Annotated in this window: 58 protein-coding genes and 1 other annotated feature (1 of these 59 running past the window's edge); of the genes, 11 read left to right on the forward strand and 47 right to left on the reverse strand. The window is 33.6% G+C overall.

What is annotated here, in order from left to right; genetic code table 11:
- Positions 1-295: 295 nt before the first annotated feature.
- Positions 296-442, reverse strand: a complete 147-nt coding sequence (locus C1Y58_RS26360) for a hypothetical protein (protein ID WP_157949959.1) — start codon at positions 440-442, stop codon at positions 296-298.
- Between the two features lie 413 nt (positions 443-855).
- Between C1Y58_RS26360 and C1Y58_RS05155 the strand changes: the two genes are divergently transcribed.
- From C1Y58_RS05155 to C1Y58_RS05165, 3 genes are all read left to right on the forward strand, one after another.
- On the forward strand, positions 856-1,128 hold the full coding sequence (locus tag C1Y58_RS05155) for a hypothetical protein (protein ID WP_105614947.1): 273 nt from the start codon (positions 856-858) through the stop codon (positions 1,126-1,128).
- A 77-nt stretch (positions 1,129-1,205) separates the two neighbouring features.
- On the forward strand, positions 1,206-1,544 hold the full coding sequence (locus C1Y58_RS05160; RefSeq protein ID WP_157949960.1) for a DUF805 domain-containing protein: 339 nt from the start codon (positions 1,206-1,208) through the stop codon (positions 1,542-1,544).
- A 68-nt stretch (positions 1,545-1,612) separates the two neighbouring features.
- Positions 1,613-2,110, forward strand: a complete 498-nt coding sequence (locus C1Y58_RS05165; RefSeq protein ID WP_105614949.1) for a hypothetical protein — start codon at positions 1,613-1,615, stop codon at positions 2,108-2,110.
- Between the two features lie 3 nt (positions 2,111-2,113).
- On the opposite strand, the gene C1Y58_RS05170 is transcribed toward C1Y58_RS05165, so the two are convergent.
- The 26 genes from C1Y58_RS05170 to C1Y58_RS05300 all read right to left on the reverse strand — a co-directional run bounded on the left by C1Y58_RS05170 (position 2,114) and on the right by C1Y58_RS05300 (position 27,376).
- Entirely contained in the window at positions 2,114-2,374 is a 261-nt protein-coding gene (locus C1Y58_RS05170; protein ID WP_105614950.1) for a hypothetical protein, read from the reverse strand.
- Between the two features lie 623 nt (positions 2,375-2,997).
- Positions 2,998-3,357, reverse strand: a complete 360-nt coding sequence (locus tag C1Y58_RS27330) for a DNA cytosine methyltransferase (protein ID WP_105614952.1) — start codon at positions 3,355-3,357, stop codon at positions 2,998-3,000.
- A gap of 240 nt (positions 3,358-3,597) precedes the next feature.
- The gene (locus C1Y58_RS27335; RefSeq protein ID WP_105614953.1) at positions 3,598-3,927 is read right to left on the reverse strand and encodes a DNA cytosine methyltransferase; all 330 of its coding nucleotides are present in this window, start codon (positions 3,925-3,927) and stop codon (positions 3,598-3,600) included.
- 80 nt (positions 3,928-4,007) lie between these two features.
- Positions 4,008-4,187, reverse strand: coding sequence for a hypothetical protein (locus tag C1Y58_RS05190; RefSeq protein WP_105614954.1), 180 nt, complete (start codon positions 4,185-4,187; stop codon positions 4,008-4,010).
- Positions 4,188-4,244: 57 nt separating this feature from the next.
- Positions 4,245-5,090: a polysaccharide deacetylase family protein gene (locus tag C1Y58_RS05195; RefSeq protein WP_242985341.1), complete on the reverse strand. Its 846-nt coding sequence runs from the start codon at positions 5,088-5,090 to the stop codon at positions 4,245-4,247.
- Positions 5,091-5,181: 91 nt separating this feature from the next.
- Complete coding sequence (gene pdaA / locus C1Y58_RS05200) at positions 5,182-6,000, reverse strand: delta-lactam-biosynthetic de-N-acetylase (protein WP_105614955.1); 819 nt, start codon at positions 5,998-6,000, stop codon at positions 5,182-5,184.
- A 30-nt stretch (positions 6,001-6,030) separates the two neighbouring features.
- A complete protein-coding gene (locus tag C1Y58_RS05205; protein WP_105614956.1) occupies positions 6,031-6,294 on the reverse strand; it encodes a YlmC/YmxH family sporulation protein in 264 nt (87 codons plus the stop codon).
- A 44-nt stretch (positions 6,295-6,338) separates the two neighbouring features.
- Positions 6,339-7,112 (reverse strand): RNA polymerase sporulation sigma factor SigG, encoded by a 774-nt coding sequence (gene sigG / locus C1Y58_RS05210; protein WP_105614957.1) that lies wholly within the window; start codon positions 7,110-7,112, stop codon positions 6,339-6,341.
- Between the two features lie 150 nt (positions 7,113-7,262).
- A complete protein-coding gene (sigE, locus tag C1Y58_RS05215; protein WP_105614958.1) occupies positions 7,263-8,006 on the reverse strand; it encodes an RNA polymerase sporulation sigma factor SigE in 744 nt (247 codons plus the stop codon).
- A 61-nt stretch (positions 8,007-8,067) separates the two neighbouring features.
- A complete protein-coding gene (gene spoIIGA, locus C1Y58_RS05220) occupies positions 8,068-8,961 on the reverse strand; it encodes a sigma-E processing peptidase SpoIIGA (RefSeq protein ID WP_105614959.1) in 894 nt (297 codons plus the stop codon).
- Between the two features lie 239 nt (positions 8,962-9,200).
- Complete coding sequence (gene ftsZ, locus C1Y58_RS05225; RefSeq protein WP_105614960.1) at positions 9,201-10,295, reverse strand: cell division protein FtsZ; 1,095 nt, start codon at positions 10,293-10,295, stop codon at positions 9,201-9,203.
- Between the two features lie 155 nt (positions 10,296-10,450).
- Entirely contained in the window at positions 10,451-11,212 is a 762-nt protein-coding gene (locus tag C1Y58_RS05230; RefSeq protein ID WP_157949961.1) for a cell division protein FtsQ/DivIB, read from the reverse strand.
- Between the two features lie 35 nt (positions 11,213-11,247).
- Complete coding sequence (gene murA / locus C1Y58_RS05235) at positions 11,248-12,501, reverse strand: UDP-N-acetylglucosamine 1-carboxyvinyltransferase (protein ID WP_105614962.1); 1,254 nt, start codon at positions 12,499-12,501, stop codon at positions 11,248-11,250.
- 126 nt (positions 12,502-12,627) lie between these two features.
- Positions 12,628-13,866 (reverse strand): putative lipid II flippase FtsW, encoded by a 1,239-nt coding sequence (ftsW, locus tag C1Y58_RS05240; protein WP_105614963.1) that lies wholly within the window; start codon positions 13,864-13,866, stop codon positions 12,628-12,630.
- A gap of 4 nt (positions 13,867-13,870) precedes the next feature.
- The gene (gene murD / locus C1Y58_RS05245; RefSeq protein ID WP_105614964.1) at positions 13,871-15,229 is read right to left on the reverse strand and encodes a UDP-N-acetylmuramoyl-L-alanine--D-glutamate ligase; all 1,359 of its coding nucleotides are present in this window, start codon (positions 15,227-15,229) and stop codon (positions 13,871-13,873) included.
- A gap of 10 nt (positions 15,230-15,239) precedes the next feature.
- Positions 15,240-16,190 (reverse strand): phospho-N-acetylmuramoyl-pentapeptide-transferase, encoded by a 951-nt coding sequence (gene mraY, locus C1Y58_RS05250; protein WP_105614965.1) that lies wholly within the window; start codon positions 16,188-16,190, stop codon positions 15,240-15,242.
- Positions 16,187-17,608 (reverse strand): UDP-N-acetylmuramoyl-tripeptide--D-alanyl-D-alanine ligase, encoded by a 1,422-nt coding sequence (locus C1Y58_RS05255; RefSeq protein ID WP_105614966.1) that lies wholly within the window; start codon positions 17,606-17,608, stop codon positions 16,187-16,189. The genes mraY and C1Y58_RS05255 overlap by 4 nt, the downstream gene beginning before the upstream one ends.
- Positions 17,609-19,063: a UDP-N-acetylmuramoyl-L-alanyl-D-glutamate--2,6-diaminopimelate ligase gene (locus tag C1Y58_RS05260; RefSeq protein WP_105614967.1), complete on the reverse strand. Its 1,455-nt coding sequence runs from the start codon at positions 19,061-19,063 to the stop codon at positions 17,609-17,611. It lies immediately after the preceding gene.
- Between the two features lie 74 nt (positions 19,064-19,137).
- Positions 19,138-21,081 carry a penicillin-binding transpeptidase domain-containing protein gene (locus C1Y58_RS05265; protein WP_105614968.1) on the reverse strand — a complete coding sequence of 648 codons (1,944 nt, stop codon included), beginning with the start codon at positions 21,079-21,081 and terminating at the stop codon, positions 19,138-19,140.
- 224 nt (positions 21,082-21,305) lie between these two features.
- Positions 21,306-23,081 carry a peptidoglycan D,D-transpeptidase FtsI family protein gene (locus tag C1Y58_RS05270; protein ID WP_170311528.1) on the reverse strand — a complete coding sequence of 592 codons (1,776 nt, stop codon included), beginning with the start codon at positions 23,079-23,081 and terminating at the stop codon, positions 21,306-21,308.
- Positions 23,082-23,108: 27 nt separating this feature from the next.
- Positions 23,109-23,579, reverse strand: a complete 471-nt coding sequence (locus C1Y58_RS05275; protein ID WP_105614970.1) for a hypothetical protein — start codon at positions 23,577-23,579, stop codon at positions 23,109-23,111.
- A gap of 54 nt (positions 23,580-23,633) precedes the next feature.
- On the reverse strand, positions 23,634-24,566 hold the full coding sequence (gene rsmH / locus C1Y58_RS05280; RefSeq protein WP_105614971.1) for a 16S rRNA (cytosine(1402)-N(4))-methyltransferase RsmH: 933 nt from the start codon (positions 24,564-24,566) through the stop codon (positions 23,634-23,636).
- 10 nt (positions 24,567-24,576) lie between these two features.
- Positions 24,577-25,008, reverse strand: coding sequence for a division/cell wall cluster transcriptional repressor MraZ (gene mraZ / locus C1Y58_RS05285; protein ID WP_105614972.1), 432 nt, complete (start codon positions 25,006-25,008; stop codon positions 24,577-24,579).
- Positions 25,009-25,226: 218 nt separating this feature from the next.
- Positions 25,227-25,388: a Spo0E family sporulation regulatory protein-aspartic acid phosphatase gene (locus C1Y58_RS27240; RefSeq protein ID WP_157949962.1), complete on the reverse strand. Its 162-nt coding sequence runs from the start codon at positions 25,386-25,388 to the stop codon at positions 25,227-25,229.
- Between the two features lie 242 nt (positions 25,389-25,630).
- On the reverse strand, positions 25,631-26,479 hold the full coding sequence (lgt, locus tag C1Y58_RS05295) for a prolipoprotein diacylglyceryl transferase (RefSeq protein WP_408646590.1): 849 nt from the start codon (positions 26,477-26,479) through the stop codon (positions 25,631-25,633).
- An 84-nt stretch (positions 26,480-26,563) separates the two neighbouring features.
- Positions 26,564-27,376, reverse strand: coding sequence for a hypothetical protein (locus tag C1Y58_RS05300; protein ID WP_105614975.1), 813 nt, complete (start codon positions 27,374-27,376; stop codon positions 26,564-26,566).
- A 172-nt stretch (positions 27,377-27,548) separates the two neighbouring features.
- On the opposite strand from C1Y58_RS05300, the gene C1Y58_RS05305 reads away from it, so the two are divergent.
- Both C1Y58_RS05305 and ychF read left to right on the forward strand, forming a co-directional pair.
- Positions 27,549-27,737, forward strand: coding sequence for a hypothetical protein (locus C1Y58_RS05305; RefSeq protein ID WP_105614976.1), 189 nt, complete (start codon positions 27,549-27,551; stop codon positions 27,735-27,737).
- A 187-nt stretch (positions 27,738-27,924) separates the two neighbouring features.
- On the forward strand, positions 27,925-29,019 hold the full coding sequence (gene ychF / locus C1Y58_RS05310; protein ID WP_105614977.1) for a redox-regulated ATPase YchF: 1,095 nt from the start codon (positions 27,925-27,927) through the stop codon (positions 29,017-29,019).
- Between the two features lie 130 nt (positions 29,020-29,149).
- On the opposite strand, the gene C1Y58_RS05315 is transcribed toward ychF, so the two are convergent.
- Positions 29,150-32,200, reverse strand: coding sequence for a DUF4489 domain-containing protein (locus C1Y58_RS05315; protein WP_105614978.1), 3,051 nt, complete (start codon positions 32,198-32,200; stop codon positions 29,150-29,152).
- Positions 32,201-32,556: 356 nt separating this feature from the next.
- Positions 32,557-34,449: a heavy metal translocating P-type ATPase gene (locus C1Y58_RS05320; RefSeq protein WP_105614979.1), complete on the reverse strand. Its 1,893-nt coding sequence runs from the start codon at positions 34,447-34,449 to the stop codon at positions 32,557-32,559.
- A gap of 240 nt (positions 34,450-34,689) precedes the next feature.
- Here C1Y58_RS05320 and C1Y58_RS05325 point away from each other — a divergent pair, with 240 nt between their 5' ends.
- Entirely contained in the window at positions 34,690-35,655 is a 966-nt protein-coding gene (locus C1Y58_RS05325) for a threonine ammonia-lyase (protein WP_105614980.1), read from the forward strand.
- Between the two features lie 97 nt (positions 35,656-35,752).
- On the opposite strand, the gene C1Y58_RS05330 is transcribed toward C1Y58_RS05325, so the two are convergent.
- From C1Y58_RS05330 to C1Y58_RS05340, 3 genes are all read right to left on the reverse strand, one after another.
- Entirely contained in the window at positions 35,753-37,738 is a 1,986-nt protein-coding gene (locus C1Y58_RS05330) for a class I tRNA ligase family protein (RefSeq protein WP_105614981.1), read from the reverse strand.
- Between the two features lie 140 nt (positions 37,739-37,878).
- Positions 37,879-38,119: a binding site (T-box leader), on the reverse strand.
- A gap of 79 nt (positions 38,120-38,198) precedes the next feature.
- Positions 38,199-39,365, reverse strand: coding sequence for a cation:proton antiporter (locus C1Y58_RS05335; RefSeq protein WP_105614982.1), 1,167 nt, complete (start codon positions 39,363-39,365; stop codon positions 38,199-38,201).
- Between the two features lie 64 nt (positions 39,366-39,429).
- Entirely contained in the window at positions 39,430-39,861 is a 432-nt protein-coding gene (locus C1Y58_RS05340) for a MarR family winged helix-turn-helix transcriptional regulator (RefSeq protein ID WP_105614983.1), read from the reverse strand.
- Between the two features lie 361 nt (positions 39,862-40,222).
- On the opposite strand from C1Y58_RS05340, the gene C1Y58_RS05345 reads away from it, so the two are divergent.
- On the forward strand, positions 40,223-41,578 hold the full coding sequence (locus C1Y58_RS05345) for an 8-oxoguanine deaminase (RefSeq protein ID WP_105614984.1): 1,356 nt from the start codon (positions 40,223-40,225) through the stop codon (positions 41,576-41,578).
- A 172-nt stretch (positions 41,579-41,750) separates the two neighbouring features.
- Here the strand turns inward: C1Y58_RS05345 and C1Y58_RS05350 are convergent, their stop codons facing one another.
- Positions 41,751-43,121 carry a uracil-xanthine permease family protein gene (locus C1Y58_RS05350; protein ID WP_105614985.1) on the reverse strand — a complete coding sequence of 457 codons (1,371 nt, stop codon included), beginning with the start codon at positions 43,119-43,121 and terminating at the stop codon, positions 41,751-41,753.
- A gap of 369 nt (positions 43,122-43,490) precedes the next feature.
- Here C1Y58_RS05350 and C1Y58_RS05355 point away from each other — a divergent pair, with 369 nt between their 5' ends.
- Complete coding sequence (locus C1Y58_RS05355; RefSeq protein WP_105614986.1) at positions 43,491-43,691, forward strand: hypothetical protein; 201 nt, start codon at positions 43,491-43,493, stop codon at positions 43,689-43,691.
- An 87-nt stretch (positions 43,692-43,778) separates the two neighbouring features.
- Here C1Y58_RS05355 and C1Y58_RS05360 read toward each other — a convergent pair whose 3' ends face one another.
- The 11 genes from C1Y58_RS05360 to C1Y58_RS05405 form a co-directional block, all read right to left on the reverse strand.
- Positions 43,779-44,393: a TetR/AcrR family transcriptional regulator gene (locus C1Y58_RS05360; RefSeq protein WP_105614987.1), complete on the reverse strand. Its 615-nt coding sequence runs from the start codon at positions 44,391-44,393 to the stop codon at positions 43,779-43,781.
- 140 nt (positions 44,394-44,533) lie between these two features.
- Complete coding sequence (locus tag C1Y58_RS05365) at positions 44,534-45,898, reverse strand: MATE family efflux transporter (RefSeq protein ID WP_105614988.1); 1,365 nt, start codon at positions 45,896-45,898, stop codon at positions 44,534-44,536.
- 206 nt (positions 45,899-46,104) lie between these two features.
- Positions 46,105-46,650, reverse strand: a complete 546-nt coding sequence (locus tag C1Y58_RS05370; RefSeq protein WP_105614989.1) for a GNAT family N-acetyltransferase — start codon at positions 46,648-46,650, stop codon at positions 46,105-46,107.
- 27 nt (positions 46,651-46,677) lie between these two features.
- Positions 46,678-47,928 carry a DUF2087 domain-containing protein gene (locus C1Y58_RS26850; RefSeq protein WP_242985342.1) on the reverse strand — a complete coding sequence of 417 codons (1,251 nt, stop codon included), beginning with the start codon at positions 47,926-47,928 and terminating at the stop codon, positions 46,678-46,680.
- Between the two features lie 261 nt (positions 47,929-48,189).
- Entirely contained in the window at positions 48,190-49,440 is a 1,251-nt protein-coding gene (locus tag C1Y58_RS05380) for a GNAT family N-acetyltransferase (RefSeq protein ID WP_105614990.1), read from the reverse strand.
- A gap of 138 nt (positions 49,441-49,578) precedes the next feature.
- Positions 49,579-49,710 carry a hypothetical protein gene (locus C1Y58_RS26995; RefSeq protein ID WP_278286074.1) on the reverse strand — a complete coding sequence of 44 codons (132 nt, stop codon included), beginning with the start codon at positions 49,708-49,710 and terminating at the stop codon, positions 49,579-49,581.
- Positions 49,711-49,843: 133 nt separating this feature from the next.
- The gene (locus tag C1Y58_RS05385; RefSeq protein ID WP_105614991.1) at positions 49,844-50,242 is read right to left on the reverse strand and encodes a GerW family sporulation protein; all 399 of its coding nucleotides are present in this window, start codon (positions 50,240-50,242) and stop codon (positions 49,844-49,846) included.
- Between the two features lie 24 nt (positions 50,243-50,266).
- Complete coding sequence (locus C1Y58_RS05390) at positions 50,267-51,217, reverse strand: DUF2953 domain-containing protein (RefSeq protein ID WP_105614992.1); 951 nt, start codon at positions 51,215-51,217, stop codon at positions 50,267-50,269.
- A 20-nt stretch (positions 51,218-51,237) separates the two neighbouring features.
- Positions 51,238-51,546: a hypothetical protein gene (locus C1Y58_RS05395; RefSeq protein ID WP_105614993.1), complete on the reverse strand. Its 309-nt coding sequence runs from the start codon at positions 51,544-51,546 to the stop codon at positions 51,238-51,240.
- Between the two features lie 11 nt (positions 51,547-51,557).
- Positions 51,558-52,979, reverse strand: coding sequence for a hypothetical protein (locus C1Y58_RS05400; RefSeq protein WP_105614994.1), 1,422 nt, complete (start codon positions 52,977-52,979; stop codon positions 51,558-51,560).
- Between the two features lie 14 nt (positions 52,980-52,993).
- Complete coding sequence (locus C1Y58_RS05405; RefSeq protein ID WP_105614995.1) at positions 52,994-53,455, reverse strand: hypothetical protein; 462 nt, start codon at positions 53,453-53,455, stop codon at positions 52,994-52,996.
- A gap of 173 nt (positions 53,456-53,628) precedes the next feature.
- Here C1Y58_RS05405 and C1Y58_RS05410 point away from each other — a divergent pair, with 173 nt between their 5' ends.
- Complete coding sequence (locus C1Y58_RS05410; protein ID WP_105614996.1) at positions 53,629-54,615, forward strand: ABC transporter substrate-binding protein; 987 nt, start codon at positions 53,629-53,631, stop codon at positions 54,613-54,615.
- A gap of 17 nt (positions 54,616-54,632) precedes the next feature.
- Here the strand turns inward: C1Y58_RS05410 and C1Y58_RS05415 are convergent, their stop codons facing one another.
- The 3 genes from C1Y58_RS05415 to C1Y58_RS05420 form a co-directional block, all read right to left on the reverse strand.
- Entirely contained in the window at positions 54,633-55,247 is a 615-nt protein-coding gene (locus C1Y58_RS05415) for a hypothetical protein (protein WP_105614997.1), read from the reverse strand.
- Between the two features lie 332 nt (positions 55,248-55,579).
- Positions 55,580-55,759: a hypothetical protein gene (locus C1Y58_RS26365; protein ID WP_157949966.1), complete on the reverse strand. Its 180-nt coding sequence runs from the start codon at positions 55,757-55,759 to the stop codon at positions 55,580-55,582.
- A 29-nt stretch (positions 55,760-55,788) separates the two neighbouring features.
- The gene (locus C1Y58_RS05420; RefSeq protein ID WP_105614998.1) at positions 55,789-55,968 is read right to left on the reverse strand and encodes a hypothetical protein; all 180 of its coding nucleotides are present in this window, start codon (positions 55,966-55,968) and stop codon (positions 55,789-55,791) included.
- 204 nt (positions 55,969-56,172) lie between these two features.
- Here C1Y58_RS05420 and C1Y58_RS05425 point away from each other — a divergent pair, with 204 nt between their 5' ends.
- Positions 56,173-57,255, forward strand: coding sequence for a lactonase family protein (locus C1Y58_RS05425; RefSeq protein WP_170311529.1), 1,083 nt, complete (start codon positions 56,173-56,175; stop codon positions 57,253-57,255).
- 37 nt (positions 57,256-57,292) lie between these two features.
- Positions 57,293-57,671, forward strand: partial view of an ABC transporter substrate-binding protein gene (locus C1Y58_RS05430; RefSeq protein WP_105615000.1) — the 5' portion only. 302 nt of this gene lie beyond the right edge of the window; 379 of the gene's 681 nt are visible here — the first part of the coding sequence; it begins with the start codon at positions 57,293-57,295; the stop codon falls past the right edge of the window.

Consider the following 57,671-nt stretch of genomic DNA (forward strand, 5'->3'; position numbering starts at 1 on the left):
TTGCTTCAATTATGTATTCTTTTATTTCTTTATTACTAGGTATTTTAAGTTGACTTATGCTCATAGTAGTTCCTTTCATAGTAAGTACTTAATTATTACAGGTTATTATGTTAAATTATAACATAATAAGTAACTAATTTTAATACTTTGTATAAAAAAGAATACTAACAATATTTTATCAAATTATCGTCACTAACTTTTTATTTAATGAACTTGACATCGAATGTATGTTTGTGTATTGTGAATATATGGAAGGTGGTATAAATGAAGGTATTAAATAAACCTATTGACGTTATTACTTGGACAAAAGAAAATCAAGAATTTGCTGATAACTATAACCACCAATCGCTTTGGCTACTATTTTACAAGCTTGTTTTAAACTTTTTGCAGCAACAACACCATCTAACCCGTCAATAAAATAATAAATATTTATTTTCTTCAATGCTGTTCTCTCCCTTCATTAAACCGAACTTTTCCGCACTTTTCCACTTGTACGTATCATTCCTCTATGCTATAATCCTCCTGAATCAAAGCAAAGGAGTTAATACATATGTTAAAAAGAACTATTATTATTTTACTCCCTTTTATTTTTCCACTTGGTTGCCTAATATTTATGTATTCTAGTCCAAATATCTCAGGTTATTATTACTCTGCAGTATATGGGCTTACAATTGTATTAACTATAGTGTCATGGATATATTCCAGTAAGAAAATTAAAAATAAGTATATCGCAATCAGTCAATTTATACCGCTTTATGTTTTATTTTATTTTTAATTCTGCTTTCATTATTTCTCATCCTTCATCCAAGCGGAAATACGGTTATCCACTAAAGATTATAAACTGGAGGTACTTTGATGAACTCTAAAAAGATTAGCTTAATTATATTACCTTTTCTATTTCCACTAGGAAGCTTATTGTATATGTACAATTACAATGGTACTGCTCCATTCTATAATCTAATTATTATGTTTATAGTTTCAGCTCTGGTCACTTTAGTTATATCTATAAAGATGATTAGAAATGTAGTAATTAGATTAATTCAAGTTATCATACTAGGTATTTTTCTTTACCTGCCAGCAGTAGGCTTACTTTTTAACTATATTGACTGGACTGGCTTTCCAGATTAGTTCTCTAATCTGGACTTTACTTACCATATTTTAGATGTTATAATTATTTCAAAACTTTACAAATGAGGATGTTGTTCATGATAACCCTACTAACTAAAGGACGTATTACTCGCTTTGAGTATATTAAATTTATGATAATGTTTGGAATTGTATCATTAGCAAATAAATCAGCTTATTTATATTTAGTTGATCATGAGGCTTTTATCTATATAGTAATGTTACATATATTCGGTTCAATCTGGGCAATAGGTTTGTTCTCAGTAGTAATTCGTCGCTTACATGATTTAGATCAATCAGGTTTTTTGATGCTCTGTCTAGCATTACCACACTTTAATTATTTATTTTTGTTTCTCTTGTGTGTAATTAAAGGTAATTCCGCCTCCAATAAATATGACTATTATCCAATACTCTACTAAAATACATTTTTTGCTAATATATTAAACTCTCACTTATGATAAACTTAAAAACAGGATGGATGGTATGTATGAAATTGAAATTCACTTCTAAAAATAAGTTTTACCTTTGGTTAATGGGTATTGAATATAGCGGATTAAAAAGTTTATTTCTAATTTTTTTTACTGGTGCTCAGATCCCTTATCTTGAATCTGATAGTATACATAAACCAGGATCACAATACCTAACTTATATTTGTGTAGCTGTAACTGTTCTATGTACTATATACCATCTATACAAAGTTTTTAGCATCATTCTCATATCAAAGAATTGTAAATTAATAAAATGTAACCTACATACACATAAAAGATATAAACGTAATCATACTAATTTAGAAAAGTATTCTTTCAGGTGCAAGTATCAATTTACTATCGATAATATTGATTACACTTCAGAGAAAATTTCTAGTAAATTACATAGTGCTGAGTGGGTAGTATATGAGATTGATGACCCTAAATGGAATTTCATCTTATCCACTATTCCTTCAGTTTCTGTATCTGAGATTCATAAACTAAATAACCTAAATTAATCTTTAGTTAATGAAGTCTGTCCAGACCTTAACTTTTTCTTGGTTGCAATCAATATCCCATCTATCCTTTCCACAATTCTTAGAATTAGGACAATATCTTTTTGCATCATAGTTCTTATATGGACAAGTGTTCTCATTTCTTTCTAATAAGGCTTGTATAATATAATCAATAAAGTATTCTTCACTATCATCTGTTTCAAGATCTCCTGTGTCTGTTAAGTCAAAAAGTAATACATGTACAGCCTTTTTGAACTTATTCGCCATAACAGTTCTCTCCAATCTTTAAATTATGATTTAGTACTCTCCACACCCTTCAAATGGTCATATAATTAATTATTAAAGAGTGGTTTACAAATGAAGACTTTTATAAAAATTATTTTGTATTTAATCAATATGGTACTTTACTACTATTGCATATTTGTTTTGCCAAAATTTAACACGATTATAACTGTTATCGTTATTTTCTATATATATTAAAAAAGATGAAGAAACAGAAAAACTTGATAAACATATCGCTTATGTCCTACTAGGCATTTGGTATATTACTGCCATTGTTTCCACAGTAATTACATACCTGAAGTAAGATTAAATCGCTATTGTTGCAAAACAGATTATTATGTTGTAAAATGTCATTATGCAATTACGTTAACGAGGTGCTTTATGAAAAAACTCAGACATTTAATACTAAAAAATAAATTGAACTTAATTACGTATTTAATAATTTTTTTAACTTTCTATTTAGATCAAGTGCAATCTGTAAATAGCGATATAGTGATAACATTAATAATTATCGCATTTTTATTATTAAGTTATAGTGCCTTTACTTTTATTCCATTTCTCACTTCAAATGAACATAATAATCAGAAACAAGGTAAGTAAACTAATATTTACTGAAGCTTCTTTGCTATCTCATAAATCACATTCACAGTTACGCTGTTACCGGCCTGTTTGTATAATAGAGAATCACTATTTACTATTACAGCTCTTTCAAATAATTCATCAGGAAAACCTTGAAGTCTAAAACATTCTCTAGGGGTTAATCTTCTAATCCTAGCGTTATGTAATACCCCTTGATTACAACTGGTATCCAATGTATTAGCAACACCTTTGCCGACTCGTCCTCTTCTCGTTTTACTATTAGGTGCTGATAAATTTATACTGTCTCCTCTTCTTGCAATATCAAAACCTCTACTTGTCGCTTGTTTAATCATTACTCCATGCTTATCTTGTGCTGTTAAAGTAAACATAGGTTCTCCAGCGTCTTTAATCCGTCTTCCATTTTGTCTTTTTTCTTCTCAATCAGGTGTTAATACAGGTTGAACGATTAAATCCATATCTGAGTGATTACCAGCACTGTGACCACCTGCAGTTAAACAACTAGCTCTTGGTTACCTCCACCACAAGAATTCAATGTTGGAGAAATGCCATTAATTGAATAGACTCTTTTACATAGATCATGACCATTTATACCTTCTAACTTGCCGACTCTAATATAAGTGTTTGTTGCTTTTCCATTGATAGGAAATACTTTCAAGGAAAAGACATTTAGGTTTTCGTACTCTCGCCAATCGCATGATTTCAAAGAATAAAGTTCCTCTTGTATCTTCAAAACCTCCTCTATTTCCAACAATGCTGAAAGCTTGGCAAGGAAATCCTCCGCAGTAAACTTCGGTATTGGGCAAATCCCAGGGTTTAACTCTAATAATGTCATCTGCATACCATTCATCCTCTCTTGATAGATGCATTGCGTTATAACTCTTATTAGCAAACTTATCTATTTCACAATGTCCTAAGCATTCATGACCGGCCATTTCCATCCCTAATCTGAAACCTCCGATTCCTTATAGACACTTTGTTGTGCTTCTTTTTTTATATTTTTTTGATACCATACTCCATCTCAGAGTATTTTTTTGATTTGTTCAAAGCAATTCATAATCTCGTTAACATCTTCTTCTTCATCACCTGATATAATTCCATCAGCAGTTATATCCATAAGTTTTTCCTTTGCATCTTCAATATTTCGTGTATCTCTTTGTATCTGAACTGCTAACACTGAAATTTCTTTTTGATCTAACAAGTAGTATATTTACTTGTAAAAATCGAAAAAGACACCAACTAAATGTCGATGCCTTTCCTATTCATTCAACTCTACTTCATCACAATTTCTTTCCATGGGATTAATGAATCCGTTTTCTCTTTCCTTGGCTTCTTCTGTTTTACATTGTCGTCCTGTATGATCTATATAGTAGTCTTCTCTCATTATTAACTCCGATATAGGAACAAGTTCAAATCCCTTTTCTCTTAGTCCTTTAATAATTTCATCTAAAGCATCAGCTGTGTATTTAGCATTATTGTGAAACAATATAATAGATCCATTTCTTAACCTATCACTTTCTACGACTCGTTTGTACATATCCTCCTTACCGTATGCACGCCAATCTAAGCTGTCCACATTCCATTGTATGGTATAGTAACCACATCCCCTTGCAACATCAACTACGGCATCGTTATAAGCTCCATAGGGTGCACGAAATAGCTCCATATCGATATCTAGTAATTCTTTAACTAAATCATGTGGTCCCATTATCTCCTCTTTTATTTGTTTACGATTCAACCGATCCATCTGCGGATGAGTATCACTGTGGTTACCAATATCATGACCCGACTCATAGATTTTCTTAACTTCATCAGGATATCTTTCTATCCAGTTAGAAACTAAGAAAAAAGTAGCTTTTACTTCATTACGATCTAGTGCTGCCAAGATATCATCAGTATCATCTGCTCCCCAAGCTGCATCAAAACTAATTGAAACCTCAGGTCTTTCTGTTTCCACACAATAAATTGGTAGATCTTTTTTAGCTTTAGCAGCTTCAACCATTTCACCACTGTTCCAAGGCATAATAGCTACCCCAAGAACCATAATTAAAATCGCTACAAAAAATAGTATGACTGTCTTTCTCCCTATTATATAAACTTTCACTGAAAGTTCCTCCCACCAATCTATCTTTCTATAAATTGTATTCAATTAAAAGGTTATCCAATACCATATTATTCAATGAATGTTTATATTTCTAGAAATCTAACTCCTTAAGATATTCTAAACTCATAAAGGTATACCCTTCATCTTTCCAAATCGTAATCAACTCATCTAAGATCTCACTATTTGTTTGAGAATTACTATGAAGTAATACTATTGCACCTGGATGAATTCGTGGTAGTAGTTTAGAAAAGGCGTATTGGTGAGATGGTTGATTATCGTCATACCAATCTACATAGGCTAAACTCCAAAATACTGTTGTGTAACCTAATTCTTTAGCTTGTTCTAAATTAGTTTCATTGTACTTTCCTTGTGGTGGTCTGTAGTACCTTGGCATCTCTTCGCCTATTAATTCACTATACATCTCCTCAACATCTTCTAATTCCTTTTTAAATTTGTTAAAGTCATTTATTGCCGACATTTTAGGATGAGTAGCTGTATGATTAGCTACTATATGCCCCTCTTCAACCATTCTCTTTACTAAATCCTCATTATCCCGGATGTAATGTCCTACGAGAAAAAAAGCAGCTGGAACATCATGCTTTTTTAATGTATCTAGCAAATCCTCTGTATAACCATTTTCATATCCAGCATCAAAAGTTAGGTATATAACCTTCTCTTCTTCATCCCCTACATAATAAGCGTTATATTGCTCTAAGTACTTTTTATCAGCATTTCCATCAGGTTGTTCACCTTTATCCCCATAATTCAATCCCCACTCTGATGCTTTCAAGAGATTCTCAGAAATTGCATTAATAGTTCTTTTAGATATAGGGATCAGTTGTATCACTAATATTACTATTAACGTAATGATAATAACATTATAAACTTGGCTTGTTATTTTATCATTCATAATAAGACTCCTCTATGCTAAAATATTATTTTAATACTCCGATTCAATAAGGCACTTTTCGATATCCAAATCTACCAAAATAATATCCTCTCCAATTTTTTTTATGGCATCCCATTCAATCTGATATTCCATATCTTTCCCAAAGAAGCCTAACATTTTCCCTGGTCCTGGTACAATTATTTTGATTAATTTGCCTTCATCTAAATCTATTTCAATATCGCATATGTAGCCTAAACGACTTCCGTCTCTTGTGTTAATAACTTCCTTTTGCTTCATATCATAAATTCTTACCATGAAAAAACACCTCCTGCTATATTTCTATGCAGAAGGTGCGATGCTTATAAATACTTTCTCATTTGTTTTAAAGCTGACTTTTCAATACGAGAAACCTGGGCTTGAGATATACCAATTTCGTCTGCTACCTCCATTTGAGTTCTACCTTTAAAAAATCTTAGATTAAGAATCTTCTTTTCTCTCTCGTTAAGTCTTTTTAACGCTTCTTTCAATGCTATATTCTCCAACCAACTAGAATCTAAGTTTTTATCATCACTCAGTTGATCCATAACGTATAATGCATCTCCTTCTTCGTGATAAACAGGCTCAAATAATGAAATTGGATCTTGTATGGCATCTAGTGCAAAAACAACATCTTCTTTTGGCATTTCTAATTCCCTAGCTATCTCTGTTATGGTTGGTTCCTTAGAGTTCTCTTTTAAGAGCTTTTCTCTAGCTTGTAAAGCTTTGTATGCTGTATCTCTTAAAGACCTACTGACTCTAATTGCATTATTATCACGTAAGTATCTTCTAATTTCACCAACTATCATTGGCACAGCATATGTTGAAAATTTAACATTTTGTGTAACATCAAAGTTATCAATTGCTTTAATTAATCCTACACACCCTACTTGAAAAAGATCATCAACGTGCTCTCCCCTATTGTTAAACCTTTGAATAACACTCAGGACTAGACGTAAATTACCTTTTATATATGCAGCTCGTGCGATATGATCCCCTTGTTGTATTCTTGAAAACAATACTTCTTTTTCATCATTAGTTAATACTGGAAGTTTTGAAGTATTAACTCCACATATTTCTACTTTATTCGATAACATAAAACTCCCTCCAGTAATCATTTAGTATTTCATCCGGTATATATAAATGATTTCCAGAGGAGATTTTATTTATACATATTTAAGATTAATAAAGGTAGAATAATTGCTAACATTTTTTACCACAACTAATCTTTTACTATATATCCTTATTTAGAGCATTCTATTAATTTCTTTTTGGAGCCTTCTAATTATTTTTTTCTCCAATCTTGAAATATATGATTGTGAAATCCCTAACATATCTGCTACCTCTTTTTGAGTTTTTTCTTCACCTGTTTGATTCAAACCAAAACGTAACATAACTATGGTTTTTTCTCTATTACTTAGTTTTTCCATTGCTTCATTTAAGAGTTCGCGATCAATTTCATCCTCAATTTTTTTATATATGATGTCGTTATCTGTCCCTAAAATATCTGATAGTAGTAATTCATTTCCATCCCAATCAATGTTAAGAGGTTCATCAATTGAAATTTCGGTTTTCATCTTATTCGTTCGTCGTAAATACATAAGTATTTCATTTTCGATACATCTAGAAGCATAGGTTGCTAACTTTATTTTTTTATCTGGTTTAAAAGTATTAATAGCTTTAATAAGTCCGATAGTACCAATACTAATTAAATCTTCTACATTAATGCCTGTATTTTCAAATTTTCGAGCAATATAAACAACTAGACGTAAATTCCTTTCGATTAAAATCGATTTAACTCCAATATCTTCTTCAGAGCCTAATTTGCCAATTAACTCGGCCTCTTCCGAAGCCTCTAATGGTGGTGGTAAAACTTCACTTCCACCTATGTAATAAATATCTTGGTCCTCAGAATGAATATGTATAATTTTTCTGATTCGGTTTAAGAAATATTTCAGTTCATCAAGAGAAAACTTTGCAAATACCCCCATAGAATACCTCCTTTAGTCTTATAAATCTTTTAGGAATTTTACTATCATTAGGCTTAATGCCTTATTCAACTAATGCTGGATGGATTAATGCGTTATAAGTACCATCTTGAGCTAAATTTTTATCTGATATGGCGACAATTACATCCTCTATTTTCTTGGTCTGTTGAGTGTCGTAAAGAATAATTTGATCTGGTTTAAAACCAACTAACAGACCATTATTCTTTCCAATTGATGTGAAGGGTATTAAACGCAGTCTAGACTTTAAATCCGATTGGGCAGCTACGCTTGCTAAAAGTTCCAAATTATAATCACTATTTTTAGAAATAATGTATAAAAGATCCTTTGGAATAATATCTTTGAATTGAGAGGATTCTACGATGACAACTGGCATATTAGTTAATGGGTCTACTAATGAGTTGCCTGTATCAACGAGTCCTTTAATCCCAATATTCTTCTCATTAATCATAATATCCATCGCATATAGTTTTCGTCTCGTTAATAAAAATTTGCCATACCAACTAACAAAAAACTTAATAAAGATATAGCTGACAATAATGGAACCCAGCAGTAGATTGATGGATAAATTATTCAGTTGAAAGATAAACATATTGCCTACAATACTTCCTAGATTGGTATAATAAAAAAGTGCAATACCCGTTCCTCCAATACATACAGCTACAAGATAGGTCAATAACCACAACTTAATGAAATTCTTAATATTACGAAATTTAAAACTAATAGCAATCATTCCAACAGTAATGAGAACATAACCTATAAAATTATAAAGTTCTTTAGGTACAAAAACTAAAAGACACATTGTAACTGCTCCAAATAAAGCTCCTAACAATAATCTTCCTTTTTTACTGTTTTCTTTTGATATGGCGTTAACTACCCAAAGAATGATAAAGTCCATAATCAAATTAATTAAAAATAAGACATCAAAATAGATTTCCATATCAACGCCTCCTAGTGCATTACTACAAAGTAGCTACAGTACGTCTTCCTTCATAGTTAGTTCGTAAGAAAGACAAGAAATTATGAAAGTCAATGTTAACGCATGTGAGTAATAAATATAAAGCTTATTCTCAATTTATATATTACCATATATTGTAAGTTATTTTTGTCATATTTACTGATGAAATAAAAAAAAGATGTGACATAAATTCACATCTTTCTATGTATTCACTTCAAGTATTATCTTTTTTTTCTTTGTAAGAACAAAGGTATATCAATTGAAGCATCTTCTTTTGTCTCATTTTTAACAGCTGGTTGCTGACCTACTCTATCTGGTTTGCTTGTAGCTGTTACAACTTGATCAATAGCTCCATTGCTGTCAGGTTCATCAAAACCTGTTGCAATTACAGTTACGATAACTTCATCATCTAAAGATTCATTAATAGCTGTACCGAAGATAATTTCAGCATCTTCATCAACAGCATCACTAATTAAGTTAGCTGCTTCATTTGCTTCGAATAAACCTAAATCTGATCCACCACAAATATTAATCAGCACACCTTTTGCACCATTAATAGTTGTGTCTAATAACGGACTAGAAATCGCCATCTTTGCTGCTTCTTCAGTTTTGTTCTCACCTCTAGCATGTCCTATCCCCATATGAGCGATACCTTTATTTGACATAATCGTACGAACATCCGCGAAATCAAGGTTAATAATACCAGGATTATAAATCAAATCCGAAATACCTTGAACACCTTGTCTAAGCACGTTATCTGCCATTTTAAACGCATCAATCATAGAAGTTTTCTTATCTGCTACAGTTAATAACTTATCATTGGAAATCGTTATTAAAGTATCTACATTCTTCTTTAGTTCGTCAATACCTCTTTCAGCATTTAACATTCTCTTTCGACCTTCAAAACGGAAAGGTTTGGTTACTACACCAACTGTTAATATACCTAATTGTTTTGCTAATCTAGAGATAACTGGCGCAGCACCTGTACCGGTTCCACCACCCATACCTGCAGTGATGAAAATCATGTCTGCTCCTTCTAGGAACTTTGTAATATCTTCTGAAGATTCTTCAGCTGCTTTTAATCCTACATCAGGATTCGCACCTGCTCCTAATCCTCTCGTCAACTTGTCTCCAATTTGAATTTTTGCTGGGGCTTTTGATCTAGCTAGGGCTTGGTGATCAGTATTAACAGTAATAAATTCAGCACCCACTAATTTATCTTCTATCATACGATCAACTGCATTATTACCACCGCCACCAACACCTATGACTTTAATCTTTGCTGCAACATCATTACTAACATCGAATTCTAACATGAGGGACCCCCTTATCTTATGGTTTTTTTCATCCCAGAAATCGCCAAAGGCTTTTTCTTCATTTATTTTAAAGGGTTAGTAAATGGACTGAGAAAGTTCTAACATATTAATAATATCTTCTTTTGACAAATAAATCAACACTTAGTTGCGTATTTTTATGACTTTTTGAACGTAATGGGCTGATTTAGCTCACTAACATCCAAAATACCTCTCAGTTTTTCAACTTCCTTTAAAGCTTGAACGATAATATTTACTTTTTTATTCATCTCTTCTGTAGAACCAAATAATATTTCTACATCCTTTGTATAAAGTTTGATCTTGGTTACATTACTACAATCAATTTTTATAATGTCATCTAATAATTCATATTTAACTAGATGGGATATAAGTTGTACCAACTGTATAAATAGTTCTTCGTCATTAGCATCTAAAATTGTATTCATACCAAATCCATCAAGATCAAGGCCTGTTATAATGGGAACATCTTCATCAATAAACAAACTTGTATTGATAACTCGTCCCTCTTTGTCGATGCAAAGATATGTTCCAAGATACGGAACATATCCAACGACTTCTCTTTCGTCTACCTGAATAGATATTTCATTGGGAAAATCTAAGTTGATAGATAGATTACTTATATAAGGACTTAATGTTTTATCGTTATAAAATACATTTTCTGCAATAAAAAAGAATACGTTTGTCTTGCCATCTATTCCTAACATCTTTTTGATGTCGTCATCTGAAAAGTAAGTGTTTCCTTCAATATTTACAGTCTTAATAGCAAAGACCGGTGCAGTCAAAATAATTATCAATGATAGCGTTATAATTAGCATAAATAATAACTGATAAATTGATCTTTTTCTTTTTTTAATTTTATTACTTTTTTTCTGTAGTTTTATTATTTTTTTATCCGGCATTTTTTCACCTAACCTCATGTACACTACGCTTATTCTTAAGAATAAAAATGAATATCAGCTCCAAGTTGGCTGAGATCTCTTGCAATGTCCTCATAACCTCTTTCAACATGAATTGAATCAAGAACCGTTGTCACACCATCAGCTTTTAATCCAGCTAACACTAATGATGCTCCTCCTCTGAGATCTTTTGCAATCACCTCTGTTCCAAAAAGGTTATTAACACCTTTAATGATGGCAGTACGTCCTTCCAGTTGAATATTAGCTCCCATACGGATAAGCTCTTCAGCATGCTTATATCTGGATTCAAAGATATGCTCTGTTATAACACTAGTGCCACTACTGACAGTGAGCACTGCCATTGTCTGCGCTTGCATATCTGTCGGAAATCCTGGATAGGTTTGGGTTCGTATTACATCTACTGGATTAATCTGTTCTGGAGCAGAAATTTTAATACGCCTACCACCATATCTTAATTCACATCCCATCTCACGAAGCTTTGACAACACAGAATACATATGATCTTTTTCTACATTGGTCAATGTTATCTCACTTCCTGTAATAGCTGCTGCCATCAGATAGGTGCCTGCAACAATACGGTCTGGAATGACATTATATTCTGTAGAATATAGTTCTTTAATACCATTAATGACGATTTTATTCGTACCAGCTCCACGTATGCTAGCTCCCATGGAATTCAAGAAATTCTGGAGGTCGACTATTTCGGGTTCTTTAGCAGGATTATAGATAACTGTATTTCCTTTACCAAACACTGCTGCCAACATAATATTCTCCGTAGCACCAACACTTGGAAAATCTAATGTAATCTCATCACCTTTAATCTTTGATGCTTTACAGTAGATGTAACCCTGTTTTTCTTCTATTTGAACCCCTAATTGTCTTAATGCTTTTAAATGGAGATCAATGGGTCGATGTCCAATAGAACACCCCCCTGGATAAGATATGATGACTTCACCATGTCTGCCGAGAATAGATCCTAATAAAATAATAGAAGATCGCATTTCTCTAACAAGCTCTTCCGGAACCTTTACTTGGTCCGCTTGAGATGAATCAATAATTAGTGTATTCTTATCTTTCTTTACTTTACAGCCTAATCTTTCAAGTATGGTAACCATTGTATCAACATCTTTGATGTTTGGGCAATCATGAATAATACTCGTATTATTATTTAAGATCGTAGCTGCAAGTATCGGTAATACTGCATTTTTTGCGCCATGAACTCTTAATTCCCCTTCTAATTTGTTACCACCAGTCACAACAAATTTGCCCACTTATGAAAACACCTCCTGGCATATTCAGGAATTAGACTATATAATATAATATTCATCTTCCTAAAAGTTGTTACTAAGCTCGTTTTCAGCTATTCACAAAAAATTTGCATCCAGGAGGTATATGTATTACTCCTTTGAATATCGCGATATATTAAGTAATATCCCCATACTGATCATTAGAAATAATAAGGACGATCCCCCATAACTAATGAATGGTAATGGCATTCCTGTAACAGGTATGGTATTCGTATTAACTGCTACATTAATAATTACCTGTACAGCAACTTGCGTAACCGCACCAGCTGCCATTAAAGAACTACACAAATCCGGCGCATTCATGGATACTTTAATTCCTCGCCAAATCAGTATTAAGAATAACATGAGTACTATCGCAGCTCCAAAGAGACCTAATTCTTCACATATTATTGAGAAAATAATATCATTATGTGCTTCAGGAATGAACCCCCTCTTTTGCATGCTCTGTCCTAAACCTACACCAAATAACCCTCCTGATCCAACTGCATAAAGTGACTGAATGGTCTGGAAACCTCCCCCTAAAGGGTCTGACCATGGATTAAACCAAATCTGAATACGATCAATACGATACATAAGATCTTCAGCCATTTTTGACAATCCTGGTATATTCAATAATGGCAGTAGTAAGAAGAATGCACCTAAACCTGCAACAGGTACAAACATAGCAACTATTCTCCTTAATGGAACTCCAGATAAGAATATTAATGCCATTCCTATACTCATTACTACTATAGCAGTTGATAAGTTCTCAATTGCTATTAAGAGTATCGGGATACCTATTAAAACAAGTGACTTAAGCAAAAAATTCCACGACTTTACTTGCTTATAGTTTTTCGACAAATAAAATGCCATAAAAATCATCGTTGCAACCTTTGCCAATTCTGATGGCTGAAATCCTAAAGGTCCTACTATTTCTATCCAGCGCTTTGCTCCATTAATTTCTTTCCCTATTAGCAATACTAGAACAAGAAAGAAATTTGACATCACATATAAAGGCAAAGCAAATCTTTTAAGCAGCTTATAGTTGAAATTCATCATGAAAAACATGACGCCAAAACCAACCATCAGCCACATCAATTGACGCTTAAAAAAATGCAAACTATCTGCAAATTTATTATAAGAGTAATAATAGCTGGAGCTTGTAATCATAACAATACCAACAAAGCTTAATAAGATAATTGCAGTTAATAAGGTAAAATCACATTGATGTCTTTTAACCGCCACTGCTTCACGTTCAACGGCTTTTTCCTTATACTTGAACTTATATTTCTTTTTTCTAGGCTTTTTTCGATAGTTACTAACAGCTGTCTTTCTCAGCTCTCTGCTCACCTTCTCACCCCTTTAAATCAAGAACAAGCTTTTTGAACAAATCCCCTCTTTCTTCAAAGCTATTAAACATATCCCAACTTGCACAAGCTGGTGATAATAGCACACAATCTCCTTTATCTGCATACATATAAGCTTTTGATACAGCTTCCTCTAAATTATGTACCTTAATAACTTTTGAAAAGTCTATCTTCTTAGCTGTAGAAATGATTTGATCTGCAGTTTCACCAAAAACAATAAGTTGCTTAACTTTTCCTTCAAACCCGTTTACCCAATCAGTAAAATCGCTGTCCTTATCCATCCCTCCGCCAATTAAGACCGTCGGCCATTGCATTGCATCAAGACCTTTGATAGCAGCATCTGGATTAGTAGCCTTGGAGTCATTATAATAACGAACACCATTTATAGTTGAAACATATTCGATACGATGTTCTACAGCTTCAAATTGAATGAGTTGCTCTCTTATATGATTAATTGGTATACCTGCGTAAAAACAAATTGCAACTGCTGCCATAGCATTTTCTACACTATGGCGACCAAGTATATTGAGATCTTCAACTCTACAAACTTCTGTTTTCATTTCACCTGTAGATAACATTATATGGTTATCTTTAAAATAGACTCCCTCGTTTAACTCCATCTCATAAGAAAAGAATATTACTTTCGCTGGTGACTCTTTTGCCATCTTCCGACATTCTAAATCATTATAATTAAGAACACATATATCTTCATTACTTTGATTTCTAAAGACATTCTTCTTCGCTTCTATATAATTCTCAAGGGTTTTATGACGATTTAGGTGATCTGGAGAAATGTTCAAAACTGCACTTACTCTACACCTAAAGTCCTTAATGGTTTCTAATTGAAAACTACTTAATTCTGCAACTGCAAAATGTCCTTGATCCAGCTTATCCAATTGGCTTGTGAATGGAATCCCTATATTTCCTACGATCTGACTGCCTGAATCATATGAAGTCACAATTTGACCTACTAAACTTGTAGTAGTCGTCTTACCATTTGTACCTGTGATGCCAATAATATCACTTTTACAGAATTGATAAGCTAATTCTACTTCACCAATAACAGGTATATTAACTTGCTTAGCTTCTTTAATAAAAGACAAGTCAGTTGGTACACCGGGACTTAGAATCATCAGTTCAAAATCAAGTAAGTTATCAATATTTTTCTTGCCACATTGAATGGCAATTTCATACTTCTTTAATTCTTTAATTGATTCCTCTAACACTGTCTCATTTTTTGAATCATATACAGTAACATGAGCTCCTTGTTTCTTTGTAAATATAGCAGCACTTATCCCGCTTCTTGCCATACCAATAACAAGAACTCGTCTATTCCTTAGTTCCATGTCATGCCTCCTATAAAGCTAGTAAACCTACCAAGCAAAGAATAGCAGTAATGATACAAAAAACTGCTACTACTCTAGACTCTGGCCAACCACCTAATTCATAGTGATGGTGTAAAGGTGCCATTCTAAAGATACGTTTTTTTGTCATTTTATAATACCCTACCTGAATGATGACAGATAGTGCCTCTAATACATAAATTAAACCTACTATCAATAAGAATAATGGCATGTTCAGCATAAAAGCAGTGGCTGCTACAAATCCGCCAAGTGCCAATGAACCTGTATCACCCATAAACACTTTAGCTGGATAGGTGTTAAATAATAAAAACCCAAGTAAACTCCCCACCGCTGCTGCAGTAATTGGAACTACTCCACTTTGTTCCCCCCAACTTACTACTGCAAAGAAAGTAGCAACTAGAACAGTAATTCCTGAAGCAAGACCATCTAGACCATCTGTTAGATTAACACTGTTGGTTGTTCCAATCATAACGATAAATAAGAATGGAATAAACCATACGCCTAAATCAAATGAGATCCCAGTAAATGGAACAATAACTTCCGTACTAACATCTGTATAGTTGAGTAGCAAATAGCCAAAGATAGCTGTCACCAATATCTGTGCCAGTATTTTTTGCATTGCTTTAAGTCCTAAAGAACGTTTCATAACAACCTTTATAAAATCATCCAAGAATCCAATAATACCAAAGCCAACTGTTGCTACTAATATTGGAATTATTTCAGGACTAGAGCCAATAAATAACAGGGATGCTAATACAAAACTTATTAAAATAACAATCCCACCCATTGTTGGCGTTCCTGCCTTTTTTAAATGTGCTTGTGGTCCATCATCTCTAATATATTGTCCAAAGTTTAATCTTTTCAATAAAGGAATAAAAATTGGACATAAGATGATATGTATGATGAATGCTGCGATTGCAGGAAAAATCAGTGTATTGATCATCTTGTCACCTCTTTTATCTTTTCAATTATTTCCTCGAAATGCATACCTCTTGATGCTTTTAAAAGTATCGTGTCGTTTTCTTCAATTATGTTATCGATAGCAGCAATTGCTTGCTTTGTATTTTCAAAATAGATTATATTATCTTTTTTCTCTTGATAGCTTTCTTGAATATATGTAGCGTTATCTCCAATTGCTATAATATAATCTAAGCAAAGAGAAGCTGCTTGCTCTCCCACTTCCCGATGACCCTTCTTCGCAAAGTCACCCATTTCGAGCATATCACCTAAGAATGCTATCTTTCGTCCTATTGTTTCTAATTCGTCTAACGTTTTTAATGCTGCTTTCATACTATCTGGACTTGCGTTATATACATCGTCAATAATGGTTATATTTTTCCCACATTTATAGGCATTTAAACGCTTTTCTGTGGGGATATAAGACTTCAATCCTGCTATAATCTCATCAAGGGATAGACCTAAATCAAATGCAATGGCTATACCTGGTAGTAAGTTATATACTAAATGTTTACCTAAGCAACCTAAGATTACTTCAAATTCTCCTTGGTTATATACAACTTGAGTATGTAACTTAGATATTATACCATGATTTTCTCGAATAAGATAAGAAGTAATATCTGTTCCCTTATAATCAGCATCTTGATTAATACCAATTGTGATAGTCTTCATATTCTTTTTCATAGCTTTTCTGATAATGGTCTCATGATAATCATCGTCATTATTGATAATAACCTTACCATTTTCTTTTGCATAGGTGAATATTTCACATTTAGCCTTGCAAATCCCGTCACGACTACCAAGATTTTCAATATGAGAAACACCAATATTTGTAATAACTGCATAGTCAGGACGTGCTATTTTACTGAGCAATTCAATTTCGCCAAAATGATTCATTCCCATTTCTAAAACAGCTATATCATGATGTTCTTCAATATTAAATACTGTCAAAGGTAAACCAATATCATTATTGAAATTACCTAACGTCTTTAGTACATTGTACTTACCACTCAAACTGGCAGCTATCATATCTTTGCATGTAGTTTTGCCAACACTGCCAGTAACACCTATTACCTTGATGTCAAAAAGCTTAATGTACTCTTCTGCTAGATCCCGTAGTGCTTTTTTTGTATCTTCTACCTTTATATAGATTCTTCCTTTTGATGGTCTCAGATCTTGATGACACAGGAACACCTTGCAACCATTGACAGCTGCAGCATCAATATAGTCGTGTCCATCAAAACGCTCCCCTAGTATAGGTATAAACAAACTATTTTCAGTCGCTTTACGAGAATCTGTACAAATTTCTTCTATTAATATTGTATTTAACTCATTGTTATTTATGCTACTAATTATTTGACCATTTACAAATTTAATAATCTGTGCTAAGGTTAATGCCTTCATTTATTGTGCCTCCAAAAAATCTCTTACCACTTCAACATCATCAAAATGGATTTTTGTCTTTCCGATTATTTGATAATCTTCATGACCCTTCCCAGCTATTAATATAATGTCACTTTTTTTAGCTCTTTTTAAAGCATGAGTTATACCTTCTTTACGATCTACAATCTTAGCATAACGGCATCCAGTCTTAATAACACCAGGTTCTATTTGATCGACGATTTTATCTGGGTCTTCTGTACGAGGGTTATCTGAGGTAACAACACAATATGTTGAATACCTACCCGCAATTTCGCCCATAACGGGTCGTTTACTACCATCTCGATCACCACCACAGCCAAAAACTGTTATTATCTCATTAGTAGCGAACTCTTTTATAGTTTCCAGGACATTTTTTAATGCATCCGGTGTATGAGCATAATCGATTATAGCATAGAAACCATCCTTTGACTTAACAGTCTCAAATCTGCCTCTAACTCCTTCTACAGCATTTAATCCTTTTTGAATATCTACCCAAGACATTCCAGCTAAATAACAAGAACCTGCAGCTGCCAAAGAGTTATAAACAGAAAACTTTCCTGGTATAGCCATGTTAATCTCAATAGCCTCATCAAGATATCTTAATGTATAACTGATACCTTCTGCAGACATTTTAACATTTTCAGCTTTAAAGTCAGCATCATTGTCGATACCAAAGGTATATTTTTTACATGTTGCGTCCTTCATCAATAGCTCTACATGAGGATCATCAATGTTGAATAAACCCTTATCACACATTTTGAATAACATTGCTTTAGCATTTAAATAATTTTCCATTGTATGATGATAATCTAAATGGTCTAATGTTAAATTTGTGAAAACACCAACATTATAATGGGTCCCGTATACTCTGTGTAAATCAAGGGCATGTGATGAAACTTCCATAGAAACAACATCAACACTTTCATTTTTCATGTCACGTAATAAATGTTGTAGTTCAAAAGCTTGTGGAGTAGTATGTATGGCTTCTACTCTTTTATTACCAATTCTATTTTCTATTGTACCTATTACACCAGGCTTTTCTCCCATCATCTCAACAATCTTAGCTACGAGATTAGTGGTTGTTGTCTTGCCATTTGTGCCTGTTATACCTATCATATTCAGTTCTTTGGATGGTTCATGATAAAATTTATTGGCTATAATTGCCATAGCCTTACCTGTTTCTTGCTCATCAACATGAACAATTGTAATATCTTCTGAAATACCATCTATAGGCTTTTGAACCATGAGTGCTGTTGCTCCAGCTTGTATAGCTTGATTTGCGAAATCATGTCCATCTACAGTTAATCCTTTTATACAAGCAAACAAACCTTTTTCTTTTATTCGACGATTATCATATGCTAAATTAGTTACATCAGCCTCCATGCTGCCTTGTAGGCATTTATATTGTACACCTTCAAACAGTTGTGCTAACTTCATATTTCCCATCCTCTCATATCTATGATTAACCCCCAAAAGTAATTTTTCAAGGTCTCTCTTGCGACTTAATCTTCTTATTGTACGTAAACAATAATTTTACTGTCTTTATTAATCTTCTCTCCGGGTAATGGAAATTGCTCTATTATTATATCACCTTCTCCTAATATCTCAAGAGTAACTTTATCATCTTGTAACATTTTTTTAATATCTTTCACCTCTTTATTTACCAAGGAAGGAACAACATAATCTCCAACGCCATCCATTTCCAATTCTGTCGCAGTATATTTTGGTTCAATACCCAAATAAGGTAAAATATTTTCAAACAATTCTTTTACAACTGGAGCTGCTACAGTACCACCATAATATATTCCGACTGGTTCATCCACAAGTAACAATGCCATAACTTGTGGATTATCTGCTGGAGCAAAACCAAGAAATGATGATATATATTTGTTACTACTTCTAGGAAGCTTTTCTGAAGTCGCAGTTTTACCACCAATTTTATATCCAGGAAGGTATGTTCTCCTTCCCGTACCTTCAGCAACAACACTTTCTAAAATATTAGTCATTGTCTTTGAAGTTGCTTCAGATATAGGACTATCTTCCGTTGGGTATTCAAGAACTTTTACAACTTCGCCTTCTGGTGTGGCGATAGCAGTACCAAAGTGTGGTGTTATCAATTCTCCACCATTGACAATCGCTGCACCAGCTCTCAATAATTGCATTGGCGTAATTTGAAAAGATTGACCAAATGAAGTAGTCGCCAATTCTACCGGACCCACATTCTTCACATCATGCATGATACCAACAGCTTCACCTGGCACATCAATACCAGTTTTCTCATTAAAACCGAAACCTACCATATAATCATAAAATGTTTCTGGTCCAAGCCGTTCTCCTAAATCCATAAAGACAGGGTTACATGAATTCTGCACGCCTTCTATAAAGGTTTGTGTACCATGTCCCCCTGCCTTATGACATCTAATTCTTCTATCTGCAACAATTCGAAATCCTGGGCAACTAAATGTATCATCTAATGCTACAACACCTTCTTCAATTGCTGATGATGCAGTTACTATTTTAAAAGTAGATCCTGGTTCATAAGTATCATTAATAGCGAAATTCCGCCACATCTTATTAAGATAATCGAACTGTTGCTCATTAGTAAGTCCAGACCAAATCGCTTCTAATTCAGGATCGTTTATGGTGAAAGGTTCATTTAGATCAAAATCTGGTTTATTAGCTAATGCGTAGATTTCACCATTTTGTGGATTCATAACTATTAATGTACCCCTTGTTGCTTCCTTTTGATCTAGAACTTTCTCTAAAAGTTGTTCAGCATACTGCTGTATAATAACATCAATACTGATGTAAAGTTCATTCCCAGGTATTGGATCAATACGTTTATCCGCTGTGTTTTCAATTTCAATACCCCTTGCATCTGTTTCAGTTAATATTTTTCCTTTAATGCCGTATAAATATTTATCGTATTTGACTTCTAAACCAATAATTCCTTGATTATCTTTACCTACAAATCCAAGAACTTGTGAAGCCATATTACTAAATGGGTAATAACGCTTATAATCTTCATCAATCATAACACCACTGAGATTTTCAGCTCTAATAGCGTTAGCTATTTCGATATCTACACCTGTCTTAATACGTTCTAAAGCAAGATTTCTATTAACCTTTTCTAGTACAGTATCATAATCCATGTCTAACTTTTCTGAAAGAATCCTAGCTACTTCTTCTGGATCATCAATTTGATTATGTATGACGCTTATAGTAGCTACAGATGCACTTTCAGCTAAAGGCACGCCATTTCTATCATAGATAGTGCCTCTTTTGGGTTGAATATCTCGTTCTCTCATATGGAGTTCATCTGCTAAAAGTTTTAGATAATCCCCTTTGAAAATTTGCAGATAAGCAATACGGCCAATTAAGCCAATTATCATAAAAGTAAAAATACATAAAAAAAATAAAAGTCTCTTTTTATTTTGCAGCATAACCTTTTGCATAGAGAACACCTTTCATAAAGCATAAATATAAGAATTGGTTATAGATCGTCCTTCTGGTCACCTGCGACACGCTTAAACCATACTGTTGAGATATGAAGTAATAAGGAACGAGGAACTGCTCAAAAGGATATATTCATCCTCCCCAATTCAGTTATGCATATAGTATTATTACTATATTTTATTTATGAAAGGTGCTCGTTATGCTTCTGGTTAATATTAGTTAGTTAGTTTGTAGTCGTCATTTTTGGGTAAACACCCATATAGGGTAGTATGTACTCATATATTTCTTTCGAAATTTGTACTGGAAGTCTACTTCCAAGTTCAATCTGATCTTTTGGTTCATCTAAAACAACTAGCATGATAACTTCTGGATCATCAGCTGGAGCATAACTTAAAAAACTAACTGTATAGTTTTCTACATCACGATCACCTTTTTGAGCTGTACCTGTTTTACCAGCAATATCATACCCTTCTATCTGCGCCTCTTTTGCAGTACCAAATTCAACAACGTCTTCCATTGCAGTACTTACTTTATCAGAGGTTTCTTCTGAAATGACTTTTCTTACTACTGTTGGCTCTACATCCTCAATGACCACACCTGCCTCATTAACAATTTGCTTGACGACATGGGGTTCATAAAGGTAACCGCCATTAATAACTGCGGCATTTGCAGTTATTAACTGAATAGGAGTTACGTTAAACCCTTGCCCAAAAGACGTTGTAGCCATCTCTGTCGGACCTAAAGTACTTGGTGTATAAACCAAAGGTGCGCTTGAAAACTCACCTATCAAATCAATATCTGTAAGTTGACCAATACCAAAGGCTTGCTGATAGTTATAATAAATATCAGGATCTAATAACTGGGCAATCTCCATAACGGCCACATTACAAGATTCAGCTAATGCTTCTTTAACGGTTAGTTCACCGTGCCCAGCATCTTTCCAGCAACCAATAGGTATACCTGCCACATATTTTTGGCCTGGACAATAAAATGTAGTGTCCATATTAATTAAATTCTCTTCTAAAGCGATAGCATAAGTCAGTGGTTTATAGGTTGAGCCAGGCTCAAATGAATCGGATACGTTAAAATTCCGCCAAACGCTATAGAGTAATTGATTTTGTTCTTCATAGGATAATTCTTTATAAGGTACTTCACCATAATAACCCATGATATCATCCGTATCATTCAGATTATAAGAGGGATAGTTAGCCATGGTTAAAATTTCACCCGTATGTGGATCCATAATGATGATTCCCGCTTGTAGAGGTTGTTGTTCTTCTACATAACGATAGAGAACCTCTTCAGAAAAATGTTGTATGGTTTCATCAATCGTAAGAATTAAATTATTACCATCAACTGAAGGTATGTATTCCTCAACAATCATTCCATTTGGACTAGCTACCATAAGTTGGCGACCTGCTGCCCCTTGAAGCCATTCATCATAAGTTTCCTCAACACCCCAGTGACCAGTTTCTCCACCCTCAAATCCTATGATATGAGCTGCCAATTGATCATTTGGGTAAACTCTATCTGTGGTCTCCTCTAACCAAACACCAACAATCTTACCTTCATTAATAGATGTGCGAAGCTCTTCAGATTCTTCTAAAGTAATACTTTTCTTAATAATCTTATATCGACTACTGGGGTTGTTCTCCAATAAGGCTTGAAGTTCATTCCCAGAGACCCCAGTTAACTCACTTAAATTATTGATTGATTCTATTATCTTGGCATCTTCATATGTATACATAATAAAGGGATCTAAGATAACATGATATACTTTTGTGCTATAGGCTAATAGATTGTTATTCCTATCAAGTATGGACCCACGCATCGGGGGGATGCTATGATCAATACTCATAGTTTGATTAACAACTTGTTTACCATATTCTTCTCCATAGGCATAAATAATAAAACCTACTTGGTAGAGAAGAAATCCACACGATAGTGTAAATACTAAAAGAAGTACAAATAAACGCATTCTAATATTCTTAACTTCCATTCTACTCATACCCTTCAAAGACTATTTCTATGGCTTAAAACTAAGTTGAATTCTTTTTTTAGATTCTTTTGGGGCTTGAAGAGGTTCAGAGTAACTTAGATTAGCTAAAGTAATATACTTTACTTGACTGGTATCTGGATTACCCATTCCCAATTCCCCTGTTGCTTTATTATAGATATAATCTAAATCATTTACCTTCTCTAACTGCTCAGTCAATAATAAATTCTCTTTTGCAATGTTGTTTAAATCTACTTGGAGGGTCTCTATATCTGTTTGCTTGGTGCTAATAAATGATGAACCAACTACGTAGACTAAGCCTAGAGAAAAGGCATAGACAACAAATCCTAAATAGAGTAATTTAGATTTTAGGATATCATAGTTGACTCTTCTAACGACCTTCTTCTTCCTAACAACTTTTCTCTTTCTTTCTGGTTGTCTAGAAGGTTGTGTTGCTAAATTTCCATAGGAGTAATATTCATTTCTTCTTTCCTCTTCCATTGTCTCACCTCTACAGTCCTTCGCTATAATTTTTTCCTTAAAATAAAATATATATTATCTTCTTTCGAAGATCCTTAATTTTGCACTTCGAGATCTGGGGTTCATTTCTATTTCTTCTGTCGAAGGCAAAATTGGTTTACGTGTTATGACTTTACCCATTGATTCTTTCCCGCAAACACAGATTGGAAATTCACGTGGGCAAGTACAAGGGTCTTGTAATTCTCTGTATGTCTGTTTGACTATTCTATCTTCAAGTGAATGGAAAGTTATAATACATAGGCGACCGCCTTGATCTAAACGACTTACTATATCTTTAATCGTTCCTTCTAATATTTCCAACTCACTGTTTAATTCAATACGAATTGCCTGAAAAGTTCTTTTTGCTGGATGTGGTCCATCTTTTCGAGCACCTTTTGGTACAGCTCTCTTAATGATATCCACTAGCTCAAAGGTTGTCTCTATCTCTTTTTCTTTTCGAGCTTGTACAATAAATTGTGCTATACGCTTACTCCAACGTTCTTCTCCGTATTTCCACATAATATTATTTAACTGCTCTTCAGAATACTCATTTACAATATTCTTTGCAGAAATATCTTTTCGTTGATCCATTCGCATATCTAATGGTGCATCTTGCATGTAGGAGAATCCTCTTTCTGCTTCATCTAATTGATGAGATGAAACACCTAAATCCAATAAAACACCATTAACTTTTTCAATATCAAGTTCATCCATAACACTTTTGAACTCACTAAAGTTGGATCTAACTATTTTAACATGATCAGTAAATTCTTCTAATCGTTCTGATGCTACTTGAATTGCATTAGCATCTTGATCAATACCAATTAATAACCCTTGATCAATGTGCTTGCATATTTCTTTCGAATGACCTGCACCACCAAGTGTGCCGTCAACATAAATTCCATCGGATTTTATATTCAATCCATCTATACATTCATTTAGTAATACTGAAGTATGTTTAAATTCCATGTCATCACCTTTAAATTCCTAGTTCTTCCATCGCTTCTGCTAATTCAGTAGGATCGAAATCTTCAACATTATTATATGCATTCCATTGGTCTTTACTCCATATCTCAACTCTATTTGAAACACCAATTAAGAATACTTCCTTTTCAATGGTTGCATATTCTCTTAAGTTTGCTGCAAGTAGCGTACGTCCTTGTTTATCAATTTCGCATTCTCTAGCACCTGCTAGGAAAAATCGGACAAATTTACGTGCATTCTTATTGGATAGTGGTAAGGTTTTTAATTTAGACTCAAATGCTTTCCATTCATCAATAGGGTAAACAAACAGACATTCATCCAAACCTTTGGTTATAATAAAGTTTTCACCTAGTTGTTCTCTGAACTTGGAAGGAATGATTAGCCTTCCTTTTGTATCCACTGTATGTTTGTATTCACCTATAAACATTTTCTCACCCTATTCCACCACTTCGCACCACTTTACACCACTTTATATTCATTTTAAACTATTTTTATGTTTTTTTCAAGGAACAATCTTAGAAAATGGTAATATTTATATAGTTTTCTTATTTATCTCCTCAATTATCATCTTAAGGGGCAATAAAAATTGGCAAAAAAAAACCGCTGAATGATTCATCATTCAACAGTTGATAGACTCTCTATCCATCAGTTAGTGTAATTTGGAGATATGAAACCTTTAAATTCGCAGTAATGGGAGGCAATTAATTGGTCAAGTAATATACTGACCTCCAAAATGTCGGAATACGGTGCTTCCTTCTTTATGAGGTCATACAAACGCTCCCTAAGCATTTCCATATCCGTGTTCATATTCACTTTTTTTCACCTCACCTCAAAAAGTACCCCATAACCTCTATATGTATAGAATAAACACATACATGTGCTTACTCGTTCCAACCTCTTATATTTATTTTATTTTACGAGATTGGAAAAAAGAAAAGTACAATCGTTGCATTTCCTTCTTGAATATATTGTAATATAACTTTTAAAAAAAATCAACAAGTTTTGTATTTTTTTCCCATCTTTTTATGCTAAACCTTTTAAATTGTAATTTATTTACATTTATTCCTATTATATATAATCATTGATATGCTAAATAGTATCAAAATTCCCGATAATACTTGAGATACAGCTATTGAACTACCACCAATCAACAATTGATCCGTTCTTAGACCTTCTATCCAAACTCTTCCCAATCCATACCCAAAAAGATACAGTAAGAATACTTCACCCTCAAACTTTTTATATTTCCAAAATATAAGAAGCAAAATATATACACCTAGGTTCCAAATGGACTCATAAAGAAAAGTCGGATGAACCTGAATGTAATCCACTCCATTGTAATTAGCCATAGTATCCATTAGTGTTTCAGGTAAGTACCGTACATTCTCCACTTTCAAACGCATAGCAAATAAATTATCTGTATAGCCTCCAAATGCTTCTTGGTTGAAGAAATTCCCCCATCTACCAACTGCTTGTCCAATGATTAGCCCTGGTCCAGCTGTATCAATGATTTGTAAGAAATTCATATGTTTAACTTTAGCATAAATGCCTACAGCAATTAACGCACCAATAACACCACCGTAGATGGCCAATCCACCTTGTCTTAAGTTAAATATTCCCAACAAATTATCTTTGTATAAATCCCATGAAAAGATTACATAATATAATCTAGCTCCTATGATAGCAGCAATAAGTCCTACAATAAGTACATCAATATAAGTCTCTGGGTTTTGCTTTGTTTTCTTTGCTATTGTCATAGCTGTTACCAACCCAGCTATAACCCCCATAGCAATGATAAAACCATACCAGTAAATATCTATACCGAATACAGTTACCATTATTGGATCAAGTTGATCAATTTCTATGTTCAAGTTTGGAAACCAAATATCAGGCATAATTCTCAGCTCCTTCTCTTCCAATAATCAAATTCCTGATTTTCACCTTCTTAGTCTATCACATCAATGCTTGTGAGTAAAGAAAGACTATCTTAAATAGCGGTAAACATCAAGAGGAACTCTTTCAGATGGTAAAGAAATGATCTCAATCTCTTCATCATATGGAATTGTTGTTTCTTTCAAAACCACAGCACCAAACTTTGTCATGGTTTCTATCATAAGGGATGCCCCCTTCTCATCTGCTTTAATATAAAAAGCGATAGGTTCCTCTGTAAAGACATGTTCTTTTAAATAATTCGTAGTATCTTCTTGGTTATCCAACTCAACATCAGTCCCCTGGACAAGATCTGCTAAATCATCTAGGAGTTGATTCAATTCCTCATCAAAAGCTCCACTTAACTGATTTATAAATTCATCTCTAGAAACAATCCATGTATACTCATTTTCTTCTGTTACGCTTATTTCTGTTTCAGGAAATAGAGTCATCTTTGCTAAATCCAAGAAGTTACCTTCCCTCTTTAGTTCATAGGGTAATGTAACATACTTCTCTTCTACAGGTAGATAAACAAAGGATTGACCTTCCTCTTCATAATATTCCATGCTATAAGTAAAGTTCTCTTGGTAAAAAACTTCAAAAATAACTTTCTCTTTTACTTCAGATTTTTGTATCATATAATCCACACGCATTTCTTCCATGTAAATTGAGCCAGTGGACATGATTTGATCACTGGCTAAAAGCATTTCTGTTTGTTCAACTATTGATTGAGAATTTATTTCTTCCTCCTCCATTTTATTACTGCTAATTAAAAATATGCCTATTATAATAGCGGCAATGCAGGCAATAATAAATATTGAAATAGCTTTTAAATTGAGTTTTCTAGTTCCTTGTTCTTCATTCATAATTGATTCACCATCCAAATTATGCTAAAATATTAGTATTAATTTTGATTATATTCCTCAATTATTATAACACAAATGGAATATTTTTATCAGAAACAATCCTAGTTCATAGCCAAATAATTAATATATGATTATAACTAGGTAGAATAAGAACTAAGAAAGGAGAATGAATATGAATGCATCTGATAGAAGAAGACCAGCTCGAGTTGGCCAAAAACAAACTACTGAGGAACAAGCGGATTGTTGTACAATAGCTCATAAAATAATGAAGAAAGATAAACAAGGTTTGATGGTTGCAGGTATCATTTTACTCTTTGTGTTTCTTCAAGGTCTTCTTATTGGGAAGTTAACAAGTAAATAATTATATATGATAACAACCTAAGCACATGCAAATGTGCTTTTTCTTTTTGTATAGAAGGTACTCTAAAGACTAGTGCACTAATTTAATAACTTATTGAAGAATCATCATAAATATGCTTGAAAAATAGTAACTCTTTTTATATAATGTAGTATTGAACGATAAATGTTTCTCGGAAAGGAAGAAATACATGAAATTAGGTATCGTAGGTTTACCGAATGTAGGTAAAAGTACATTATTTAACTGTTTAACAAAAGCTGGTGCAGAATCTGCTAACTACCCCTTTTGTACAATTGACCCAAACGTGGGTATCGTAACTGTACCAGATCAACGATTAGATAAATTAGCTGAAATGCATAGCTCAAAAAAAGTAGTTCCTGCTGCTATTGAATTTGTTGATATTGCAGGCTTAGTTAAGGGTGCTAGTAAAGGTGAAGGATTAGGTAATAAATTCTTATCCAATATTCGTGAAGTTGATGCAATCGTACATGTTGTACGTTGTTTTGAAGACAGTAACGTAGTCCATGTAGAAGGTTCAATCGGTTCATTACGTGATATTGAGACCATTAACTTAGAGCTAATTTTCTCAGACATTGAGATACTAGAAAGACGAGTTTCTAAAACTGCCAAGTCTTTAAAAGGCGATAAATCTTTAGCTGCTGAGCTAAAACTCTTAGAACGTATAAAAGCTCATCTTGAAGAAGGACAATCCGCTCGTTCATTAGAGCTTACTGATGATGAAGTACTTATGATTAAGTCCTTTAACTTATTAACATCAAAACCGATTATCTATGCTTGTAATGTATCAGAGGATGATTTAGTTAATGATGGGGTTGATAATGAGAATGTACAAGCTGTACGTAACATGGCTCAAGAGGAAGGCTCTGAAGTTTTTGTAGTTTGTGCAAAAATTGAAGAAGAAATAGCTGAACTTGATGAAGAAGAAAAATTAGAATTTTTACACGACATGGGTATTGCAGACACTGGTCTAGATCGTCTTATAGCAGCTAGTTATAAATTACTTGGTCTTATTTCATACTTAACTTCTGGTGAGCAAGAAACCAGAGCATGGACCATCGCAGAAGGTACGAAAGCACCACAAGCTGCTGGAAAAATCCATACCGATTTCGAAAGAGGCTTTATCCGAGCTGAAGTTATTCACTATGATAATCTTGTTGATTGTGGTAGTCTAGCTACTGCAAAAGAAAAAGGTTTAGTTAGACTAGAAGGTAAAGAATACGTTGTTAAAGATGGCGACGTTGTCTTATTTAGATTTAACGTGTAAATAAAATCGTATTTTATTAGATAAATAAAGCCGCTACACTCCTTAATTTAACAGGATTGTAGCGGCTATTTCATGTTTTATAATATAATTGTGCAGTCCTGCCACATATCTCTATACTTTTATCATTCCACTATCTTACCTGAGCCAATGCAGCAATTCTTCCATTGCTAACTGTTACTCTAGGTACTGATGATATACTAATAAGCGTAACAGTTACAAAATAATCACAGCAGCCAGGACAGCTGATGCAGTCACAGAAAGTAAAATTGAATATGTTTGTGGCTCTATTCATTTGGTTCTGACCTATTCTCTCCGATATCCAAACGCCTAGTGATACAGGTTCTCTATTATCACAGACTCTAAACAATTCGTATCGCAGTCTAGCATCACCACTGCCCTCAAAGCTTATGATACTTGAAAATTCAATATTAATCATTGGATTACTTAAGTATGTGGTATCTATGGTGACCCACGCTAATTGAAAGGCTGACTCATTTACTGAAGTAAAAGTTTTACTTCCAGTCCCCTCACCACATTCAAATACTATTTTTTTAACTGAAGGATGCTTCTCTGCACAATCCATGCACTTAATTTTTTTATCAATAATTTTACAACCATCTAAGTCCCTTGATGATTGGGCAAGGGCAACCATTCTAGCATTGTCAACTACTATATCTGGCCCTGGCTGATCAGCTATAACTATTTCAAGGGGTGTAACTGTCACAAAGTATTCACAGCAGCCCCTAGGAGCTTCATATTCACAAAAAATAAAGTCGAATGCTTTATCTAGTTCTATAAAATCATTAGAAACACCTGTTCTTGAAAAGTTCCAAGTACCAAGGGATAAGGGTTCATCTTCTCCATTAACTCTAAACAACTCAAATTTTAGACGGATATCTGTCACATCATTATCAAGCTTAATAATACTTGAAAACTCTATTAAAACTTTAGGTTTAACTAAACAGGTTGTATCTAAGGTAACATGGGCTATATTGACTGGTGGGTCTAGATCAATCGTCGCTGCAAGATCTCTCCTAAAGACAACACTTCCATTTCCCTGGCCACATGCAAGCATTATTTTCTTAGGATTAGAACGTTTTCTTCCTAATTTGGTGCCATCCTGTTTCGAATCAAATATTTTACAGTCGACCTCTAAGCAGCCTCCTAAAGGCTTAGATAGTGCCGCCATTCTTCCATTACTGACCGTGGCTGTAGCTCCTTCAATTTCGCTTGGCGTAACTCTTACAAAATAGTCGTAGCAGCCAGGGAAAGTGATACGTTCACAAAAGATAAAACTAAAGGATTCTTCTTGTCGGTCAAATTCTACTGAATCAATGTTAACCTCCTCAAACATCCAAGTTCCTAAAAATTTTGTCCCTTCATCATCGCATACTCTAAATAGTTCGTATCTCAGCCTAACTGCTGCTCCATCAATGAGTCTCTCCACATTGACGATACTAGAAAACTTTATTAATACTTCAGGTCTATTTAAGCAGGTGGTATCTAGGGTAACATGGGCTAGATGGAAAGGTGTGTCACCGGATGATGTAAAAGTTCTACTTCCAGTACCCTCACCACATTCAAGCAGTATTTTTTTAGGTTCAGTAGGTTTTTCTTTGCATTTAGTACAGCTCACCAGTGATTTGTCGGATTTCTTTTCCATATTGTTATGGTCACAATATCCTTCCTGAGCCAATGCTGCCATTCTGCCATTATTAACAGTTGCCGTAATACCTCCTTCTGTTATTTCAATAGGCGTAACGGTTACAAAGTAATCACAGCAGCCAGGACAGCTTATACAGTCGCAGAAAGTAAAATTAAATATATTTGTAGACTTTCCTAGATCTACATCGTTTATTACTCTCTCCAATACCCATACACCTATTGATATAGGCTTTTTATTGTCACAGACTCTAAATAATTCATATCTTAGTCGTGCGTCAGAAAGAGTGCTTAACCTATTAAAACTTACTATACTTGAAAACTCAATATTCACCATTGGCTTACAAAACTGCGTCGTATCTATAGTAACCTGTGCTAGTTGAAAGGATGGTTCATTTGATGAACTAAAAGTTCTGCTTCCAGACCCCACGCCGCATTCAAGTATTATTTCTTTAGCATTAGGACTCTCAGGAACACAATCCATGCAGTCACTTTTTCCATCAAGAATCTTGCAATCATCTAAGTCTACTGCTGACTGGGCAAGGGCAACCATTCTAGCATTGTCAACTACTACATCGGCCTCACTTGAAGGTCCAATTATTTCAAGAGGCGTAACTGTCACAAAATAGTCGCAGCAGTCACATGGGATTTCACATTCACAAAAAGTAAAATCGAATGCTTTCTCTAGATTCACATCGACAGAAATCCCTGTTCTTTCAAATGTCCAACCCCTCCGAGATACCGCCTTTCCATCACTACAAACTCTAAATAATTCAAATTGCAGGCGGATATCGATGATATCACTATCAATCTTAATAATACTTGAAAACTCTATTAAAGCTTTAGGTTTAATTAAACAGGTAGTATCTAGGGTGACATGGGCTATTCCAAATGGCTCATCATCACCTTCCCTAAGAATCATACTTCCGTTTCCCTCACCACATGCAAGCACTACTTCCTTAGACCTAGGATGTTTTCCTATGAGTTTAGTGCCATCACATGGCGAACTAGATAATGTCGCTATCCTTCCATTACCAACTGTGGATGTAGCTCCCTCAATTTCAATGGGTGTAACTGTTACAAAATACTCAAAACAACCTGTACAAGTTATGCAGTCACAAAAGATAAAACTAAATGATTCTTCTTGTACTTGAAATGCTGAGGAACTAACATCAATTTCTTCAAACATCCAAGTTCCTAAGGATTGTGGCTCTCTATCTCTGCATTTTTTGAATAATTCATATTTTAGTCTAATTGTTGCTCCAGAAGTTAGTACACTCATATTCACGATACTAGAAAATTTTATTAAAACCTCATTTCTATCTAAACATGTAGTATTTACAGGCACATTAGCTATTTGAAAAGATCCCTCACTGGATGAAGTAAAAGTTGTGCTTCCCGTTCCGCTGCCACATTCTAGTAGTATTTTTTTTGATTTTGTATGCTTTTGTTTGCTTTTAGCAAAATTCCTATTAGACTCACAAGCTTTGTGTTTCTTATAGATATGATTATAAGTCACTTATGTTCCTCCTTAATACAATTTTATGTTATGGGGTTAATTTCTGTTTTCTTTATACTCAATTTTCACTATATTATATGTCCCACTAGTAAATCAGTAACCTGTTTTTTTCAAATGCTTCTACTATTTCTCCAAATGATAGGTCTCATTGTAAGATAGGGAAACAAAGAAAAAAGTAGCTATTAGATAAAGCAATTTATCAATTAGCTACTTCTTCTTCTATTTCTTCTATCTCTCCTGAGCCCGTGCAGCAATTCACCTCTGAATAACATTCGAAGGTGCTTTTATTTGTACTGTACCTACGCAACCTATTAGAAAAACACTGTACTAAGAAGATTCTTAAAACAGTTCCTAAATTAAATCTTTTTATCGTATAATCTAGCAGCATTAAGAACAACTAATACAGACCCTACATTATGGACGATTGCACCTGTTATAGGATTAAGCAATCCAAGTATAGAACATACTATAGCAACAAAGTTAATAACCATAGAAAGCGTTATATTAATTTTGATACTTGATAGTGTTTCATTCGATAATCTTTTCGAGTAACCAATCATATCAAGGTCATCACCCATTAATGCGATATCAGCTGCATCAATAGCTATATCACTTCCCATAGAGCCCATTGCTATCCCCACACTAGCAAGCTTTAGTGCTGGCGCATCATTAACGCCATCACCAACCATACAAATCATATTCCCCGACTCTTGTAATTTCTTCACCTCATTTACTTTGTTCTCTGGAAGTAGCGATGCCCTTACATTAGTTATTCCAACTTGGTTAGCAATATGATTTGCCGTATTCTCATTGTCCCCAGTTAAAAGAATAGTTTTCTTAATACCTGATCTATTAAGATTTTCTATTAAATTAGCTGAATTAGTCTTAATTTGATCACTTAATGCAACTATACCAATGACCTGTGAATCCTTTGCAACGATTATGACTGCTTTACCTTGATTCTGTAACATGCGTAATGTTTCTACCTTCTCCTTACTAATTGCAATAGCATTATCATTCATCATAGCTTCATTTCCGCATATTACTCGAGAACCATTAACATCCCCACTTATTCCTTTACCTGGCTCCATTACAAATTCTTCAGCTTCTATCCAATCAATATTTTTATCTTCTATGTATTTGACTACTGCTTTCCCAATTGGGTGTTCGGACTTACTCTCACATGAACCAAGCAACCTTAATAACTCTTCATCGCTACAATTGTAATTAAAAATCTCTGTTACACTTAATCTGCCCTCTGTTATAGTACCCGTTTTATCAAAGGCAACTGTAGTTACTTTGCCCATTTTTTCTAATGCTTCACCTGACTTAATTAATACACCATGCTTAGTCGCCTGACCAATTGCAGCAACTATTGCTGTCGGTGTTGCTAGTGCTAGAGCACAAGGGCAGAATACTACAAGAATTGTTACTGCTTTTGTTAAGTCATTAGTAAATACAAATGTTAGTATAGCAATAAAACAAGCAATTGGTACTAACCATTGAGCCCATTTATCTACTAGCTTTTGCATTGGTGCCTGATTCTTCTCAGCCTCGTTTACTAGATTAATCATCTTCTGTAATGAAGAATTTTTAAGTTCCTTCGCTATTCTTATGTCGATAACCCCATGAGTATTAATTGTAGCTGCAAATACACTATCCCCTATTTTTTTATCTACTGGTAGAGATTCACCTGTTAGAATGGACTGATTAATACTTGTTTGACCATCTATAATCTCTCCATCAGCTGGTATATTTTCACCTGGAAGAATTCTAATTACATCATCAACTTCCAACTGTTCAGAAGGTACAATTTCTTGTTTTACATTACCTTGCTCATCTGTAGTAATCCTACGCCCTTGTTCAGGAACTAACTTCAGTAATCCTTCTATGCCTTTTCTTGCTTTATCTGTTGTACGTTCTTCTAACCATGCACCTATAGCCATTATAAATGCAACCTCACCTGCTGCAAATATTTCTCCTGTAAGAATTGCAGCTACCATTGCAATAGATATCAGTAAAGCAGAACTAATAAAAAAGCTTTTGAATAATCTTTGTAATGCGAGAACAACAAGTGGTGTTCCCGAGATGATTATAGATCCCCATGCTGGATCAACAGGAAAAGGTATGTCATAATTAGCAAAATAGTTAAGTAAAAGATCTAGTAGACTTGCAAATAAAAACATCCCAGAAATAGTCATCATTAGTGGCTCACTTAGAGCATCATAAGCGCGTTTTAATACTTTCATGGACTTCACCCTTTGAGTATATTTTATTCATTCAAGCATCCCCCCATAGGGGATATTTGAATTATATCACTAATGTTAAATATAGTCAATTATTCCTTCTTATACATTATTACTACTTTAATCGGCTTCTTCTCTGCTACCAACAACCATTAACTGTGATTCTGATTCATAATCCTCTAAAGAACTCGAATACAATCTATAAATGGGGTTATTTCCATTAGCAATAAAGGGGGAGATTATATGATTAATATTCAATCAATCTTGCTTGCTAATAAACGTATTAAAGAATATTTGAAAGAAACGCCTTTTTCAAGAAGTTTACAACTCAGTGAAGGTAGTACTGAAGTATGGATGAAGCTAGAAAACGAACAACCCATTACTAAAAGTTATAAAATTCGTGGAGCCTTGAATAAGTTACTTACCTTAACTAAGGATGAACTTAAAATAGGTGTTACAACCGTTTCCTCTGGTAATCATGGAGTATGTCTAGCTTATACCGCTTCATTACTAGGTATTAAAAAATGCATTGTCTTTGCAGCTCATACAACACCTCAACCCAAAATAGATAAAATGCTACTCTTTGGTGCTGAGGTTCGTTTAGTTGGAAAAAACTATGATGAAGCTCACTCTATTGCAGAAGCTGAGATGAAAGAGCTAGGGTTGATTGAAATTAACTCTTATGAAGATCCTATTTTGATTGCTGGACAAGGGACTATTGGTTTAGAGATGCTTCTTAAAGAACCAGGATTACATTATATTATTGCACCAATTGGAGGTGGCGGGTTAATCACCGGTATATCAATAGCAGCCAAAACACTTAATCCAAATATTAAGATTATTGGTGTGCAAACAGAAAGTTCGCCAGCAATGGTTAAATCCATAGAAGACAATATTTGTTACGAGTATTTTGAAACTAAGCCTAGTATTTGTGATGCATTAGTAGGAGGAGTCGGTAAATTGCCATTTAAACTGGCAAGAAAATGTATTGATGAAGTCCTTCTCATCCCAGAAAATCAGATTAAAAAGGCAATGAAAATAATGGTTCTCAAAGAAAAAATCGTTCCTGAACCTTCTAGTGCTATCAGTTATGGTGCGTACTTGATGCATAAAGAACGTTTTAAAGGCAAAAAAGTAGGTTTAATCATCAGTGGAGGAAATGCAGATAGTTATCTAATTGAAGAAATTATCAAGGGACAATATTCCTAACCCCACTTTCTAGTAACGACGTCTACTCCTTGGCGAATAAAAAGGGACTAACACAGGTATACTATGTTAATCCCTTTCCTCTTTATCTTATTTTAATCTACTTATACTGACTTTCATGCTTCTTAAAGAAATCGATTCTTGGTTCAAGAAACTTAAGTTGGTGACTTGATGCATCATCCATCAACTTGCTAATTGGTTCAAAGATATAATCCCAATTCCAAATATCTTCTGATACTCTTAAGTAGTCTCTTACCATCTCACAACTACTAGGTGCTATAGGATGAATTAATGTAAGAGCTGTTTTCACACCATGAAAAGCATCCACCAATACTTGCTTTCTTAATTCATGGTCATCTTCTGAATCCGCTTTTTTCATTTGATTCACCCAGTACTTATTTAGCTTGCGAATAAAACTATCCAATACGTAGATGATACGATGGAAATCATGGTTGTACATATGTCTCTCATACTCCAAGACGGCATCATTGGCTTCTTTAACAATAGATGCACTAACTTCACCTACTGGTATCTTCGTATCAAAATACTTTTGTGAAGTATAAAAGCAAGACCTTACCAAGCGGTTGAACACATTGGTTAATAAGTTACCATCCTTCAAAACTGTATCTGGTCCTTGTCTTTCTTCCTCTGACATATAAACTTGCGGCATAAAACTCACACTTTTTTTGGCTAAACCAAGACTTAAAAAGTGCATACGTAATTGCTCAGCTGTATAATGGTCTAATAGTTCATGAGCCATTGGTGGTTTGATCGCTCCACTGCTGCTAGCCTTTTTATCCATGAAAAGTACATGATTATTAGGTATTAGTTGGGGCTGGTTGACCTTTTGCCAGTCCACCTCATCCTGACTACCTTTTCCTTTTAGTGCTAGAAACATTGCCATTTCTGCTATCCCATAGAAATAGATATTGTCTTCTCCAATGAACTGATAGACTTTCGCATCCTCTTCATGCCACCACTTCTTCCAATCTGCAGAGTCTTTACCCAGAGATTCAAGATAAGCTTTAGTAAAGGATATTGGTGCCCACAATGATTCTGGCCAAACCCAAAAAGTTAAATCTTTTAACCCTTCTTTTTCAGGTACTTCAATACCCCATTCAATATTCCCAGTTAATCTAAAAGGCACTAAAGTCTTACCCGTCCTAAAGTGTATACCCAAATCTTCCATAACTACTCTTGCTTTGTCCCGATCTTCTAAGTTAGAAAAGAGGAAAGTAAGTGATGGTTTCTTGGGCTCATCAATAAGCTGATGTTTAGGTAATCTCTTCAGTAAAATATCTAGTTGATCTTCTAGTTGCTTTCGTGTGACATAAATAATAGGAGGCTTCAGAAACTCTTCAATGGTTTTCAATAAATACTTTCTGGCATTAGAATTCTTTTTCAAATCATCTACTTGCTCTTGAAGAGTATCATTATATTCATCCAGTTTAAAATACCAATTGGTTACTTCTTTCAGCTCAGGTGTCTTACCTGATAGAACACTAATTGGTTCAATTAACTCACTGGGCATATACATATGACCTAAAGAACATTCATCGGCATAAGCTTTATCTGACTGGCATCCATCGATTGGACATTTGCCAACAACCTGCCTACCATTAAGTAAGATCTTGAAGTCTGGGTCATAAAATTGTGGGGTTGATAGTTTAACAAGATAGCCATCATGATATAATTGATTAAAAACTTCCTCAGATACTTCTTTGTGAATTTGCCCTGCTCGATCTAATCCAGATGCTGCATATAAATTGAGACTCATATCATAACGATCTAGTACTTCTTTTTGTTTTTCATGATTTTGTCTGACATAATCTTCGATATTCCCATTTAACTTGCCTTCTTCAAGTAGTTGATTATAAGTTGCTAATATAGGTGATCCATAGCAATCTGTACCTGAAACAAAAATGACATTCTCTTCACCAATTCTATCTCTTAGAAATCTTGCATAAGTATCTGCATGAACAAATACGCCACCAATATGACCAAAGTGTAATTCTTTATTGCCATATGGCATACCAGCAGTAATAACAGCTCGCTTAGGAAATACAGGTCTTTTTCTTTCTCTCATCGCTCTAAACTCCTCTTTCTATTTATAATTCTCATTCATCACTAACCATAAAAATGATATTATCTCAGTAAGTAAGTTACTAACTTCTCATTTCACAAACTTACCATTACAAATAAAAAAACACCTCCTACAATAATATCTGTAGGGGCGAGTTTATCGCGGTACCACCCTATTTTATTAGTATGTCACCATACTAATCTCGTCGAGTACATCATTATACTCTAGTTCTGTAACGTGAACAAACGTCATAGTATCACTTATCGAAGATAAGTTCCGTATGCAGCTCCAAGTCTTGTTTCATCATATTCCCACTATTCCTTCTCAGCAAACGGAACTCTCTGTAAGCATTCCTATGACTACTCTTCTCTTCATCGCTTTTAATTATTTTTTCAAGTATATTAAATTATTATTCATTTGTCAAGAAGTAACCGTATTGTAAATTAACTAATTTCCAAGGTATTTAAGTTATCTCATCTTCTTCATAGGCTTTCTTTAACATGATAGGAGTAAGTATAGTTGATACAATAACAAGAAGTATAATTGAAGTAAAAATATCATTACCTATAAAACCAGTTACCACCCCTAAGTTAGCTACGATTAGCGCTACTTCAGCCCTCGGTACCATACTAATTCCAATTTGCAATGATTCTTTCTTTGAGAAACCAGATAATTTTGCACCTATCCCTGAACCAATAATTTTGCTAATAATTCCTATTATCGTAATAATCACTGCGATTCCCAGATTATCAAAAACCTGATTTAGCTGAACTCCTAAGCCAATATTAACAAAGAAGATAGGAATAAAAAATCCATGACCAAATTTTGAAACTTCATTAGCTACGCGATGCTTTAATTGCGTAGTTGATAAGATAACACCTATGAAATAAGCGCCAATTATTGCAGCTAAACCAAAATCACTAGCAAAGCTAGCAAACAACAATGCCAATATTAAGGATATACTCAGCAAATATATAGGTTTAATCTTTTTAATGATTTTTATATTCTTCAATATAAATTTAGAAAGCAATTCTCTAACAAAGGATATGATAATGAAGAAAGAAAGTATTTTTAATAACAGTACAGTAATGCTGGTATGACCCTGCCCAAAGATTCCTAAAACAATTGTTAAAATGATAATACCAACGATGTCATCAATGATAGCAGCTCCTAGTATGCTTACACCTTGTTTCGTCTTTAGTTTTCTCATTTCATTAAGAGATTGGACAGTAATTCCCATACTGGTTGCAGTTAATATAACACCTAGAAAGACTGCTTCAGAAATTTGGACATTGTCCTTCATTATGTAGATCCCTAATACCCCTAAGGCAAATGGAAAAATAATTCCTCCTATTGCGATTAACGAGGATTTCTCAAATGACTCCTTTAATTCATTATAATCTGTCTCTAATCCAGCCAAGAACATTAGAAGAATTACCCCTATTTCAGCTAAGTTATTTATAAATACACTATCATTGACAAACCCAAACACTGAAGACCCAATCAGAATACCAGCTAAAATCTGCCCCACAATTCTTGGCTGACCAAATCTTTTGCATACAATTGTCCCTGCGCCAGCTGCAATTAATATAATAACTAAATCAATTAAAAAATTAATATCTGAATGCATTCTAAAAATCCTCCAAGCAATTATTTAGTTTATAGTTAACTAACTAATTATTTAAACTCTTTTACTATTTCTCTTTAAGAGTTCTTAATCCTTTACTTAATAATCTCACTAGCATCTCTATCTCTTTTTCATCAAGTACCTGTTTTAAATCATTTGCAAAATCATAATAGATATTTAATTGGATATCTAATAGCTCCTTACCTAAATCTGTTAATACAACATAGAAGACTCTTTTATCATCATCAGATTGCACTTTCTTAACAAACCCTTGGCTTATTAACTTATTGACCATGGTTGTTACAGAAGGTTTAGAATAACCTAATTCCACGGCAATTTCGCTTAGAGTAGGTTTCTCTTTCATTCGTATCACTTCTAAGTAATCACTATGATTAACACTTAATTTAGATAAATCATCAACATCAAGTAATTCATTCGCTCTTTTTGTTAATTCTTCATCTAAATACAAATACATTTCTTCAAATATCTCTTTTAACATATTATACCTCTTTTAAATTAGTTAGTTATAAACTAATCAATATTCTATATTAATCTGTTCAGATTGTCAATAAAAAAATTCCTCCTTTACATGCACTCTTACATATACGTGCCTATCTTCCATTTTTTATGCCTTTAGTGTATAATAAATATACAACTAATCTTAAACTCAACACTTATTTAGTACAAAATATTACATATTTCTTAAAGACTACTCTTATGTAATCAACGACTTACTATCTATGTAATCATGAAATTACTTCAAAAGAACATCACATTTCTTACACCTGAGTACCTATACTTATTACATTCATTTATCACCAGAAATTATCAATTTGTTTTGAATACAAGGAGTGGTATGTATGTCTTTATTAATTAAAAACGCAAAAGCAATTGTAACGATGAACCGTAAGAAAGAAGTCCTTGAAGGAGCTAACATTCTTATTGAAGGTAAGAAAATAACCTACATTGGTAAAGAAGAACACGAAGCTACAGAAGTGATTGATGCATCCAATATGTATGTATATCCAGGTCTTGTGAACACTCACCATCACCTCTATCAAACATTTACAAGAAATCTACCTGATGTTCAAAACATGGAATTATTTCCTTGGCTCTTATACCTCTATGAGATATGGAAAAACTTAAGGGATGAGACCATCTACTATAGTTCTATAGTCGGAATGGGTGAACTAGCTAAGTACGGTTGTACAACTGTATTTGATCATCATTATGTATTTAAAACTGGGAAGCATAGTAATTTCATTGACACCCAATTCAAAGCAGCAGAAGATCTAGGTATGAGATTTCATGCTTCAAGAGGTAGTATGTCTCTTGGTAAAGATCAAGGCGGGTTACCTCCAATGGAAGTCGTTCAGAATGTCGAAGATATACTATATGATAGTGAAAGGTTGATTAATAAGTTCCATGATACAAGTCAATATTCTATGAGTAACATTGTTCTTGCTCCATGTTCTCCATTTAGTGTAACAACAGATCTTTTAGAAGAAAGTGCAAAGTTTGCTAGAAGCAAAGGTGTAAGACTTCACACCCATCTCGTAGAAACCATCGATGAAGAAAATTTCTGCTTAGAAAAGTTTGGTAAAAGACCTTTAGAATATATGGAAAGTGTCGGATGGGTAGGCAAAGATGTGTGGTACGCTCATGGCATTCATTTTAATAATGAGGAATTGGAAGTCATGAAAAAGACTCAAACTGGAGTTGCCCACTGCCCTATCTCAAATATGAAACTAGCATCAGGAATTGCTAGAATTAGCGAAATGGTTGAAATGGATATACCAGTCGGTATTGCTGTTGATGGTAGTGCTAGTAACGATGGTTCCAATTTACTTGAAGAAATTAGAACTGGTTACTTACTACAAAGACTTAAGTATAGTAACAATGCTGTCACTCCAGATAAATTCCTTGAATTAGCCACCAAAGGCGGGGCTAAAATTTTAGGTAGAGACGACTTTGGTAGTCTAGAAGTGGATATGGCAGCAGACTTATTTATGGTTAACATTGACAGGCTTCAATATGTTGGTACGGAGTTAGACCCTACTTCATTAATTTGTACTGTTGGAATCAAGCATCCTGTTGATTATACCATTATCAATGGTGAAGTCATCGTTAAAGATGGTTACCTTACAAGAATTGATGAAGAAAAAATAGCTGCGGAAGCTAAAGCAGAATTTAGGGATTTTATTTCAAAGAAATAAATGATATAATTAACAAAAGCATATAGGGGGTACTACAAAGCAAGGAACCAAGGATGGTAAATCCGGCTACCTTTTAGATAGGATATCTAACCTGCCGGTGCAGTAGGACTCTTTCTATATAAAAGAGTGCATTCAAATAGAATGCACTCTTTTCATCTTTTCCTACTTAAGCTTAAGCTGTCTCTTTAGACTCTTCTTCCAATTTTTCAAAGGGTTCTGCGCGGACTTCAGCATCATCCTCATCCTTTGGTAATATTATATTTAGGACAAAAGCTACTAAACCAGTAGCAAAAATTTTATCTTGAAAAATAAAATGGAATGCCTTTGGATAGGCTTCAAAAGCTTCTTTATTTAGGCCTATAGCGGTTGCTAAACCAAAACCAACCCCTAAAGCAACAGCCAAAATAATAGCATTTCTACCAGTTAAATTTGTTCTAGCAATCATTCTAATACCTGTAACTGTGATTAATGCAAATACAACAATGACAGCTCCTCCTAAGACGCTAGCAGGCATAACTGAAACTATAGCAGCTAATTTGGGTACAAAGGACAACAATAATAGAAATCCAATCCCAACTGCTACTGTAAATCGATTAACACATTTGGTTAAAGCTACAATACCAACATTTTGACTGAAAGAAGTATTAGGCATTACACCAAAAATGGCTGCTACAGAACTACCTAAACCATCTGCATAAAGTGACCCTCTTATTTCCTCAGGAGTAGCAGCTCTATTCAATCCTCCTACAGTAACCCCATGGGTATCTCCAATAGTTTCCACTGCGGTGATTAAAAATAGTGCCACGAATAATATAATAGCTTCTAAATTAAAACTTAGACCCATTTTAAGCGGTATGGCTGGTAAAGCAAACCAAGCTGCTTCTTTTACAGGAGTAAAATCGATGATCCCCATAATAGCAGCAATTATGTATCCAACTACCAAAGAAATAAGTATAGCAGAAGATTTTACCATGCCTTTAGCAAAAGCATTTAACAATATGAATATCGCAAACACTGTTGTCCCCAATAACATATTTGATATGGAACCATAGCTTTCAGAACCTACTCCACCAGCAAAATAATCAGCACCTACTCCAATTAAAGTAAGACCAATACTCATAACAACAATGCCAGAAACAATTGGTGGAAAGAACTTCTTAAACTTCATAAAAGTTTTCCCTACTAACATTTCAAAAAGTCCACCGATGAGACATGCTCCCATTACTGTTCCATAACCGTATGTAAGGCCGATAGAGATCGCAGCCCCTAGGAATGTAAAACTAGTACCCATGACGATGGGCAAACCTGATCCAATAGGTCCTATTTTGAATATTTGAATTAGTGTGACAACTCCAGCGATAAACATTGCAGCTTGTAAGAGATAAATCTTGTCAGAACTGCTTAAACCAAGTACACCTGCAACAATAATTATTGGTGCCAAATTACCTGTAAACATAGCTAAAACATGTTGTAATCCAAGTGGTACAGCTTTTGTAATAGGGGGTTTTCCATCTAGTTGTTGTAGAATTGTTTTCTCACTCATTAATATCCTCCCTTTCAAGAAAAGTAACTCCATTACCTTTCTTACACAAAATTGAATTAGTTGCGTGTACTAATCAATTATAACATTGTTGTAAATTAATTACAATATAATGAATGAACTTCTCTAATCCTTCATAACAATCCAACAATTGATTATCCGGTACTACTCCTAACATGTTTTAATTCTGTAAATAATACACCCACGATCATCTCTCTTTAGTAATTATCAACTAAGAATAAGGGGTTTAACAGAAGGTACTCTGTAGACTTTGTTAATTTTATATCAATTCAATTATTATCTCTTGCCTCCAAGCACAATATGTATTATAATTGTGTTAATTAATTAACATATTTAAAGGGAGGGTTTTTCATGGTAGCTATCAAAGAACAACAAGAGCTCAACTCAAGTAATAAGCTCATTTCATATGATAATCTTTGCGTCAGTACTTGTCCAGAATGTGGTGGAGCTATTTATTTCACTAAGACAGGATGTTTCTGCAGAAGCAATTTCGACCATAATTGTCAATGGAATTGTGAAAAATGTAACCCAAGAAGTGGAGCATGTAAATAATCTTAGATAAATGATTAATATGATATATTAAAAACTGCTACTCTACTTTAAAAAGTCGTTTAGCAGTTTTTTTGATTTGTTATACTTCTATTTATAAAATGCTACCTTAAGCGTCTGAATATAGGTATCAATTTCATCGACGATTGGTCTGAAATCCATTGGATAAGTGATTTTTTTATACCGTTCAGAAAATTCCTCACCATACTTTTCAAAAGTCCATCTGATAATTGTCATAGCTTTTTCTACATCAATATCATCTCTAAAAACTGAGTAATCAACTTGATCACCATAAATTTTGCTTATCAACTTAATACTTTCACCATGATTCATTTGCATGATCTCATCTCGTGTTTTATGATGAAGTATAAGCATTGAGAAATCTAATATATATGGATACTGCTCCACAACCTGCATCTTGATTATGACTGACTGTTTAATGCGTTCTAAGATATCTTTTTCATTCCAATCGAAATGTTCTTCAAATTGCCTCATAATTATCTCTACACTAAATTCAATTAGATATTCAAATAGCCCCTTTTTATTTTTAAAATAATGAAATAATATCCCTTTTGAAATTCCAGCATTTTCTACAATAACGTTAGTAGAAGCTTTTTCGAATCCATTTTTTGCAAATTCTTCTAGGGCACTATTAATGATTCTATCTTTTTTTTCTTGACTAGTTTTTATAAAGGCTTCGTTCATCTATAAACCTCCTTTAATTCCTCTTTACCTAACTCTTATCTTATTATACCCTCCATTGACCAATATAGTCAAATTATCACTTTATAAAGACCACTGAATTCTATAATCTGATAAGAATTTAGTGGTCTAATTGAGGTTGATTATGGTTCAATACTAATTTTAGTCCATTTTTTGCTACTAAAACGTCTAAAGATTACAATACAAAATATAAAAAAGGATATTATTTCAGCATACCAAACGCCAGCAACCCCACTATTGAGACGTATGATGAAAACATATGCTAAAGGAATAAAAACTATCCAAAGTCGCAAAGTTGTAATAATCATAACATTACGCGTATCACCAGCCCCTCTAAGAGCACCAGACATAACGATCATAAAATTTAAGAAAGGTTGATTTAATCCCATTACCAGCATGGTTGCAATAGATAGCATAATGATATTTTCTTCTGGTGTAAATATTCCAAGGAGCTGTCCAGGAAAGATTAAATATATTAATCCCATAAGTACTCCCCAAAATACCCCTAGTAAAGAAGCTGTATATCCAGTATCTACTGCTCGCTCCACTTGCTTCTCTCCCAATGCTTTGCCAACTAAAGTTGCTGCAGCAATGGATAAACCAACAGCTGGCATAAATGAAATAGACTCTAAATTAAGTAATATACGAAAAGCCGCTTCTGAATCCGTATCAAGTTGTGATACAAACACACCAATGAATACAAAGGACCCTTGCATAAGAGCTTGCTCCACAGCTCCTGGATAACTAATTTTCCACAGTGGTTTTAAAATACTTTTAGAGATCTTCATATTTTTAAATAAAATACGAACACGTTCATGTCTAAAAAATAAAACAAAGGAATAAAGCAAGAACGCAATTATTCGTGATATGGTTGTAGACCATGCAGCACCTGCAATTCCCATCTTAGGAAAAGGTCCAACACCAGTTATTAATACATAATTACCTATAATATTAAGGAAAACAGCGATTCCTGTTATAACCATAGGTGTAATTGTATCCCCAGCGCCTCTTAAGATTGCAGCAAAGGAAAAGGATAAAAACATAAAAATCATACCGAAAATAATTATATAAAAATATTCCAACGTTAAACGTAGAACTTCTTCAGTCATATCGTAAATTCCAAAAATCCGTATTGCAAAGGCACCTGCCATAATTGAAATAATAATTCCTATGATGAAGTTAATTGTGACAGCTTGCCCTGCCACTTTATTAAGTTTGGAATAATCACCTTCTCCATAAGATCTAGCTATCATAGCAGTTGCTCCAGTATTAAAAGAAGAAAAAACAAAAATTAACGTGAAAATAATTTGATTTGCAAATCCCACTGCTGCTAAAGCACCTGGTCCAATAAAATGACTAATCATCAATGTATCGGCAACACCCAGTGCAGTATTCAGACTCATTTCAATAATTGCAGGTAAGGCTAACGCGATTATTGATACTAATAATTTTTTATGTTCGTTCAGAAAATGTTTAATTTTGTTCATAATTAGTCACAATCTCCCCATTATGTATTTACGTAAGACCAAAATCATTAGAAGCTTTTTCGTGATGCAGGTCACCAGTCCATTCATTATATATGTAATCCTATGAATTTACAACTATTTATACTAATTTTTTTCATTTTTTCTACAAAGAATTTCTTTTAATTATATTTTATTACATTGAAAAAGGACTTATTTTTAGCTAAGCCCTAAATCAAATGTTCTAAGCCCAAAAGAGCAAATGTATCTTGACTAAATTCTTTGTGTCCGTGTATCCCAGTAATTTTATCAAATCCACATTTAGTCCAAAATCTTAGAGCTGGCCAATTTTTCAAGTAAACACCTATCCCTAATTTATTATAACCAGCTTCTTTTGCTTCTTTTTTAATCAAATTAATAATTTCTTGTCCGTATCCTTTTTTATGAAACACGCTGCTAATTAGAAACATGCCAATCCAAAGGGTTGTTACTTCTGGATACCCATGGTATAAGTCATAAAAACCTATGAGTTTACTTGAATCTCTTAAATGGATTGACTTACAGCGATAATACTCTTGACTTGCATCCTTTATTGGAGGCAGGTCCCCTTCTAATACGCAATTTCTAATATAATCAGGTTTAAACCTTTCACCTTCTAATATTTCTTTTGTTGACCATGATTCACATATACTTTGTAAATTATCAACCTCATTAATCGTAACATCGCTAATAAGTAAGTTACTTGTCTCACTTATCTCAGGTACAACCCTTCTCATCCCCTAACCTCCATATCTCAGTAGTATTTAGACTACCCAATAAAGACTACAGTCTTTAGTTCTCTCCATAAACCCATACTCAATCAAGTAACGCCTTACCGTTACAAAGTCATCATAGATACTTTTTATAACTTGATTAACTTCAATTTCTTTGTATTTTTTATTGTACTCGAATAAACTTGCAAAGTGGAAGAGTATGATAATCTTATCTTTCTCTTTCTTTGGTAATTGTAACAATGTCCCATCTGGTTTAATGAATTTTTCCATCACTTCCTTTTGATGCCCCTGAGAAATAGCGTACCTTTCATCAAGCATGCGTGGTGTTTTGTGAATAGCTATGATCTTATCATCTTCATTTTGCTTTTCATCGACTAAACTCATCAAGGCTAAAAAGACCTTTGCTTGCTTCTGCTTTTCCTTTAATCTAAAGCGATGGTTTCGAACCGTCGACTTGGCAATGCCAGCTTTTTTTGCTACCGCCTCATCATCCAACCCTTGATAAAAATCTGTAACTAGATCTGTTTGTATCTGTGATAATCCAGTGTACTTCTTATCCATATTCAGTAGCACTTCAATCATTGAACCATGGGCATCTAAGATATGTTCTTCTATAGCTTTCTTAGCATTATAGAATACATTTCCTTTGGGATAAATCACATTTTCATCAAAACATTTTCCACATACTAGACAAATATATTTGCCATCATGCTTAACAAACCCAGCCTTCATTTCCTCAATAGAAGCATTCCAAAATACCTCCGATAAATCTTTCAGAGAAAAATACAGATGCTCAGAATTATTAGGCTCAACATCTAAAACAGTTTCTGCAGAGTCTTTTCTTCTATTAGTCAATTGGCGTTTAGACTTTTTTCTATGATAGCCTCGATCTCCATACGGTTGAAGATTCTCTAGCCATTTTTCTTCAAGATCTTTCGCTTTTTTTCTAACTCTCTTTTGAATTTCAGTAAAGTTTTCATCCATGGCATATGCAATTTCATCTTCTTCTCTTCTAACTTCTTCCAAAATTTCGAATTCAAAAGCTTCTTCTCCTAAGGTATTATACTCTTCCTGCAACGCTTTGTTTGGAAATATCCCATTGCTTTCAAGGGATTTCTTAAAGCGATTCATTTTAGAGGTTATATCATCACTACTATGAATAAACACTTTTCCATTCTGTTTGTTTCGAATGCAGAACACACCGGCTGGTCGTTTCATCAGTTCCTCAACATACAATCTTTCAGCTTCTGCTTTTCGTTGCTTCTTATCTTTCTTATCCATTTCATCACCTTCTTGTTTGTATATATGCAAACAACATTATGTTATGTTTGTTATTAATAGTATACCCCAAAACTAAATAATAGTCAAATATTAAATATGTTTGTATATATACAAACATATTCAATATTGTTTTAAGTAAATAATCCAATCAACTATGTTACATCTTTCTATTAATGTTTGCATTTCTTGGTTGCTATACTACTTTACTATAAGAAAAAACAAGTACTATATCCATTTCAAATAGGACATAGCACTTTACTATCAAAAACCAGTTGTACACTTAGGTTTCTCATCTGTTCTAAATATTCTATGTACGGTATCGATATAACTTACATCAGATATATCAACTAATCCATATCGATATAGCGCTTTAAAGCTAATTGCTCCCATAATCATCGAAGAGAACTCCGATACATCAAGCGTAATCTCTACTTCAAAATCACTAGCCTCATAATGAGCTAAGCCATTGATGAAATGTATAATGGTACTCCCTTCATTCTCTTTATAAAAAGAATCTCTGATTGTAATCTTTAGCCGACAAGTTACATCACCAAAATTATGCTGAGATAAAGCCTTAAAGATCCCTTTAACATCAATAACTCGATACATAAGCCCAACACCTTGAATGTTACTTTCATGGTACACATGAGGAATAACATGATCAACGCCATTACGAGGATCAGATAATAAATGATGGAAATACTCATCTTGAGTATTCACGATAATATATCTAATCTGATCTTTTTGACTATGTAAGAATGTTAGTAATTCATATAGACCTTTTCTATCTTCATAGATGAATTCTTTGATTACCATATCATTGCTTAAAAAACTACCTTCTTCATAAGGTTGAAAGGTAAAACTTATATAAGCTAATACGCTACCCTCTTTTTTATATGCTACTACTCTATTTTCCGAATTCTCAAAGATATTATCAAAATCTCCTATACTTCTCTCAATCATCCCATGATTCTGATCCACAAAACGCTGATAGCAATCAAATAATAACTGCTGATCTTCTTGCTTCAGAAAATAGAGGCTACCCTTAGAATCACCTACAGGTAAATTCTCAGGTTTGATCCGATACTGATTCATTTTAGTTCCATAACCAAATCCCATCTTCTTATAAAAATCTGGTCTAAAGGGATAGAGCATGAGCATATAAGTACCCCTCATTTTATAATGTTGAATAAAGTATTCGATAAGTTGTTTAGCTACTTTCTCTTTCTTATGGAGTAAATCAACTGCCACAGCACCTACTCCACCAGCTTTCGCTTTTGTTGATAAGAGTTGCATATTGAAATCATATAAAATCATCCCGCCTAATAAATAATTGTCATCGAAAGCACCAAAAAAATTTTTATACCCACACTCTCTATGGGCTTTCTTGAATTTTTCAATTCTTTTTTCTCTTTCTTCAGGTGTATTAACCGCCATTCTTGTGTAGGCATTTCTTGTAACATCTAAAAAAGCTCCAAAATCTTCATTTCCTAACTGACGAATATTTAACATACTCCCCCTCCTTTTACTTTACATTAACATGAGATCGATATTCTTATTGTAAAATCAGCACCATAATTTGTCAATATTGTAGCTAAGCAAAATATTTTAAAGACCACTAGATTAATTATCCAGTGGTCTTATGCAACATTACCTCATGACTTCTTTATGAACCTCCATCAGAAAAAAGTCATTTTTTCTAATCTCTAGCAATTCATTATTAGGGTATTGCCTCACCTTTTTATTTTTATTAATCATATTATGAAAAAAGATTTTCTTCATCTTTAAAATCCTCCGTGAATTTTATTATGCTCCACTATTTTAACTTTATTTTATTGTTTTGTCAATATATGGTTATGTATTTTTTTTAGAACACAATAAAAGGGCACCTTTATGAGATGCCCAACAGAGTAACTTATTCACTTTGCTTCATTTCTTCTACTTTTTCACTTACTTCTGGGTCTAAAGGTTCTTCTTTCGTTTTCCCAGTAAATCTCTCGATAACATCTGGAACCATGTCAATTAATTTTGTAACCGTATCTTGTTTCTTGATATTAACTAATTTAGTTTGTCCATCTTTTATTACTAAAACTGCACTTGGTTGAATCTTAGCACCTAAGCCACCAGCTCCACCAGTTTGACCATGTTTATCTTGTTGCTTTTCATTAGCGCCTGCTCCTACACCAAAGGTAACATCTACTAAAGGCAATATGATGGTTTCCTCTATATGTACAGGATCACCAACCACTGTTTTGGAAGAAACAAAACTCTCCATTTCACTTAATAGTGCACTTAATGTTTCTTTAGCCGTCATTCCACTTCAACACCTTTCATTCATTTATTTTCTAAAGGTTCTCATTATAAAGCTTGCGTAATTTCTTACTTTTTTATCTAATAATAATTTACCCGCTATCAAGGTAATATAGTAGAGATATATTCTACCTTTAAAATACCCCTTACCTTCAAAAATTTCATTATTGAACTCACCCTGGATTTGTAGATGATTGTTTTTGTCTATGAAAGGTTTGAGTACACCATCTAAGGCAAGTACATAACCAGTATTTGAAGGATCTTCAAAACCTACTACTAGACTAATATTAAATTTTCGTGGTTTAATATGCTTCAATAACTTGATGAGACTTTTTTTGCAGGAGCGAAAAACTGCTTCCCGATCCTCATGTTGATATACTGCTTTTATCTTATCAAGAATACTTGGTTCTTGAGTTTTTGTTTTTTTCTTGTATTTTGTCTTATTTCTTTTCTTTTTAGTTTTATGTTCTATTGTTGATTGATTCTCAAATCCTTTATCTTTTACTTGTCTTTCTGTTTTCTTGATTTCTTTCTTAGTTTCAGATGGAATGTTATCTGCTTGTCTATATTCTGTTACCAGTTCTGGTATGACTTTATCATCATCTTTATCACTATCAAGATCTTTATCAACTGTTTTATCATCTACGATTTTATTATCTACTTTATTTGGTGCTTTATCACGTACCTCTTTAACTGGATTATTGTCTGTTTTTTCTTTATTCTTATCTTTCAATAGCTTTATTACTCTTATCTTTATATGCATTTCATTATTAATATATTCCCACTTAATAGAAAAGAGTTTTAAAAACCAACTCACCTTAGCTTTTAGAGTTAATTCCTCATCATACTCAAACTCACCTTCATATCGAATGGGCACAAATAAAACAATTAGTATTAATAATAAAATAAAACCCACTATTGATACAAGTACAATACCTATCACTTTTAATATTGTCAGGAGAATCATTAATATTTGCATATAATCGCCTCATTAAATAGTTAACTAAAGAACGCCCGATTATAGAAATCTTCACCTTCTTCATACAGTTGACTAATGATATCTGTCGTAATAATTAGAGCTCCATCTTCATCACTGGCAATACCAACAACGACTAAGGATTTCTCTTTATACATAGCTTTTTGAAGTTCCTCTACTGCAATAAACTCCAAAGGGAAACGACTATCATCATCATAGTATATAACGTAGTAGTCATTTAATACTTTCCCTTTTTTTAAAGCTTTTATAAGTCCTTTTTGTTTTTTTTCATTAATATCTTCACTAAAAAAGAGCTTATCTGCAAATTGCATAGCATCAACCTTTACATATATTCAGCTTTTATGACTTGATATTCCCGCCATGTATATAACTTTTCTTCTAGGCGTGAACATGATTGTAACGCTACTAAAATAAAATCGAATAGTTCTTGTGGTCTTCTAAATGCTATAGGTAACGTGTATAAAAGCTGATTAATTTTTCCACGACCAACTTCTTTTTCTGATGTCACCAAAATATCCTCTATAAAATGATTTAAATCATCTATTGACATTTCTAAAGCTTTACGGTCCGTTTGAGTTTCGTCTAATGTATCAATTTGATCAATTTCAGCGAAAAGACTTGTTGACAATAGTCTCTTCGAAATAACCAAATCACTTAAATATTCTTTTATGCTTAAGTTTTCAATGAGACGTTGATTGTTTAATACTAGATCAACAACGCCATCCATTTTATCAATTTCTTCATGCCACTTCTCAGGTATACCTTCTAAAGCAGTTAATGAGTCATAAACTAAGGAATCACTTAGATCATCGTTTTCAGTCACATGCTGCATGATCCTACAAAAATGTTTCATAGCTGGTTCTTTAACTGAAATCCTTTGGCAATCAAATGGTGGTCCTATAAATATGACAATTAATAAGTTAACTAACTCAGTAATCGACCTACATATATCCAATCCTTGCTCTAAACGTTTACTTAATTCCTCCAACTTGCTCAAATATTCACAGGCTTCATCTTCGGTTATTTCATTAAACGGAATTGAACTGAGTTTATGAAGTATACTTGTGTAAGAATTAAAATAGTCGCCATACCCATTAACTCTTTCAGGTAATATCGTATCCTTAACCCCTTTTAGATAATTCTGCAGGTCTGTTTGATAGCCGCCATAATAAATTTGCATGCTGTTTCTTACATAATCATATGTTTTTTCTTTTGCCATCCTAATGGGAACAATTCTCAGAATCTCTTTAATACGTTGATTGATTAAGAACTTGTCTTGATCCATAAAAGCAAAGTTTAATAATTCTCCCGCTAAAGCTTCGTCATCAGGGCATTCATCAATCTTATTAATCTTCTTTTTTAGAATACTTTCAAACAATTCAATGGTGTCATTATAGGCTACAAGAACTTTAACTCTGTCTTCCAAAGTTCTCTTAGCTTTTTTTAATTGATCTGTATAAATGACTTTTTCCGCTTGATCATTGACGATAGGACCAATGTTCCGAACACAATGCTTCATATTCTGATAGATATCATTCAATTCAGCTTCGTTGGTTAGCATCTCATGTAAATTCTGTTCAGTGAACGTTTCTTCAGTTGCAATGTAATGCATAATTAAATCTAATAACGCTACAATATGATAATTTTGAAATTGATAATTATTTAATTCTTTAATTGCTTCTTCAAAAGTATCTTGATCAATATCTGGTTGTGTTAATATATTTTTTATATACGATACTTCCATTTTATACCCCTCTATTATTTTAATCTTCTACCACAATGAACGCAGTGGGTTGAATCAGGATGATTACCTATATTACAGTACTTGCAAAAACGCATAACAAAGTAGCCTTCTTCATTTTTTTTAGGTTCAATAACCACCTTCTCAACATCTGTTTCATTCTCTAAGTCTTCAGCAGGCTCAACCACAACCTCTTCCTGGTCAAAGACTTGTCCCTGCTTGATGTTTTCAATGATATTCATGTTATACTCTATTTCTTTGAGTAAATTTTTAATCTTGTCTGAAGGGTCGCTTATCTCATTTTGGGCTGCTTTGTAGGTTAGTATACCAATTTGCCTAAAATACTTGTTATTATCATACTTAAGCTTTTGAATATCAACCTCGTCTTTCGTTTTTTGAACCACATCTTTCGTTTTATCAGCAATGACTTTTGAACCTATATAAGCACTTTTCTTCAAACTGTCAAATAGATCTTTCATCATTTTTTCTTCCTTTCCCATTATCTGCATACTTATAAACATTATATATGAAACACTACACTTATTCAATAAAACTAAAGAAAAATTAAATGTTATCTATTAAACTTAATAACCATGAACCTTTGACGAGCATCTTCGAATACAATGTAGTAGCAAAATTAGGAGGGCTTACTATGAAGAAAATAGCAATTCTTCTTACAGTCTTAATAAGTATTATACTCATCTTACCAGGATGTCAAAACACAAAGAAAGAAACAATTCGATTAAATGAAGTAGTCCGTTCAATCTTTTATGCACCACAATATGTAGCACTTGAAAAGGGCTTCTTTGAAGAAGAAGGTTTAGAGATAGAACTGAGCACTGGTTGGGGTGCAGATAAAAGTATGGCGGCACTATTATCTAATAATGCAGAAATTGCTCTAATGGGACCCGAAGCCTCTATTTATGTTTATAATGAAGGGCAAGAGAACTATGCCATATCTTTCGCACAGCTTACTCAAAGAGCTGGGAACTTTTTAATAGGTAGGGAACCATCTCCTGACTTCCAATGGGAGGATGTTAAAGGTAAAACCATCATCGGTGGCCGACCAGGTGGTATGCCACAACTTGTATTAGAGTATATACTCAAACAGAATGGCATTGAACCTTTTAGTGATGTAGAAATTATCACCAATATCCAATTCTCTGCTACAGCTGGCTCCTTTGTAGGGGGCACAGGTGACTATACAGCTGAGTTTGAACCCACTGCATCAAAACTTGAAAACGAAGAAACAGGTTATGTCGTTGCATCTCTAGGAACAGCTAGTGGTAAAGTTCCTTACACGACATATATGGCAACTAAGGAGTATCTGGCTGGAAATGAAGATGTCATTCAAGGATTTACCAATGCCATTTACAAAGGCCAAATTTGGGTAGAGGATCATACCCCTGCCGAAATTGCAGAAGTTATTCAACCTTATTTCGAAGAAACAGATTTAAAATTAATCACACAAATCGTTGAAAGATATAAAAGTCAAGATACTTGGCGAACTGACCCTTACTTTGATGAAGGTGGATATGACCTACTTCTTGATATATTAGAAACAGGTGGTCAGCTAGAAAAAGCACCTGAGTTTGAAGTTCTTGTTAATAATACTTATGCTGAAAAAACAATGGAGTAGCTCACGCTACTCCTTTCTCAATGTACTAATACTTTCTCCTTTTTCTGATCCCAATATTCTTCAGTCATGTAATATGTAATCTCAATTAAATTTGCATTTAATCCTTTATATCTTGAAATTATTATCCTATCTTCGTATTTATGCCAACTTGCCAACTTCCACTCTGTTCCTTCATATTCTGGATTATCAAAATCACTTAAATCTGGCTCCTTATAAATTTCAGTAAAATAACTAACAAACTCGTGAACATATTCTTCATCCACGTCTCTTATAGAATAATAGTAATCCGTTAGATAATTAGAATTAAATTGAACATAATCATCACCTACAAACAATCCTTTAGGGAAGTGAAGCTTCAAAAATACTTTTTTATTACATATTGTCATGTAATCATCAACTTTTATTAATTTTCCACCTTCAGACGTATCTATTACCTCGTATTCAAAACCCTTCTCTTCGATTATCTTAATACAATCCTCATAGGAAGCTAGCATTTCATATCTATCAATTATATTGCTATTTTCGCTGGTCTGATTTTGAATTCTTAGAAAATTATCTTGCGCTGTATTTGAAGTGTATGCAAATGTAATTGACCCAATAATTAGAACAATCGTACTTAAAGTCTTAATCATCCATCCATCTACCTCTTTCATATTCATTAATGTTATGGGTTAAAGATTTATCCCATCTTTTGAACTTTATTTTTTACTATTATAATATAGATTAAGTTAAAAATAAAGAAACTTTGGCTGTAAAATCCTCCTTTGATGATTGACCTATGGCAGTCATTCTAGCATTGTAGACTAAAATATCATCATCATCATCAATTTCTATTGGTATAACTTTTACAAAATAGTCACAGCATTTCGATAAAGCATCACATTCACAAAATATGCTTGTTTACTAGACCCAGTGTCTTATAATTGTTGTTAACCTTCTTTGCATATAAATCAATCCTTTAGTGTTAAAATAAAACTTGATTATAGACGACCGATTTTAAGATCATAAAAGTAACACCTAATTTTAGGTGTTTCAGTATTTCTGCTATTCTATACGCATCCGGTTCAAATTTAAATACATCTATTACACGAGTTTCACAGCAACATCCGTCTGATTCATGTTCTGATAATATATATACGTTCATTTAATACCTACTAGTTTATATTACCTTTATTACTCATCCATAGACTTCACGTTCTTGACCTGCTGCAAATTGAATCCTGTTACCTTCATCATGTTACCAGAGGCCAAGCATCTTTTTATTTGACCTACGGTAATGATATGAGCATTTATTAGTTTATCTTTTACCTGGATATCTATATCTAAATTCTTAACATGTGTTCTTGAATACATCGTGTTACCTCCTTATATCATATATTTGTTTTACAAACCTCTTAGAATTTTACTTTTAAAGTATTTTTAGTTTACTAAAATATTTTAATATTATTCGACATCTCTATCTCTTTTTTATTTACTGATGAATAGAATATAATAGGACGAACTGTAGAATCATTAATGAATAACATAGCTAAATTGAATAAGATGGGAGGAAGAAAATTGAGTGATTCTTATGTACTTACTGCAAATAGGATATCAGACGATACATCAAAGATAAGTGTAGAAAATGATAATCTCGTTGCCACAATACCAGTCGGTGAATTCCCTCAGGCAATAGCCGTCACACCAAATGGCAATTTTGCCTATGTAGTTAATAATAGTTCAAACGATGTGTCGAAGATAGGTGTATCAAATAATAGCGTTACGAATATTGGTGTAGGAAATGTCCCCAATTCAGTAGCTATAACACCAGATGGTCAATTTGTTTATGTTTCTAATGGTGGCTCAGGAAGTGTATCAAAAATACGAGTGTCAGATAATTTTGTAACTAATATAGTTATACCATCCCCTAGCCCCCTCGCAATTACTCCCGATGGTCAATTTCTGTATGTTGCATCGTTTGGTGCAACCGATGTATTTAAGATTGATATAAATACTGATATGACCATATCTATATTACCAGTCGGTACTGGCCCTGGAGCTATAGCAATTACACCAGATGGTCAATTTGCTTATGTTGTTAATCGTAATTCCGATAATGTAACAAAGATAAATATACTTACAAATAATGTTGATGCAACAATACCTGTTGGAGACTTTCCTGTAGCAATTGCAGCAACGCCCGATAGCCAATTTGTTTATGTCGTAAATCAAAATTCCGATGATGTAACAAAAATAAATGTTGGAGACAATTCTACAACATTTATAAATACTGGTAATACACCTTTTTCTGTGGCAATAACTCCAAACGGCGAATTTGCTTATGTTACAAATATTAGTGATGATAATGTTGCTAAGATAAAAATTTCAGATGATACTTTTACATCTATAGGAGTTGGTGATTCTCCTGTTGCTGTTGCCATAACATCAGATGGTCAATTCGCTTATGTTGCTAACCGTGACTCTGGTAATGTATCGAAAATAAATGTAGCAACAGACAATGTCGAGGTAACTATACCTGCTGGAGATCAACCAGTCGCTATAGCAATTAGCAAGATTGCTCAACCAATAATTACACCGCTAAATCTAAAAGTGACGATAGCTAATATAGAAATGACAGCAGTAACTTATGATCAGATTTAAACTTATAACTTCACCTTATTAATAGTTTGCCTTTCTAATGAATGTTAATGAAGGGCAAGAGAACTATGCCATATCTTTCGCACAGCTTACTCAAAGAGCTGGGAACTTTTTAATAGGTAGGGAACCATCTCCTGACTTCCAATGGGAGGATGTTAAAGGTAAAACCATCATCGGTGGCCGACCAGGTGGAATGCCACAACTAGTATTAGAGTATATCCTCAAACAGAATGGCATCGAACCCTTTAATGATGTAGAAATTATCACCAATATCCAATTCTCTGCTACAGCTGGCTCCTTTGTAGGGGGCACAGGTGACTATACAGCTGAGTTTGAACCCACGGCATCAAAACTCGAAAACGAAGAAACAGGCTATGTCGTTGCATCTTTAGGAACAGCTAGCGGAAAAGTTCCTTATA

The organism is Vallitalea okinawensis, assembly GCF_002964605.1.
Lineage (GTDB): Bacteria > Bacillota > Clostridia > Lachnospirales > PQDH01 > Vallitalea_A > Vallitalea_A okinawensis.

What these genes read in the sequence shown, in the direction of transcription:
- C1Y58_RS05155 (WP_105614947.1), top strand. Translation starts at nt 856, where the DNA reads ATGAACTCTAAAAAGATTAGCTTAATTATATTACCTTTTCTATTTCCA.
- C1Y58_RS05160 (WP_157949960.1), top strand. Translation starts at nt 1,206, where the DNA reads ATGATAACCCTACTAACTAAAGGACGTATTACTCGCTTTGAGTATATT.
- C1Y58_RS05165 (WP_105614949.1), top strand. Translation starts at nt 1,613, where the DNA reads ATGAAATTGAAATTCACTTCTAAAAATAAGTTTTACCTTTGGTTAATG.
- C1Y58_RS05170 (WP_105614950.1), bottom strand. Translation starts at nt 2,374, where the DNA reads ATGGCGAATAAGTTCAAAAAGGCTGTACATGTATTACTTTTTGACTTA.
- C1Y58_RS27330 (WP_105614952.1), bottom strand. Translation starts at nt 3,357, where the DNA reads ATGTTTACTTTAACAGCACAAGATAAGCATGGAGTAATGATTAAACAA.
- C1Y58_RS27335 (WP_105614953.1), bottom strand. Translation starts at nt 3,927, where the DNA reads ATGGAAATGGCCGGTCATGAATGCTTAGGACATTGTGAAATAGATAAG.
- pdaA (WP_105614955.1), bottom strand. Translation starts at nt 6,000, where the DNA reads ATGAATGATAAAATAACAAGCCAAGTTTATAATGTTATTATCATTACG.
- C1Y58_RS05205 (WP_105614956.1), bottom strand. Translation starts at nt 6,294, where the DNA reads ATGGTAAGAATTTATGATATGAAGCAAAAGGAAGTTATTAACACAAGA.
- sigG (WP_105614957.1), bottom strand. Translation starts at nt 7,112, where the DNA reads ATGTTATCGAATAAAGTAGAAATATGTGGAGTTAATACTTCAAAACTT.
- sigE (WP_105614958.1), bottom strand. Translation starts at nt 8,006, where the DNA reads ATGGGGGTATTTGCAAAGTTTTCTCTTGATGAACTGAAATATTTCTTA.
- spoIIGA (WP_105614959.1), bottom strand. Translation starts at nt 8,961, where the DNA reads ATGGAAATCTATTTTGATGTCTTATTTTTAATTAATTTGATTATGGAC.
- ftsZ (WP_105614960.1), bottom strand. Translation starts at nt 10,295, where the DNA reads ATGTTAGAATTCGATGTTAGTAATGATGTTGCAGCAAAGATTAAAGTC.
- C1Y58_RS05230 (WP_157949961.1), bottom strand. Translation starts at nt 11,212, where the DNA reads ATGCCGGATAAAAAAATAATAAAACTACAGAAAAAAAGTAATAAAATT.
- murD (WP_105614964.1), bottom strand. Translation starts at nt 15,229, where the DNA reads ATGGAACTAAGGAATAGACGAGTTCTTGTTATTGGTATGGCAAGAAGC.
- mraY (WP_105614965.1), bottom strand. Translation starts at nt 16,190, where the DNA reads ATGATCAATACACTGATTTTTCCTGCAATCGCAGCATTCATCATACAT.
- C1Y58_RS05255 (WP_105614966.1), bottom strand. Translation starts at nt 17,608, where the DNA reads ATGAAGGCATTAACCTTAGCACAGATTATTAAATTTGTAAATGGTCAA.
- C1Y58_RS05260 (WP_105614967.1), bottom strand. Translation starts at nt 19,063, where the DNA reads ATGAAGTTAGCACAACTGTTTGAAGGTGTACAATATAAATGCCTACAA.
- C1Y58_RS05265 (WP_105614968.1), bottom strand. Translation starts at nt 21,081, where the DNA reads ATGCAAAAGGTTATGCTGCAAAATAAAAAGAGACTTTTATTTTTTTTA.
- C1Y58_RS05270 (WP_170311528.1), bottom strand. Translation starts at nt 23,081, where the DNA reads ATGGAAGTTAAGAATATTAGAATGCGTTTATTTGTACTTCTTTTAGTA.
- C1Y58_RS05275 (WP_105614970.1), bottom strand. Translation starts at nt 23,579, where the DNA reads ATGGAAGAGGAAAGAAGAAATGAATATTACTCCTATGGAAATTTAGCA.
- rsmH (WP_105614971.1), bottom strand. Translation starts at nt 24,566, where the DNA reads ATGGAATTTAAACATACTTCAGTATTACTAAATGAATGTATAGATGGA.
- mraZ (WP_105614972.1), bottom strand. Translation starts at nt 25,008, where the DNA reads ATGTTTATAGGTGAATACAAACATACAGTGGATACAAAAGGAAGGCTA.
- C1Y58_RS27240 (WP_157949962.1), bottom strand. Translation starts at nt 25,388, where the DNA reads ATGAACACGGATATGGAAATGCTTAGGGAGCGTTTGTATGACCTCATA.
- C1Y58_RS05300 (WP_105614975.1), bottom strand. Translation starts at nt 27,376, where the DNA reads ATGAATGAAGAACAAGGAACTAGAAAACTCAATTTAAAAGCTATTTCA.
- C1Y58_RS05305 (WP_105614976.1), top strand. Translation starts at nt 27,549, where the DNA reads ATGAATGCATCTGATAGAAGAAGACCAGCTCGAGTTGGCCAAAAACAA.
- ychF (WP_105614977.1), top strand. Translation starts at nt 27,925, where the DNA reads ATGAAATTAGGTATCGTAGGTTTACCGAATGTAGGTAAAAGTACATTA.
- C1Y58_RS05320 (WP_105614979.1), bottom strand. Translation starts at nt 34,449, where the DNA reads ATGAAAGTATTAAAACGCGCTTATGATGCTCTAAGTGAGCCACTAATG.
- C1Y58_RS05325 (WP_105614980.1), top strand. Translation starts at nt 34,690, where the DNA reads ATGATTAATATTCAATCAATCTTGCTTGCTAATAAACGTATTAAAGAA.
- C1Y58_RS05330 (WP_105614981.1), bottom strand. Translation starts at nt 37,738, where the DNA reads ATGAGAGAAAGAAAAAGACCTGTATTTCCTAAGCGAGCTGTTATTACT.
- C1Y58_RS05335 (WP_105614982.1), bottom strand. Translation starts at nt 39,365, where the DNA reads ATGCATTCAGATATTAATTTTTTAATTGATTTAGTTATTATATTAATT.
- C1Y58_RS05340 (WP_105614983.1), bottom strand. Translation starts at nt 39,861, where the DNA reads ATGTTAAAAGAGATATTTGAAGAAATGTATTTGTATTTAGATGAAGAA.
- C1Y58_RS05345 (WP_105614984.1), top strand. Translation starts at nt 40,223, where the DNA reads ATGTCTTTATTAATTAAAAACGCAAAAGCAATTGTAACGATGAACCGT.
- C1Y58_RS05350 (WP_105614985.1), bottom strand. Translation starts at nt 43,121, where the DNA reads ATGAGTGAGAAAACAATTCTACAACAACTAGATGGAAAACCCCCTATT.
- C1Y58_RS05355 (WP_105614986.1), top strand. Translation starts at nt 43,491, where the DNA reads ATGGTAGCTATCAAAGAACAACAAGAGCTCAACTCAAGTAATAAGCTC.
- C1Y58_RS05360 (WP_105614987.1), bottom strand. Translation starts at nt 44,393, where the DNA reads ATGAACGAAGCCTTTATAAAAACTAGTCAAGAAAAAAAAGATAGAATC.
- C1Y58_RS05365 (WP_105614988.1), bottom strand. Translation starts at nt 45,898, where the DNA reads ATGAACAAAATTAAACATTTTCTGAACGAACATAAAAAATTATTAGTA.
- C1Y58_RS05370 (WP_105614989.1), bottom strand. Translation starts at nt 46,650, where the DNA reads ATGAGAAGGGTTGTACCTGAGATAAGTGAGACAAGTAACTTACTTATT.
- C1Y58_RS26850 (WP_242985342.1), bottom strand. Translation starts at nt 47,928, where the DNA reads ATGGATAAGAAAGATAAGAAGCAACGAAAAGCAGAAGCTGAAAGATTG.
- C1Y58_RS05380 (WP_105614990.1), bottom strand. Translation starts at nt 49,440, where the DNA reads ATGTTAAATATTCGTCAGTTAGGAAATGAAGATTTTGGAGCTTTTTTA.
- C1Y58_RS26995 (WP_278286074.1), bottom strand. Translation starts at nt 49,710, where the DNA reads ATGAAGAAAATCTTTTTTCATAATATGATTAATAAAAATAAAAAGGTG.
- C1Y58_RS05385 (WP_105614991.1), bottom strand. Translation starts at nt 50,242, where the DNA reads ATGACGGCTAAAGAAACATTAAGTGCACTATTAAGTGAAATGGAGAGT.
- C1Y58_RS05390 (WP_105614992.1), bottom strand. Translation starts at nt 51,217, where the DNA reads ATGCAAATATTAATGATTCTCCTGACAATATTAAAAGTGATAGGTATT.
- C1Y58_RS05395 (WP_105614993.1), bottom strand. Translation starts at nt 51,546, where the DNA reads ATGCAATTTGCAGATAAGCTCTTTTTTAGTGAAGATATTAATGAAAAA.
- C1Y58_RS05400 (WP_105614994.1), bottom strand. Translation starts at nt 52,979, where the DNA reads ATGGAAGTATCGTATATAAAAAATATATTAACACAACCAGATATTGAT.
- C1Y58_RS05405 (WP_105614995.1), bottom strand. Translation starts at nt 53,455, where the DNA reads ATGAAAGATCTATTTGACAGTTTGAAGAAAAGTGCTTATATAGGTTCA.
- C1Y58_RS05410 (WP_105614996.1), top strand. Translation starts at nt 53,629, where the DNA reads ATGAAGAAAATAGCAATTCTTCTTACAGTCTTAATAAGTATTATACTC.
- C1Y58_RS05415 (WP_105614997.1), bottom strand. Translation starts at nt 55,247, where the DNA reads ATGATTAAGACTTTAAGTACGATTGTTCTAATTATTGGGTCAATTACA.
- C1Y58_RS26365 (WP_157949966.1), bottom strand. Translation starts at nt 55,759, where the DNA reads ATGAACGTATATATATTATCAGAACATGAATCAGACGGATGTTGCTGT.
- C1Y58_RS05420 (WP_105614998.1), bottom strand. Translation starts at nt 55,968, where the DNA reads ATGTATTCAAGAACACATGTTAAGAATTTAGATATAGATATCCAGGTA.